At 73.2% G+C, this 50959-nt stretch carries 39 protein-coding genes and 9 tRNA genes; 23 read left to right on the plus strand and 25 right to left on the minus strand.

Features of this window, described 5'->3' with window-relative positions; genetic code table 11:
* Window positions 1-353: 353 nt before the first annotated feature.
* Window positions 354-890: a MarR family winged helix-turn-helix transcriptional regulator gene (locus ACFWU6_RS24225; protein ID WP_008738578.1), complete on the minus strand. Its 537-nt coding sequence runs from the start codon at window positions 888-890 to the stop codon at window positions 354-356.
* 125 nt (window positions 891-1015) lie between these two features.
* Here ACFWU6_RS24225 and ACFWU6_RS24230 point away from each other — a divergent pair, with 125 nt between their 5' ends.
* Window positions 1016-2305 carry an MFS transporter gene (locus ACFWU6_RS24230; protein WP_383983040.1) on the plus strand — a complete coding sequence of 430 codons (1290 nt, stop codon included), beginning with the start codon at window positions 1016-1018 and terminating at the stop codon, window positions 2303-2305.
* Between the two features lie 194 nt (window positions 2306-2499).
* Here the strand turns inward: ACFWU6_RS24230 and ACFWU6_RS24235 are convergent, their stop codons facing one another.
* Window positions 2500-4329 (minus strand): SpoIIE family protein phosphatase, encoded by a 1830-nt coding sequence (locus ACFWU6_RS24235; RefSeq protein ID WP_383983042.1) that lies wholly within the window; start codon window positions 4327-4329, stop codon window positions 2500-2502.
* A gap of 135 nt (window positions 4330-4464) precedes the next feature.
* The gene (locus ACFWU6_RS24240; protein ID WP_383983014.1) at window positions 4465-5880 is read right to left on the minus strand and encodes an NAD(P)/FAD-dependent oxidoreductase; all 1416 of its coding nucleotides are present in this window, start codon (window positions 5878-5880) and stop codon (window positions 4465-4467) included.
* Between the two features lie 343 nt (window positions 5881-6223).
* Between ACFWU6_RS24240 and ACFWU6_RS24245 the strand changes: the two genes are divergently transcribed.
* Both ACFWU6_RS24245 and ACFWU6_RS24250 read left to right on the plus strand, forming a co-directional pair.
* Window positions 6224-7000, plus strand: a complete 777-nt coding sequence (locus ACFWU6_RS24245) for a TetR/AcrR family transcriptional regulator (protein ID WP_383805490.1) — start codon at window positions 6224-6226, stop codon at window positions 6998-7000.
* A gap of 276 nt (window positions 7001-7276) precedes the next feature.
* Complete coding sequence (locus ACFWU6_RS24250) at window positions 7277-9343, plus strand: sigma-70 family RNA polymerase sigma factor (protein WP_383983016.1); 2067 nt, start codon at window positions 7277-7279, stop codon at window positions 9341-9343.
* A 381-nt stretch (window positions 9344-9724) separates the two neighbouring features.
* Here ACFWU6_RS24250 and ACFWU6_RS24255 read toward each other — a convergent pair whose 3' ends face one another.
* Window positions 9725-11968, minus strand: coding sequence for an asparagine synthase-related protein (locus tag ACFWU6_RS24255; RefSeq protein ID WP_383983018.1), 2244 nt, complete (start codon window positions 11966-11968; stop codon window positions 9725-9727).
* 629 nt (window positions 11969-12597) lie between these two features.
* On the opposite strand from ACFWU6_RS24255, the gene ACFWU6_RS24260 reads away from it, so the two are divergent.
* The 4 genes from ACFWU6_RS24260 (at window position 12598) to ACFWU6_RS24275 (ending at window position 17783) form a co-directional block, all read left to right on the plus strand.
* Entirely contained in the window at window positions 12598-14241 is a 1644-nt protein-coding gene (locus tag ACFWU6_RS24260; RefSeq protein ID WP_383983020.1) for a sporulation protein, read from the plus strand.
* A 19-nt stretch (window positions 14242-14260) separates the two neighbouring features.
* On the plus strand, window positions 14261-15496 hold the full coding sequence (gene lhgO / locus ACFWU6_RS24265) for an L-2-hydroxyglutarate oxidase (RefSeq protein WP_383805484.1): 1236 nt from the start codon (window positions 14261-14263) through the stop codon (window positions 15494-15496).
* Between the two features lie 90 nt (window positions 15497-15586).
* Entirely contained in the window at window positions 15587-16399 is an 813-nt protein-coding gene (gene trmB, locus ACFWU6_RS24270; protein ID WP_383983022.1) for a tRNA (guanosine(46)-N7)-methyltransferase TrmB, read from the plus strand.
* 43 nt (window positions 16400-16442) lie between these two features.
* Entirely contained in the window at window positions 16443-17783 is a 1341-nt protein-coding gene (locus ACFWU6_RS24275; RefSeq protein ID WP_383805480.1) for a PrsW family intramembrane metalloprotease, read from the plus strand.
* Here ACFWU6_RS24275 and ACFWU6_RS24280 read toward each other — a convergent pair.
* From ACFWU6_RS24280 to ACFWU6_RS24320, 9 genes are all read right to left on the minus strand, one after another.
* Complete coding sequence (locus ACFWU6_RS24280; protein WP_383983024.1) at window positions 17780-18850, minus strand: M23 family metallopeptidase; 1071 nt, start codon at window positions 18848-18850, stop codon at window positions 17780-17782. The genes ACFWU6_RS24275 and ACFWU6_RS24280 overlap by 4 nt on opposite strands.
* 288 nt (window positions 18851-19138) lie before the next feature.
* Window positions 19139-20314 (minus strand): PP2C family protein-serine/threonine phosphatase, encoded by a 1176-nt coding sequence (locus ACFWU6_RS24285; RefSeq protein ID WP_383983026.1) that lies wholly within the window; start codon window positions 20312-20314, stop codon window positions 19139-19141.
* 179 nt (window positions 20315-20493) lie between these two features.
* Window positions 20494-20567 (minus strand) — tRNA-Met (locus ACFWU6_RS24290).
* A 379-nt stretch (window positions 20568-20946) separates the two neighbouring features.
* Window positions 20947-21019, minus strand: a tRNA-Lys gene (locus ACFWU6_RS24295).
* Between the two features lie 160 nt (window positions 21020-21179).
* Window positions 21180-23447 (minus strand): DEAD/DEAH box helicase, encoded by a 2268-nt coding sequence (locus ACFWU6_RS24300; RefSeq protein ID WP_383983028.1) that lies wholly within the window; start codon window positions 23445-23447, stop codon window positions 21180-21182.
* 258 nt (window positions 23448-23705) lie between these two features.
* Window positions 23706-24230 carry a hypothetical protein gene (locus tag ACFWU6_RS24305; RefSeq protein ID WP_383983030.1) on the minus strand — a complete coding sequence of 175 codons (525 nt, stop codon included), beginning with the start codon at window positions 24228-24230 and terminating at the stop codon, window positions 23706-23708.
* Between the two features lie 156 nt (window positions 24231-24386).
* The gene (crcB, locus tag ACFWU6_RS24310) at window positions 24387-24761 is read right to left on the minus strand and encodes a fluoride efflux transporter CrcB (protein ID WP_383805470.1); all 375 of its coding nucleotides are present in this window, start codon (window positions 24759-24761) and stop codon (window positions 24387-24389) included.
* Window positions 24758-25174 (minus strand): CrcB family protein, encoded by a 417-nt coding sequence (locus ACFWU6_RS24315; RefSeq protein WP_383805468.1) that lies wholly within the window; start codon window positions 25172-25174, stop codon window positions 24758-24760. Before ACFWU6_RS24315 ends, crcB begins: the two co-directional genes overlap by 4 nt.
* Window positions 25175-25221: 47 nt before the next feature.
* The gene (locus tag ACFWU6_RS24320; protein ID WP_030012899.1) at window positions 25222-25572 is read right to left on the minus strand and encodes a metallopeptidase family protein; all 351 of its coding nucleotides are present in this window, start codon (window positions 25570-25572) and stop codon (window positions 25222-25224) included.
* A 103-nt stretch (window positions 25573-25675) separates the two neighbouring features.
* Between ACFWU6_RS24320 and ACFWU6_RS24325 the strand changes: the two genes are divergently transcribed.
* The 5 genes from ACFWU6_RS24325 (at window position 25676) to ACFWU6_RS24345 (ending at window position 30243) form a co-directional block, all read left to right on the plus strand.
* Window positions 25676-25748, plus strand: a tRNA-Glu gene (locus tag ACFWU6_RS24325).
* A 39-nt stretch (window positions 25749-25787) separates the two neighbouring features.
* Window positions 25788-25861, plus strand: a tRNA-Asp gene (locus ACFWU6_RS24330).
* Window positions 25862-25883: 22 nt separating this feature from the next.
* Window positions 25884-25960, plus strand: a tRNA-Phe gene (locus ACFWU6_RS24335).
* A 206-nt stretch (window positions 25961-26166) separates the two neighbouring features.
* Entirely contained in the window at window positions 26167-30099 is a 3933-nt protein-coding gene (gene hrpA / locus ACFWU6_RS24340) for an ATP-dependent RNA helicase HrpA (RefSeq protein WP_383805466.1), read from the plus strand.
* Between the two features lie 70 nt (window positions 30100-30169).
* A tRNA-Asp gene (locus ACFWU6_RS24345) sits at window positions 30170-30243 on the plus strand.
* A gap of 629 nt (window positions 30244-30872) precedes the next feature.
* On the opposite strand, the gene bldC is transcribed toward ACFWU6_RS24345, so the two are convergent.
* Together bldC and ACFWU6_RS24355 are read right to left on the minus strand one after the other, a co-directional pair.
* Window positions 30873-31079: a developmental transcriptional regulator BldC gene (bldC, locus tag ACFWU6_RS24350; RefSeq protein ID WP_003949541.1), complete on the minus strand. Its 207-nt coding sequence runs from the start codon at window positions 31077-31079 to the stop codon at window positions 30873-30875.
* Between the two features lie 577 nt (window positions 31080-31656).
* Window positions 31657-32511 carry a hypothetical protein gene (locus tag ACFWU6_RS24355; protein ID WP_383805464.1) on the minus strand — a complete coding sequence of 285 codons (855 nt, stop codon included), beginning with the start codon at window positions 32509-32511 and terminating at the stop codon, window positions 31657-31659.
* A 218-nt stretch (window positions 32512-32729) separates the two neighbouring features.
* Between ACFWU6_RS24355 and ACFWU6_RS24360 the strand changes: the two genes are divergently transcribed.
* Window positions 32730-33824 (plus strand): Leu/Phe/Val dehydrogenase, encoded by a 1095-nt coding sequence (locus ACFWU6_RS24360; RefSeq protein WP_383805462.1) that lies wholly within the window; start codon window positions 32730-32732, stop codon window positions 33822-33824.
* A 289-nt stretch (window positions 33825-34113) separates the two neighbouring features.
* Entirely contained in the window at window positions 34114-34377 is a 264-nt protein-coding gene (locus tag ACFWU6_RS24365) for a DUF3073 domain-containing protein (RefSeq protein WP_383805460.1), read from the plus strand.
* A gap of 80 nt (window positions 34378-34457) precedes the next feature.
* On the opposite strand, the gene purM is transcribed toward ACFWU6_RS24365, so the two are convergent.
* Together purM and purF are read right to left on the minus strand one after the other, a co-directional pair.
* The gene (gene purM, locus ACFWU6_RS24370) at window positions 34458-35528 is read right to left on the minus strand and encodes a phosphoribosylformylglycinamidine cyclo-ligase (RefSeq protein ID WP_383805458.1); all 1071 of its coding nucleotides are present in this window, start codon (window positions 35526-35528) and stop codon (window positions 34458-34460) included.
* 107 nt (window positions 35529-35635) lie between these two features.
* Window positions 35636-37153 carry an amidophosphoribosyltransferase gene (gene purF, locus ACFWU6_RS24375; protein WP_383805456.1) on the minus strand — a complete coding sequence of 506 codons (1518 nt, stop codon included), beginning with the start codon at window positions 37151-37153 and terminating at the stop codon, window positions 35636-35638.
* 148 nt (window positions 37154-37301) lie between these two features.
* Between purF and ACFWU6_RS24380 the strand changes: the two genes are divergently transcribed.
* Window positions 37302-37397 carry a putative leader peptide gene (locus tag ACFWU6_RS24380; RefSeq protein ID WP_361590194.1) on the plus strand — a complete coding sequence of 32 codons (96 nt, stop codon included), beginning with the start codon at window positions 37302-37304 and terminating at the stop codon, window positions 37395-37397.
* A 116-nt stretch (window positions 37398-37513) separates the two neighbouring features.
* Complete coding sequence (locus tag ACFWU6_RS24385; protein WP_383983032.1) at window positions 37514-38947, plus strand: sulfatase-like hydrolase/transferase; 1434 nt, start codon at window positions 37514-37516, stop codon at window positions 38945-38947.
* A gap of 31 nt (window positions 38948-38978) precedes the next feature.
* Here the strand turns inward: ACFWU6_RS24385 and ACFWU6_RS24390 are convergent, their stop codons facing one another.
* The 5 genes from ACFWU6_RS24390 to purS form a co-directional block, all read right to left on the minus strand.
* Window positions 38979-39773 (minus strand): META domain-containing protein, encoded by a 795-nt coding sequence (locus ACFWU6_RS24390; RefSeq protein ID WP_383805451.1) that lies wholly within the window; start codon window positions 39771-39773, stop codon window positions 38979-38981.
* A 172-nt stretch (window positions 39774-39945) separates the two neighbouring features.
* Window positions 39946-40737, minus strand: a complete 792-nt coding sequence (locus ACFWU6_RS24395) for a sterol carrier family protein (RefSeq protein ID WP_383805449.1) — start codon at window positions 40735-40737, stop codon at window positions 39946-39948.
* A 168-nt stretch (window positions 40738-40905) separates the two neighbouring features.
* Window positions 40906-43155, minus strand: a complete 2250-nt coding sequence (gene purL / locus ACFWU6_RS24400; RefSeq protein WP_383983034.1) for a phosphoribosylformylglycinamidine synthase subunit PurL — start codon at window positions 43153-43155, stop codon at window positions 40906-40908.
* On the minus strand, window positions 43152-43832 hold the full coding sequence (gene purQ / locus ACFWU6_RS24405) for a phosphoribosylformylglycinamidine synthase subunit PurQ (RefSeq protein ID WP_383805445.1): 681 nt from the start codon (window positions 43830-43832) through the stop codon (window positions 43152-43154). The genes purL and purQ overlap by 4 nt, the downstream gene beginning before the upstream one ends.
* A gap of 2 nt (window positions 43833-43834) precedes the next feature.
* Entirely contained in the window at window positions 43835-44080 is a 246-nt protein-coding gene (gene purS, locus ACFWU6_RS24410) for a phosphoribosylformylglycinamidine synthase subunit PurS (protein WP_030009438.1), read from the minus strand.
* 350 nt (window positions 44081-44430) lie between these two features.
* Between purS and ACFWU6_RS24415 the strand changes: the two genes are divergently transcribed.
* The 6 genes from ACFWU6_RS24415 to ACFWU6_RS24440 all read left to right on the plus strand — a co-directional run bounded on the left by ACFWU6_RS24415 (window position 44431) and on the right by ACFWU6_RS24440 (window position 47305).
* Window positions 44431-44748 carry an Lsr2 family protein gene (locus tag ACFWU6_RS24415; RefSeq protein WP_383805443.1) on the plus strand — a complete coding sequence of 106 codons (318 nt, stop codon included), beginning with the start codon at window positions 44431-44433 and terminating at the stop codon, window positions 44746-44748.
* 88 nt (window positions 44749-44836) lie between these two features.
* Window positions 44837-44908, plus strand: a tRNA-Gly gene (locus ACFWU6_RS24420).
* Window positions 44909-44990: 82 nt separating this feature from the next.
* A tRNA-Gly gene (locus ACFWU6_RS24425) sits at window positions 44991-45063 on the plus strand.
* Between the two features lie 252 nt (window positions 45064-45315).
* Window positions 45316-46602, plus strand: coding sequence for a sensor histidine kinase (locus ACFWU6_RS24430; protein WP_383805441.1), 1287 nt, complete (start codon window positions 45316-45318; stop codon window positions 46600-46602).
* Window positions 46599-47210 carry a response regulator gene (locus ACFWU6_RS24435; protein WP_383805439.1) on the plus strand — a complete coding sequence of 204 codons (612 nt, stop codon included), beginning with the start codon at window positions 46599-46601 and terminating at the stop codon, window positions 47208-47210. The genes ACFWU6_RS24430 and ACFWU6_RS24435 overlap by 4 nt, the downstream gene beginning before the upstream one ends.
* A gap of 22 nt (window positions 47211-47232) precedes the next feature.
* A tRNA-Gly gene (locus ACFWU6_RS24440) sits at window positions 47233-47305 on the plus strand.
* A 45-nt stretch (window positions 47306-47350) separates the two neighbouring features.
* Here the strand turns inward: ACFWU6_RS24440 and ACFWU6_RS24445 are convergent.
* The 3 genes from ACFWU6_RS24445 to ACFWU6_RS24455 all read right to left on the minus strand — a co-directional run bounded on the left by ACFWU6_RS24445 (window position 47351) and on the right by ACFWU6_RS24455 (window position 50735).
* Window positions 47351-48268: a phosphoribosylaminoimidazolesuccinocarboxamide synthase gene (locus ACFWU6_RS24445; RefSeq protein ID WP_383805437.1), complete on the minus strand. Its 918-nt coding sequence runs from the start codon at window positions 48266-48268 to the stop codon at window positions 47351-47353.
* Window positions 48269-48371: 103 nt separating this feature from the next.
* Window positions 48372-49859: a N,N-dimethylformamidase beta subunit family domain-containing protein gene (locus tag ACFWU6_RS24450; RefSeq protein ID WP_383805435.1), complete on the minus strand. Its 1488-nt coding sequence runs from the start codon at window positions 49857-49859 to the stop codon at window positions 48372-48374.
* Between the two features lie 222 nt (window positions 49860-50081).
* Window positions 50082-50735, minus strand: coding sequence for a hypothetical protein (locus tag ACFWU6_RS24455; RefSeq protein WP_383983036.1), 654 nt, complete (start codon window positions 50733-50735; stop codon window positions 50082-50084).
* 22 nt (window positions 50736-50757) lie between these two features.
* Here ACFWU6_RS24455 and ACFWU6_RS24460 point away from each other — a divergent pair.
* Window positions 50758-50959, plus strand: a 202-nt coding sequence (locus ACFWU6_RS24460) for a hypothetical protein (RefSeq protein ID WP_383983038.1), incomplete at its 3' end; no start/stop codon positions are given.

The following is a 50959-nucleotide window of genomic DNA, read 5'->3' on the forward strand; positions in this document are numbered from 1 at the left end:
TCAAGGAACGGACGCTTCCTTCGTACTCACCCTCTCGGGCTTTCCTCCGGGCTTTCGTTCTGTTCTTGCGTTTCCGACTCTATCAGACTCTTTCGGGCCTGACTCCCAGTCAGCGGGTTTTGCCTTCCGGGCTGTTGGGCCCTTCCGACTCCCGAACTCTAGTGGATTTCCCCGGCGATTCATAATCGGCCTTCGGAATTTAATCCGGACATGCCGAATTGGTTCCCGGTGGGAGATCGTGCTGAGTTGGGTGCCGCAACGAGGCGGCGGGATTCGTTGACCTCGGAACCGTTCGGCTCTGGGACAACTCGAAGAACCTTACGGATGCGTGTCGGGAGTGTCAACCCCGCAGGTCAGCTCGGGGACTGGAGGTCTTCCACGCGGTCCAGGAGGCGGGTGAGCATGTCGCCCAGCACTCCGCGCTCCGCCGTCGAGAGGTCCTGGAGGAGGTCCTCCTCGAAGACCGTCGCCGCGCGCATCGCGTCCAGCCACTTGCTGCGGCCCTCGTCCGTCAGCTCCACGATCACCCGGACCCGGTTGGACTCGTCCCGCTCGCGGGTGACCAGTCCTTCCGCCGTCATGCGGTCGATCCGGTGCGTCATCGCCGCCGGCGTCAGGCCCAGCTGCTTCGCGAGCTCGCTCGGTCCCATCCGGTAGGGGGCGCCCGAGATGACCAGGGCCTTGAGTACCTCCCACTCCGCGTTGCTGATGCCCAGCGCCGCGGTCTGGCGCCCGTACGCGACGTTCATCCGGCGGTTCAGACGGCTCAGTGCCGATACGACCTTCTCGACCTGGGGGTCGAGGTCCTGGAACTCGCGCTGGTAGACGGCGATCTGCTCATCGAGGGTCGGCTCGTGGACGGGCGTGGTGCCGTCGGGGGTGTCACCCATGGGTCGAAGTATCGCACGAGCTCGTTGGCATCTAACTCCTTCGATGTGTAGAGTTAAGGGTCGAAGTTTAGGTATGAAGTCTTCAGTCTTCAGTTTTCAAAGGCAGGTGAGAAGTGACCAAGGTGATGGGCGCTGCGATGCGGCGGATCCAGGCCGGGAACGCGCTGACCGCGTTCGGCATCGGTTTCACGGTTCCGTTCCTCTACATCTACGTGGCGCAGGTACGAGGTCTGGGCTCCATGGCGGCCACGAGCGCGTTCGTGGCGTTCGCCCTGGGGGCTCTCGTCGCGCTGCCGCTCACCGGCCGGGTCATCGACCGCCGCGGGCCGGTGCCCGTGGTCGTCGGGGCGGCCGTGGTCGCCTCGGTGGGCGCGCTGTCCCTCGGACTCTCCACCGGGGTCGTTCCCATCCTGCTGTCCGCTCTGGCGCTCGGCGCCGGGCAGGCCGTGATGCAGCCGGCGCTCGCCACGATGATCGTGTGGTGCTCGACGCCGTCGACGCGTACGCGCGCCTTCGCCCTGCAGTTCTTCATGCAGAACCTGGGCCTGGGCATCGGCGGACTCATCGGCGGTCAGATCGTCGACGAGAACCGGCCCGCCAGCTTCACCCTGCTGTTCGGCATCGAGGCCGTGATGTTCCTCGTGCTGGCCGGGGTCGTCCTCACCGTACGGATGCCGCACGCTCCGGTCATCAAGGACTCCGTGCCCAAGGGCACCGCCCCGGCGGGCAGTGGCTGGAAGCGGCTGATGCAGCACCAGGCCATGGTCAAGCTGCTGGTGCTCGGCTTCGTGATCTTCTTCGCCTGCTACGGGCAGTTCGAGTCGGGCTTGGCCGCCTTCGGTACCGAGGCCGCCGGGATCTCCCCCTCCACGCTCGGCTTCGCGCTCGCCGCCAACACCGGGGCGATCGTCGTCGCGCAGTTCGTCGTGCTTCGGCTGGTGGAGAAGCGGCGCCGGTCCCGGGTGATCGCGCTGGTCGGGCTCATCTGGACCGCGGCGTGGGTCATCGCCGGGTTCTCGGGTCTCGGGCACGGGAGCGCCGTGATGGCCGCCGCCGCGTTCGTCACCACGTACGCCCTCTTCGGGATCGGCGAGGCGATGCTGTCGCCGACCCTGGCCCCGCTGGTGGCCGACCTGGCTCCGGAGGGGTCCGTCGGCCAGTACAACTCCGCCTTCGCGCTGGTCAAGCAGATGGCGCTGGCGCTCGGGCCGCTGGGTGTGCCGCTGGGCGCCGGGATGCCGGTGCTCTACATCGGCTTCTTCGTGGCCGTCTCGCTCGGGATCGCCTGGCTGGCGCTGCGGCTCGGGAAGCAGCTGAGCCCGGTGCAGGACAACCCGTCGCTGGCGAGCCGGATCGTGGCGCAGGGGCATCCTGCGACCGCGGTGAAGGCGGCCGGGGAGCCGGTGCACGCGTAGCGCGGCGGGAAGACAGAAGGCGCAAGGCCCCGGTCCGGTGGACCGGGGCCTTGCGCGTGCCCGGGTGCGGGTGCCCTGGTGTCCGCGCACCCGAGTGCCCGGCGTCCGAGTGCCCGGCGTCCGAGTGCCCGGCGTCCGAGTGCCCCGCGTCCGCGTGCCCGGCGTCCGCGTGCCCGGGTGCGGGGGCCGGGTGACTAGGGCTGCTTGTCGGGGAGGGCGAACTCGCACCAGACGGCCTTGCCCCCGTCCGGGGTTCGGCGGGAGCCCCAGGAGGAGGCGATCGTGGCGACGATGGAGATGCCCCGGCCGGTCTCGTCGGCCGGCTCGGCGCGGCGGCGGCGCGGAAGGTGGTCGTCCCCGTCGGTGACCTCGATGATCAGGCGGCGATCGGTGCGCCGCAGCCGCAGCCGCATGGGCGGGGTGCCGTGCTGGAGGGAGTTGGCGACGAGCTCGCTCGCGGCGAGGACCCCGAGGTCGCACAGTTCGACCGGGAAGCGCCAGGAGGCGAGGACTCCCTGGGCGAAGGCACGGGCGCGCGGGGCCGCCTCGATGCCGCCGTGGAGTTCCAGGGCGGCGTTGTGGAAGAGCTCGGCGTCGGCTCCGGTGCGGGCGGGCTGCTGGAGGACCATCACGGCGACGTCGTCGTCGTGGTCGGCGTCGACACCGAGGGCGCGCATCAGGCGGTCGCAGATGACGGCCGGGGTGCCCTGGGCGCCGGAGAGGGCGCGTTCCAAGGCGGCGACGCCCTCGTCGATGTCCTCGCCGCGGCGCTCCACCAGGCCGTCGGTGTAGAGGACGGCGGTGGAGCCGGGGCCGAGCGCGATGGTGCCCGAGGTGTGGAGCCAGCCGCCGGTGCCGAGCGGGGGGCCGGTGGGGTCGGCGGCGCGGCGTACGGTGCCGTCCTCGTCCCGGACCAGGATCGGGAGGTGGCCGGCGGAGGCGTACGCGAGCAGGCCCTCGTTGGGGTCGTGGACGGCGTACACGCAGGTGGCGATCTGGCTGGCGTCGATCTCGGCGGCGAGGCCGTCGAGGAGCTGGAGCACCTCGTGCGGCGGGAGGTCGAGGCGGGCGTACGCGCGGACGGCGGTGCGCAGCTGGCCCATGACGGCGGCGGCGCGGACCCCGCGGCCCATGACGTCGCCGATCACGAGGGCGGTGCGGCCGGCGCCGAGGGTGATGACGTCGTACCAGTCGCCGCCGACGGCCGCCTCGGTGCCGCCGGGCTGGTAGGTGGCGGCGACGCGGAGGTCGTCGGGCTGTTCGAGCTCCTGGGGGAGCAGGGAGCGCTGGAGGGTGACGGCGGCTTCGCGCTGGCGGCGCTCGCTGGCGCGGAGCCGCTCGGCGGCTTCGGCGTGGTCGGTGACGTCGGCGAGGTGGACCAGGACGCCGCTGTGGTGGGCGTCGGGGTCGCCGTCGGGGCCGGCCTTGGGGAACTCGACGGGGGTGCAGGTGACGGTGTACGAGCTGGTGCCGCCGGGGGCGGTGCGGTTCTTGGCGGTACGGGGCCTGCCGCTGCGCTGGACCTGGTCGAGGAGCGGGAGGAGGCCGAGCTCGCCCAGCTCGGGGAGGCTGTCGTGGGCGGGGTCGCCGGGGGTGCGGGAGCCGAAGCCCGCGGTGTAGGCCTCGTTGACGTAGGCGACGCGGTGCTCGGGACCGTGGACGAGGGCGACCAGGGCCGGCAGGCGGTCGAGGACCTCCCGGGCGGAGAGCTCGTCGAGGGAGGGGGCCGCGGCGCGGGCGCCCGGGCAGGGGGCGGGCGGGCCGGCGGCGGCGGACGGGCCGGCGGCGCCGAGGGCTCGGGGGTCGGCGGGGCAGCCGTCCGCGGCGGGGGCGGGCCGCTCGGTCGCGGGGCCGGGCCGCCTGGCTCCGGGGTCGGACCGCTCGGTTGCGGGGTCGGCGCGGCCGCCGCGGGCTGCCGGGACGGAGCCTTCACCCCGCTTGGCCTGGGCGGCGGCGTGGTCGGTCCGGGCGGCGGCGCGGCGCTGCGTTCCGGGAAACCGGGCGCTCCAGCGCGTGAAGTTCACTGCGTTCAAGCCTCGTGGTGTCGCAAGTGGTCGCTGTGTCGCTCGTGGTCGGTCGCTGACTGGACGATGTCACTCTGTGCAGGTGTGAGCGCACCTATGGTCACACGTCCAGTGTGGCCGACCGCACTGACAACGTCAGCCCTGGCTGTCCTGCGGGGGTTGGGGGGCGGTGGCGGGCGGAGGGGGCTTGGGGCCGCCTCCTGCGGCGAGTTCGAATTCTGCCCTGGGGTGTTCGAGGGAGCCGAGGGAGACGATCTCACGCTTGAAGAGCCCGGAGAGGGTCCATTCGGCGAGAACGCGCATCTTGCGGTTGAAGGTCGGGACGCGGCTGAGGTGGTAGGTGCGGTGCATGAACCAGGCGGGGTAGCCCTTGATCTTGCGGCCGTAGATGTGGGCGACGCCCTTGTGGAGGCCCAGGGAGGCGACGGAGCCGGCGTACTTGTGGGCGTACTCGGTGAGGACCTCGCCGCGCAGGGCGGCGAGGAGGTTGTCCGCGAGGACTTTGGCCTGGCGCACGGCGTGCTGGGCGTTGGGGGCGCATTCGCGGCCCGGTTCGGGGGCGGTGATGTCGGGGACGGCGGCGGCGTCGCCCGCGGCCCAGGCGTGCTCGACTCCCTTGACGGTGAGGAAGGAGGTGCAGTCGAGGCGGCCGCGTTCGTTGCGGGGGAGGTCGGAGGCGGCGAGGACCGGGTGCGGTTTGACGCCGGCGGTCCACACGACGGTGCGGGTGGGGAAGCGGGCGCCGTCGCTGAGGACGGCGACGCGGTCCTCGCAGGATTCGAGCCGGGTCTCCAGGCGCAGGTCGATGTTGCGGCGGCGCAGTTCGCGGATGGTGTAGACGCCCATCTCGGGGCCGACCTCGGGGAGGATGCGGTCGCTGGCCTCGACCAGGACCCACTTCATGTCCCCGGCCTTGAGGTTGTGGTAGTACCGCGCGGCGTAGCGGGCCATGTCCTCCAGTTCGCCCAGGGCTTCGACGCCGGCGTAGCCGCCGCCGACGAAGACGAAGGTGAGGGCGGCGTCGCGGAGGGCGGGGTCGCGCGTCGAGGAGGCGATGTCCATCTGCTCGATGACGTGGTTGCGCAGGCCGATGGCCTCTTCCACGGTCTTGAACCCGATGCCGTACTCGGCGAGTCCCGGGACGGGGAGGGTGCGGGAGATGGATCCGGGGGCGAGGACGATCTCGTCGTACTCGATCTCGAGGGCGCCGGTCCCCTCCTCCTCGGTCGCCAGGGTGGTGACGGTGGCGGTCCGCTTGGCGTGGTCGATGCGCTCGGCCTCGCCGATGACGATGCGGCACTTGTCGAGGACGCGGCGCAGGGGGACGACGACGTGGCGGGGCGAGATGGAGCCCGCGGCCGCTTCGGGGAGGAAGGGCTGGTACGTCATGTACGGCTCCGGAGTGACCACGGTGACCTCGGCCTCGCCGGATCTCAGCTTTCGCTGGAGCCGGAGGGCCGTGTACATGCCGACGTAGCCGCCGCCGACGACGAGGATGCGCGTACGGGGCGGGGTACCGGGGGTCGTGCCCCGGGAGTTAGCAGCCTTCACCGTCCCATGACGCAACGTGGCCGGGAGTTTGTCCACAGGCCTGACACATTGTGTGACCGGAGGGAGTGCCGGGACAGGGGTGCCCCGGGCCTCGGGTGGAGGGGGAAATACGCAGGTCAGAAGGTACGGAATGGCTAATTCCGGAGGGGCCGGGCGGAAAAATCGGGGTGGATGCTCCGATCGGGCGGCGGTCCGTCCGGGGCTGCCTCTTCTGAATTGACTCTGGCTCAACTATGTTCGTATCTCGTCGAGGAGTAGGACCGGGCCCCACTGACCGTGGCCCCCTCGGCGCGAAGGCGGGGAGTGTCTCCGGGGGGAGACAAATGATTACCGGGGGAAACATATGAACATTTCCGATTTCCATGGCTCTGCGACAGCGCTGTCGGTGGAGAGCAGCGGTCGCGGCATCGCGAATGGAGCCACCACGCACGGCGTGGGCAGGTCCACGCCGCTGCGCGTCGACGCCCAGCGCAATCTGGAGCACGTCCTGCGCGCGGCCCGCGAGGTCTTCGGCGAGCTCGGCTACGGGGCTCCGATGGAGGACGTGGCGCGGCGCGCGCGGGTCGGTGTCGGCACGGTGTACCGGCGGTTCCCGAGCAAGGACGTCCTGGTCCGGCGCATAGCCGAGGAGGAGACCGCCCGGCTGACCGACCAGGCCAAGACCGCACTCGGCCAGGAGGAGGAGCCGTGGCAGGCGCTGTCGCGCTTCCTGCGCACCTCCGTCGCCTCGGGCGCCGGGCGGCTGCTGCCGCCGCAGGTGCTGCGGGTCGACTCGGCGGGCGAGGACGGCGTCGCGGACGCCGAGGCGCGGGTCCCGCACCAGCGCCAGGCGGGTACGGCCGGTGGCTCCGCCCCCGACCTGCGGGTCGTGGGGGCGCGTACGGCGCCCGAGGACGAGCCTTCGGAGGACTCGGGCGCCGGCGCGCTGCTGGAGGTCGTCGGCCGGCTCGTGGACCGTGCCAGGGAGGCCGGCGAGCTGCGCGGTGACGTCACGGTGGCCGATGTGCTGCTGGTGATAGCGACGGCGGCGCCCGCGCTGCCCGATCCGGCGCAGCAGGCGGCGGCTTCGACGCGGCTGCTCGACATCCTGCTGGAGGGGCTGCGCTCACGGACCGCGTGAGTTCACGGACCACGGAGCTCCTGAGCTCCTGACCGCGAGGGCTCACCGAGCGCCTGAGCTGACAGACCTCGTGAGCTGACGACGCACCGTGTCAGCTCGGCTCCTCGGACGGCGCCTTTTCGACCGGGCGCCGTCCGGACGGGCCACCGGAGGCACGGCGTTGCGGCGAAGTGTGCCCGGACGAGTGGATGCTGCGCGCGGGGCCTCGGCGTGCGTCCCCCGTGTGCCACGCTTCATCGGTGTACCGGTCGAGTGTGTGGTGCGGGGGCTTCCTCGATGAGCGTTGACGGGCGGGAAGAGCCGGTCGGTGGCGTCGGCGGCGGGGCCGGGGCGGGCGGCCTGTCCGCCCGGCAGGTGCCGGCCCAGCGCGAGCCGGGCGGACGGCACGCCGTCCCTCCCGGCTCCGGAACCGCCCCGGGTCCCGTGGGGCTCGGCGGGCTCCACGCGCTCGCGGGCTTCGGGGCCGAGCCGCCTCCGTCCGACGCCGACCTGATCCTGCGGATGCGGGGCGGTGACGACGGTGCGTACGAGGAGCTGTTCCGTCGCCACGCCGACTCGGTACGGCGCTACGCGCGGACCTGCTGCCGGGACGGGCACACCGCCGACGACCTGACCGCCGAGGTGTTCGCGCGGACGCTCGAGGCGGTGCGGGGCGGGGCGGGGCCGGACCAGTCGGTGCGGGCCTATCTGCTGACCACCGTGCGCAGGGTCGCGGCGACCTGGACGAAGACCGCGCGGCGGGAGCAGCTCGTCGAGGACTTCGCCGTCTTCGCGGAGCAGGCCTGTGCGGGTGCGGAGGGCAGCGGCATCGCCGGGCTGTCCGGCGACGTCACGCTCGAACGGGGCGCCGACGTACGGGCGATGCACGAAGCCGAGCAGTCGATGGCCATGCAGGCCTTCCGGAGCCTGCCCGAGCGGTGGCAGGCCGTGCTGTGGCACACCACCGTGGAGGAGGCTTCGCCCAGTGCGGTCGCGCCGCTCTTCGGGCTGAGCGCCAACGCCACCGCGGTGCTGGCCGGTCGGGCTCGGGAGGGCCTCAAGCAGGCGTACCTGCAGGCCCATGTGAGTGCGGCACTGGGCGAGGGCGGCGACTGCGCACGGTACGCGGACCGGCTGGGCGCCTACGCGCGCGGCGGGCTGCGCACGCGGGCGGAGCGGGGGCTGCGCAAGCACCTGGAGGAGTGCGCGAAGTGCCGGCTGGCCGCCGGGGAGCTCAAGGACGTCAACGCGGGCATTCCGGCGCTGCTCCCGGTGGCGGTCATCGGGTGGTTCGCGGCGGGGTACGCGGCCAAGACCGCGGGAGTGGTGGCCGGCGGAGCCGTCGCCGCGGGCGGGGCCGGGGCAGCGGCGGCCGCCGTCGGCGGGTCGGCCGCGGGGGCGGGAGCGGGGGCGGGGGCCGGAGCTGCGGGTGGTGGTGCCGGGTCGGGGGCTGCCGGGGGTGCGGCGGGCGGTGCCGGAGCGGGGGCCGGGGCCGGGGGTGCCGCGGTGTCCGAGGGGCTCGGGCTGCCGGCCAAGGCCGCCATCGCCGCCGGGATCGCGGTCGCCGCGGCCGCGGGGGTGGTGTTCGCGCTGGCCGGGGACGACACCGAGCCGCAGGCCCGGGCGAAGCCCGCGCCGAGTGCGGCAGCGCCGGTGGTGCCCGCGGCCCCCGTACCGCCGCCGGAGCCGGAACCGGAACCGGAACCGGAGCCGGAAACGCCCGTGGTGCCGCCGCCGGCCGCGCGGAGCTCCGTACCGCCGCCGCGGAAGACGGCGCCGGGGCCGTCGAGGCCGGTGCCGGCCGCTCCCCCGGCGCCCGCGTCGGCGCCCGCACCCTCCCGGCCGGCGGCCCCCTCGCCGACGCCCGTGCCCGCGCCGTCGCGGGTGCGGCCCTCGCCGTCCACGGCGAGGCCGGCGCCGCAGCAGCCGCGGGGGTTCCAGCTGGCCTCGCTCGGCCACTCCGCCTACGGGGACCACACCGGCCCGGAGCTCCGGACCTGGCGCAGCAGCTGGGTGTGGCAGCGCCGGGGGCTGGAGGTGGGCGACCGGCGGTTCGGACACGGGATCACCGTGGACTCCCGCTCCTCGGTGGAGATCGAGCTGAACCGGCAGTGCGCCTCCTTCTCGGCGCGGGCCGGGGTGGACGGCCTGTCGATGTTCACCGACGGCACGGCACGGTTCTCCGTGTACGGGGACGGGCAACGGCTGTGGCGCTCCGCGGCCCTCGGGTACGGGGACCCGGCCGTGGCCGTGGAGGTCCCGCTGACCGGCCGTACGACGCTGCGGCTGGTGGTGGAGCGGGCCGGGCAGGGCGCGCTGCCGACGCTGGCGAGCTGGGCCGAGGCCGTCATCCGCTGCCGTTGACGCGGCGGCGTCGAGAGCGGCCGGGCCGACGGCGGCCCCGACCGCCTCCCCGTGCGCGGCGGTCGTGCCGGACCCGGGGCGGCCCGGCCGGCGAGGCCGTGCTCGAAGGCCCGACGGGGAGTCCCGCGCGCGGGGCGGCGGCCGCGGCGAAGGCCCGTACGGCCTCGGCGGGTCGGCCGTCGTCGGCCGGCGGCGGGGCGTCGGTTCGGCCGGGCCCGACAGGCGCGTTCCGCGCACGGGCGGGAGCAGCGGGCGGCGTGCGGCGTGCGGCGTGCGGCAGATACTTCGCCGGGTCCCGGGCCGGAGCGGCGGGCGGATCACCGGGCCCCCGGGCAGCGCGCGGATTGCCGGGGGCGGGCGGGCGCTTCGCGGGCGGCGGGTTCAGGACAGGGCTGGGCGGTGGACCGGGACGCCCTCCGGGACCGCGCGGCGGCGGGCCGCCGTGGTGCCCGTCCAGCAGGTGCCGCGGCGGGCCAGGAGGCGGCCGAGCCACAGCTCCATGGACACGAGCTCCGCCAGCCCGTCCAGCGGGACCGGGCGCCCGTCCGCGGCGTCGATCAGGGCCTGTTGGACCACCCGGGCGTCGATCAGGCCGGCGTCCGCGAGCAGCGGCGAGGTGAAGAGGGCCAGCAGTTCGGTCAGGGCGGCCCGCAGCCCCAGCCGGGTCGCCGTCTCGTTCGCGGTGTGGGCGGTGACGCCCCAGCCGGGCGGCAGGTCGCGTACCCCGGCGGAGGACAGCACGGTGCGCAGGATCGCGGCGCGGGCCCCGGGCTGGACCCGCAGGGACTCGGGGAGTGCGCGGGCGGCCCGGACGACCTGGTTGTCGAGGAAGGGGGCGTGCAGGCGCTGGCTGCGGACCTCCACGGCCTGCTCGAAGACCCGGTGGTCGGCGGCGTGCCGGGACAGGACCGCGCGGGCGCGGGCCTCTCCGGGGCGCAGGGACAGCGGCGGTCGGCCGGCCGCGGCCGCCAGCCGGATCGATACTTCCGCCAGTGCCTCGCCCGTCAGCCAGCCCGCCGCGGGACCGGGCCGGGACCAGGCCAGTGCGGCCAGTGAGGCATCCACCGGGCCGCTGGGGCGGACGGCGACCCCGCCCTCGCGGAGCCGGGCCGCGGCGGCCTCCATGCCCGCGCGGTACGTCGTACGGGCGAGGCGGCGGGCGGCGGAGTACACGGTGAGCGGGACCAGCAGGGACTCGCCCGAGGCCGAGGCGGACCGGGCGAGGGCGGCGACCGGGCGCAGCAGGTGCCGGCGGCGGCGGTCCATCAGGAGGTCGGCCATGCGGGCCGGGTGCGCGTCGAGGACCTGGCGGGCTCCGTGGCCGGTGAAGTGGTCGGCGGACCCGGCGGCCAGCCGGCGGCGTTCGCGGGCGGCGAAGACCAGCGAGGGGCCGGGTTCGTCGGTCAGCGGCCCGTCGAGCTCGGCGTACGGGAGGGCTTCCTCGGCGGCGGCCACCACGACGTGGTGCAGGCGCGGATCGGCCGCGATGGCGTGGGCCCGCTCCAGCTCGGCCTCGCGGCCCTGCGGGGTGGCGAGGTCGTTGAAGGTGACGGCCAGCAGACGGGCCCCGGCCGGGCTCAGCAGGGTGCCCGGGGCGCCGGGCAGCCCGGCCGCGAGCAGGGCGAGCGTGGCGGAGGCGCTGCCGCCGGAGAGGTCGGCGCCGACGCCGGGGGCCGGGGCGCCGCGGGCGGCGCGCCGGTCGGCGGGGCCCATTCCGGGCACGGGGCCGGGATCGTACGGCGGCATCGCGTCGGGAGCATGCCGGGGCGCCGTGAGCCGGGCGCGCACGGCGTCCACCAGTGCTTCCCGTACGCCCTCCACCGCGCGCTCGGGGTCGGCCTCGGGCGCGGCCACCGCGAGGGAGGCCGCCTGCTCGTAGCCGGTGATCTCGCGGGAGCCCTCGCGCAGGATGAGGGCGTGGCCGGGCGGGATGCGCCGGACCCCGGCGTACGGTGTGCCGTCGCCCAGCGCCTCGGGGCTGTCGGGGCAGGCCAGCAGCGCGGCGAGGTGGCCGATGTCGAGCTGGGCCTCGATGAGGTCGGCGAGGGGGAGCGCGGCGGTGGCGTACGCGGTGCCGCTCGCCCAGGGCGTGTAGAAGACGGGCCGCGCGCCCGCCAGGTCGCCGAGGACGGTGATGCGGCGGCCGGCCTGGACGACGGCGGTGTAGCTGCCGGACCACTGGGTGAGGTGGCGCAGCGCACCGCCGCGGGCGGCGTAGAGGGCGCGGCGCAGTTCGGCGTCGGTGGCACCGCAGCAGCCGAGGACGGCGAGCCGGGTGAAGGGGTCGGCGGGGTCGGCGGTGAGGGTGCGGATCTCGTCGGGGCGCCAGTCGCCGACGGCCCACAGGGGGTCGGGGTCGCCCCACAGGAGTTGGGCGCCGACGGGGTGGACCGTGCGCTCGGCGTCCGCGCCGGGGTCGCCGGGATGGGCGGCGTCGGCGATGCCGCCGCGGAGCGGGGCGCCGCCCTCGGCGTGGTCGCCGGAGCCGTACCCGCCGGAGCCGTATCCGCCCTGCCCGTACGGGTCCTGGCCGTGGCCGGCGCCGCGGCCGGACCCGTGGCCGACGACGCGGCCGGCCGTGCCGAAGCTCGCGGCGATACTGCTCCAACCCACCAACCAGCGCACCGCCGCCTCCCCAGCCCGTGGGCACATGACCGGGGCACAGGCAGCACGGACGGCGCTGAGGGCGCGGCCGACGGGACCCCGGGTGGCTCGGGTCCATGCTGCCACGGGACAGGCGTACGAGAGGGGTTAAGGGGGGCGCACATGCAAACGAACACGCCTCAGCCATGCGGTATTTGGCGTTCCGTTCCCACCGCCCCATAGGTCGCTTTCGGCCATTCTTCGGCCGCCCCGGGAGCCGACGGGTACGCGGGGCACCCGGCGCGCGGGCGCGGTCCGGGAGGCGGAAACCGCCCCCCGGCCCGTTCCGCCACCCGCGGGGATTGAGGCAGCGGCATCCCCCGGCCCGCTCGATCAGCGCAGTGGGCCGACCCACGCACCGCACATCGAATCGCCGGGCTCCCGGACCGGCCAGAGCGCACGGGCGGGCGCACGGCCACACGGACGGAGCACGACGGGAGACGCACGCCCCGGGTGCGGTCCGGGTCCGACTGTGCGAACGGACAACAATCCCGCCATAGGGAAGGAGGGGCCTTAACGCTTGGGAGGCGGGGAACTACGCTGGGTTTACGAAATGCCGGGCGCCTATGCCCCGGCGGCGTCTGCGTTCCGCGTGTGACGAGGGGTGGCGCATGTCCAGGGAGCTCCGCGAGCCCAATGAGAAACTCGGCGCCGTCCTCGCCCTTGCGGGCATCAGCAACGCCGGGCTGGCCCGGCGGGTCAACGACCTCGGCGCGCAGCGCGGCCTGACGCTTCGGTACGACAAGACGTCGGTGGCCCGGTGGGTGTCGAAGGGGATGGTCCCGCAGGGGGCGGCCCCGCATCTGATCGCGGCCGCGATCGGCTCGAAGCTGGGGCGACCGGTCCCGCTGCACGAGATCGGGCTGGCGGACGCCGACCCCGCGCCCGAGGTGGGCCTGGCCTTCCCGCGCGACGTGGGCGCGGCGGTGCGCTCGGCCACCGACCTTTACCGGCTGGACCTCGCCGGTCGGCGCGGCGGTGGCGGGATCTGGCAGTCGCTCGCGGGCTCCTTCTCCGTCTCGGCGTACGCGACGCCCGCCTCGCGGTGGCTGATATCCCCCGCCGACGGCTCGGTGGCACGGGAGCCGGCGGCGCGGGTCACCGGACCTCCGGCCGCCAAGGCCCCCGGCACATCCGGCGCACCCGCAGCGTCCGCGGCACCGGGTGCGCCCACCACGCCCACCGCGCCCGGCGCACCCCCGGCGCCCCCGGGACCGGCGACACCGGCACCGGGACCGGCCGCAGGCCGACAGGGCCCCGCGGCACAGGCCCCCGTACCGCAGCAGCCCGTACCGCAGCAGCCCTCCCCGCAGCAGCCGGCCGCGGACCCCGCGCCGCAGCGCGTGGGCCACAGCGACGTGGCGAAGCTGCGCGAGGCCGCCGACGACGCGCGCCGCTGGGACTCCAAGTACGGCGGCGGCGACTGGCGTTCGTCGATGGTCCCCGAGTGCCTGCGGGTGGACGCGGCGCCGCTGCTGCTGGGCTCGTACACCGACGAGGTGGGCCGTGCGCTGTTCGGGGCGACCGCCGAACTGACCCGGCTGGCCGGGTGGATGGCCTTCGACACCGGCCAGCAGGAGGCGGCCCAGCGCTACTACATCCAGGCGCTGCGGCTGGCCCGCGCGGCCGGGGACGTCCCGCTCGGCGGATACGTCCTGGCCTCCATGTCCCTCCAGGCGACCTACCGGGACTTCCCGGACGAGGGCGTGGACCTCGCGCAGGCCGCGGTCGAGCGCAACCGGGGCCTGGCCACCGCCCGCACCATGAGCTTCTTCCGGCTCGTCGAGGCCCGCGCCCACGCGAAGGCGGGCGATCCGGCCGCCGCCGGGGCGGCGCTGCGGGCGGCGGAGGGCTGGCTGGAGCGCTCCCGGGAGGGGGACCCCGATCCGGTCTGGCTCGGTTTCTATTCGTACGACCGGTTCGCGGCGGATGCGGCGGAATGCTACCGGGACCTCAGACTCCCCCGGCAGGTGCGGCGCTTCACCGAGCAGGCCCTCTCCCGGCCGACCGAGGAGTACGTGCGCTCGCACGGGCTGCGGCTGGTCGTGAGTGCGGTTGCCGAGCTGGAATCGGGGAATCTGGACGCGGCGTGCGCGGCGGGGACCCGCGCGGTGGAGGTGGCGGGCCGGATCTCCTCCGCGCGCACGACCGAGTACGTACGGGACCTGCTGCACCGCCTCGAGCCGTACGGGGACGAGCCGCGGGTCGCGGAGCTGCGCGAGCGGGCCCGCCCGCTGCTGGTGGCCCCCGCGTAGTCGTGTTGTCGGTGCCGGGGTGCAGTATGCAGGGGTGGGAGGTGTCAGCGTGGTGGGCGGCGGCGTGGACTGCGATGTGCTGGTGATCGGCGGCGGGATCGTCGGCCTGGCGACGGCGCACGCCCTGTCGCGCCTGGCTCCGGGGACCCGCGTGGTCGTCCTGGAGAAGGAGGCCGGGCCCGCCCGGCACCAGACGGGGCGCAACAGCGGGGTGATCCACAGCGGCATCTACTACCGCCCCGGGTCGCTGAAGGCGCGCTTCGCGGTGCGCGGCGCCGCCGAGATGGTCAAGTTCTGCGCGGAGCACGGCATCCCGCACGAGGTGACCGGCAAGCTGATCGTCGCCACCGAGCGCGAGGAGCTGCCGCGGCTGCACGCCCTGGTCCAGCGCGGCCGGAAGAACGGCATCCCGGTGCGCGAGCTGGGCCCGGCCCAGATCACGGAGTACGAGCCGGAGGTCCGCGGGCTGGCCGCGATCCACGTCGGCAGCACCGGGATCGTGGACTACGGCCGGGTCGCGGCCCAGCTGGCGGAGTCCTCGGGCGCGGAGATCGTCTACGGCGGCGCGGTCGACCTGATCTCCCGGCGCCCGTCCGCCGTCGCGGTCCGCACCACCGCGGGCCTGGTGGTCCGGGCCCGCGTCCTGGTGAACTGCGCGGGCCTGCAGTGCGACCGGATCGCCCGGCTGGCCGGGGACGACCCGGGCATGCGGATCATCCCCTTCCGCGGCGAGTACTACGACCTCACCCGACCGGACCTGGTCCGCGGCCTGGTCTACCCGGTGCCGGACCCGGCCTTCCCCTTCCTCGGGGTGCACCTGACCCGGGGCATCGGCGGCGGCGTCCACGTCGGCCCGAACGCCGTGCCGGCGCTGGCCCGCGAGGGCTACGACTGGGGCACCGTCCGGCCCGCGGACCTGGCCGGGGAGCTGGCCTGGCCGGGCTCCTGGCGGATGGCCGCCCGGCACTGGCGGTACGGGGCGGGCGAGATCCGCCGCTCGCTGTCGAAGCAGGCCTTCACCCGGGCGGTACGCCGCCTGCTGCCGGCCGTCACCCCGGCGGACCTCCGGCCCTCGGGGGCCGGGGTCCGTGCGCAGGCGGTCCTGCGGGACGGCACGCTGGTGGACGACTTCCTGATCCGGGACGCCCCGCGCACGGTGCACGTCCTGAACGCCCCGTCGCCCGCGGCGACCGCGTCGCTCCCGATCGGCCGCGAGATCGCCACCCGCACCCTTCGCACCCTCGGCTCGGCCTGACCCGCCCGTCCCCGGGCGAAGACGGCGGGGCCGACCGCCCCGCATCGTCGCGGCGGTCCGTTCCGGCCCCCGTCGTAGAATCAGCGCATTGTGCCTGAGTCCCTGAATTCCCAGCCGTCCCACCGTCCGGACCCCGCGCCGGAGGCGGACGCGTACGTGCCGCCCAAGTGGCGGACCGAGCCCCGCTTCCCCGACGGCCCCTCGCCGGACCCGGCCGGCTCGCACCACGAGCGGCGGATCCGCAGCTTCCAGCCCCGCCGCAGCCGGGTCACCACCGGCCAGGGCGAAGCCCTCAAGCGCCTGTGGGGCACCTGGGGCCTGGACATCGACGGCCACGAGGTCCTCGACCTCAAGGCCCTCTTCGGCGGCCTCCCCGTCGTCCTGGAGATCGGCTTCGGCATGGGCGAGGCCACCGCGCAGATGGCCGCCGCCGACCCCGGCACCGGAATCCTCGCCGCCGACGTCCACACCCCCGGCCAGGGCAACCTCCTGGCCCTGGCCGAGCGGGGCGGCATGACCAACGTCCGTGTGGCCAACGGCGACGCCATCATCCTGCTCCGCGAGATGCTGCCGCCCGAGTCCCTGGCCGGCATCCGCGTGTACTTCCCCGACCCCTGGCCCAAGGCCCGCCACCACAAGCGCCGGCTGATCCAGCCGGAGTTCCTCACCCTGGCCGCCTCCCGGCTCGCCCCCGGAGCCGTACTGCACTGCGCGACCGACTGGGAGCCGTACGCCGAGCAGATGCTCGAAGTCCTCACCGCGCACCCGGACTTCGAGAACACCCGGGCGGACGGCGGGTACGCGCCCCGCCCCGACTTCCGCCCGCTCACCCGCTTCGAGGGCCAGGGCCTCGACAAGGGCCACCTGGTACACGACTTGCTCTTCCGTCGCACGGAGAACTGACAACGTCACCGCCCGTGTCCGAGCGACTCGGTAGGGTCATGGTGTGTTCCGAGCGCTCCCCCGTGTGCTCGCACGTCCGTCGGGCGCGGTCCGCACGTGCGTGGTCGTCGTCCTGCTCGGCGCCACGGGCATCGCGATCCTCGAACTCGTGCGGGAGCAGACCGGCACCCCCGGTTTCCTCGTGGGCCTCGGCCTGGCCCTGGTCCCCGTACCGCCGCTCGTGGCGGCCTTCCGGTGGCTGGGCCGGGCCGCGCCCGCCCCCCGGCACCAACTGCTGTTCTGCTTCGGCTGGGGCGCCTGCACGGCGGCGCTGATCGCCATACTGGCCAACAGCTTCGCCACCCGGTGGGTCGCCGCGGCCACCGCCGACCCCGGCGACGCCGACCAGCTCGGCTCGGTCGCGATCGCCCCGGTGGTCGAGGAGAGCGCCAAGGCGGCCGCCCTGCTGCTGGTGTTCGTGTTCCGCAGACGCCATTTCACCGGGCCCGCCGACGGTTTCGTGGCGGCCGGCTTCACCGCCACCGGGTTCGCCTTCACCGAGAACATCCTCTACCTCGGCAACGCCTTCGACGAGGACCTCCTCCAAGGCGCCCCGGTGCTGGACTCGGTCACCGCGGCGACGTTCTTCGTCCGCATGGTGATGTCGCCGTTCGCGCACCCGCTGTTCACCGTCCTCACCGGGCTCGGCTTCGGCGCGGCCGCCCGCGCCTCCCGCCGCGCGCCCCGGATCGGCCTGCCCCTGCTCGGCCTGGCGGCGGCCATGGGCCTGCACGCGCTGTGGAACGGCTCCTCGCAATTCGGGGAGTACGGCTTCTACGTGGTCTACGGGTGCGTGATGGTCCCGGCGTTCGGACTGCTGGTGTGGCTGGCCGTGCGGATACGGCGGCGGCGCCTGCGGGCCGTCGCGGGCGAACTCGCCGTGTACGCGGCCGCGGGCTGGCTCGGTCCGGCCGAGGTGCCGGCGCTGGCCTCGATGCCCGCCCGGTCGCTGGCCCGCGCCCTGGCGCGGCGCAGCGGGGGCCGGCCCGCCGCCCGGACGGTCGCGCGGTACGAGGCGGACGCGGCCGCCCTGGCGCTGCTGCGGAACGGGGCACGCCGCGGCGGGCCGCCGGGAGAGCCGGACTTCGCCCGCCGGGAGAGGGAGCTGCTGCAGCGGCTGTGGCTGCGGCGGGCGACGGCGGGGCCCGCGCTGGCCCGGGCGGCGGTCATGGAGGATCTGCTGCCGCCGTGGTTCGACCCCTTCGCCGGGCCCGGCCCGGCGGCGGCGTCCGGCGGGGCGGCGCCGGCCGGCGTGCCCGCCCCCAGGGGACCCCGGGGCACCCGGGGCTCCGGGGGCTCTCGGGCCGAGGGGCTCCCGGGTGGACCCGTCCGGTCACAGCACTAGACGCTCAGGCCCTTGGAGTTCAGCCAGGCCATCGGGTCCACCGTCGAGCCGCCCTTGCGTACCTCCAGGTGGAGATGGGGGCCGGTGACGTTGCCGGTGGCGCCGACGCGGCCGATCGTCTCGCCCGCTCCCACCGGCCCCGAGGTGATCGACATCGAGGACAGGTGGCAGTACCAGACCTCCGTGCCGTCCTCCAGCTCCAGCACGATCCGGTAGCCGTACGCCCCGGACCAGCCCGCCGAGACGATCTTCCCGGCGGCGACGGCCTTCGCCGGGGTGCCGGTCGGGGCGGCGAAGTCGAGGCCGGTGTGGTGTCCGGAGGACCACATGGAACCGGCGGCGCCGTAGCGCGAGGTGAGGGTGTAGGCCGAGGTGGGCAGGGAGTAGCCGCCGGCCGTTTTGGCGGCGCGCTCCTGTTCGGCCTTCGCCTCGGCGGCCCTGCGGGCCTCCTCCGCCTCCCGGGCGGTCTTCGCCTCGGCTTCCGCGGCCGCCTCCTCGGCGACCTTGCGGGCCTCCTCCCTGCTGCCCCTGGCCTCCTGGGCGGCGGCCTCCCGCGCGATCCGCTCGGCCTCGGCCTGGACCCGGGCCCGGGCGGCGTCCTGCTGGGACTCCGCCTGCTGGAGGATGCGGCTGCGCAGCACCTCGCCGGCGTCCGCCTGGCGATCGGCCTGGCGCGGGATGATCCCGCCCCCGGCGACCGCGCCGGCCGCCTGCCCCGAACCGCCGTCCGCGTTCCGCACGGCGTCGCCTGCGCCCGCGTCCCCGGAGCCGGCCGGGCCGTCGCCCCCGGAGGGGCTCCCGCCCATCAGGTCGGGCAGGGAGGGCAGGGATATCGCGACCTGCGGGCGGTCCTGCGCGGTGGCGATGCCGCCCGCGCCGACCGCCGCGATGACGCCGACACCGAGCACGGTGGAGCTGCGGGCGAGTCCTCCGCGCTGCCTGGCCACCCGGTGCTTGCCGCGGACCGGGCGGACCGAGTCCTCGGTGGGGTTCCACTCGCCCCAGGCGCCGGCCGTGGGCGGCTCCTGGATCTCGATGCCTTCAGGGGCAGGCACGTTGGAGGCCACCGGGGCACACTCCTCAGGGGCGCACGCACGGCGCCGTCTCTTGCGACGGCTGGGACGACCGCACTGCGTTATCGAACGGTAATAGACACAGGGGAGTGATTCCAAGCTGTTGCGATTGACCGTTCGCACCAATCGGCCACTCATCGAACAGCTTTGGCCAGCACTTGTCCCGCCAGACGCGGATCAACAGGGGCAAAAATCGACCGGCGCCCCCTCCTCTTCGGCCACAGGCGCGCCATGACGGGGCGTCATATGCATTGCGGAGTGCGTCCTTTCGGACACGTGCCGTCACGCGGCGCCGTCGCGGGGGACCACCGGCACGGTCCGCCGCCGCTCCGGCTGCCCCGTCCCCGGCCGGCCCACCGCCAGCAGCGCCATGTCGTCCGTCGCCCCGCCGCCCGTATGTCGTCGCACATCGCTGCTGAGCGCGCTCAGCAGCGCGTCCGGCCCCGGGAAGACCCGCCCGCGCAGCCGGTCCGCCGGATCGTAGAAGGCCCCCGACCGGTCCCGGGCCTCGGTCAGCCCGTCCGTGTACAGCAGCAGCGTGGCCCCCGCCGGGAAGGCCCACTCCTCGGCCCGGTCCGGCCAGGCCCCCAGCGCCCCCATGCCGAGCGGCAACGCCGTCTCCAGCGGGGCGAGGACGGCCAGCGCGCCGTCCCCGTGCAGCAGCAGCGGCTCGGGATGCCCCCGGTTGACCAGCCGCAGCACCCCCGCCCCGGGCGGGACCTCGCCGAGCACGCACGTGGTGAAGCCCTCCACCGCGTCCAGGCTGTCGCGCCGGGTGCCCTCCCGGGCCAGCGCCCGCTCCAGCCGCTGCGCGACGCCCTCCAGCGTCGGTTCGGTCTCCGCGGCCTCCCGGAAGGCCCCGAGCATCACGGCCACCGTCTCCACCGCGCCCAGCCCCTTGCCCCGTACGTCCCCCACCGCCAGCCGCACGCCGTACGGGGTGTCCTGGACGGCGTACAGGTCCCCGCCGATGAACGCGTCGGCCTGCGCGGCCTCGTACCAGGCGGCGACGTCCAGACCGCCGATCCGATCCGCCGGCGTCGGCAGCACGGCGCGCTGGGCGGCCTCGGCGATCCCGCGCGCCGAGGCGAGCTGCTCGCCACTGCGCCGCACCACGCCGTTGGTCAGGAGCGCCAGCCCGGACACGGTCACGACGGTCGCCAGCTCGGTCAGCGCCTCGACCTTCCAGGTGGTGCCGTTGTAGAGGTGCAGCAGGACCACCGCGAGCGAGGCCAGCGCCCCGGTCAGGGCCGTGGCCCGGAAGCTGAACAGCGGGGCGGCGATCAGCGGGGCCGCGGAGAAGAAGGGCGATCCGGTGAAGCTGGGCGGGGTCAGTACGTCGAAGCACAGCCCGACGGCGATCAGCGCGCCCGGCAGGACCCGGACCACCCGGCGGGCCGCACGGGTCCCAGCGCCGCCCGTGCGCTCGTCCCTGTCCCGCTGCCCCAGCCCCGCCACGCTGCTCTCCTGCCGCCCGGTCGCTCGCACGGGTGCGGGCCTGCTGCGGCTCCGCCCCCCAAGGCTGTCGCCCCGGGCGGGCACCGGGCGACCCGGCGGTGGCCGAACGGGTGAGGGCAGGACCGGGGGCGGACACGACGAAGGCCCGGTTCCCAAGGGAACCGGGCCTTCGTACTGAGTAGCGGGGGCAGGATTTGAACCTACGACCTCTGGGTTATGAGCCCAGCGAGCTACCGAGCTGCTCCACCCCGCGTCGGTAGACACAACTCTACGCCATCCGGGGGGAGGCCTCCGCCAATTAACCTCCCGGCCACCTCCACGAGAGGTATCACCGCAGGTCAGAGCCCTGTAACTGACCTCGGGAGCGGAAGTGCGGGACACCTCCCCGGGGCCCCGGGCCGGCGCGGAACCCCGTTCCACGGCAGCCGAGTTGGGCCGCGCGCCGGGCAACGGACTCCGAGGCCGCGGGAGGCGGGGGGCGGGGGCCGTGGCCGGGGCAGGGCCGGGGCTACGGGCGTGCGGGAGGCGGGGCAGCGGGCGTCCGGGAGGGCAGGGGCGCCGCGCCCATCGGCTGCCCGGAAACGACGGAGCGCCCCGCCCGGTCGGAACCGGGCGGGGCGCTCCTCAAGCCGTAGGCCATGTCGGACTCGAACCGACAACCAACGGATTAAAAGTCCGCTGCTCTGCCAATTGAGCTAATGGCCCTCCACGCGCTCACCCCAGAGCATAGCCGGAGACCGCCGGTCAGCCGATCGGGTATCGGGCGACCGGCCTGTCGTGGGTCCGGCCGGGCGCTGCGGGACGCGCAACAGGGCCCCCACGACGGTGTCGTGGGGGCCCTGTCAGGCAATCAGGTCAGCCGGTATCAGCCGTTGCGCTTCCAGCGCGGCTTGTCCTCGCGGCGGCCGCCGCCGAAGGAGCCGGTCGAACCGGAACCGGACGGGCGCTGGTCGTCGCGGCGGCCGTACGGGCGGTCGCCGGCGCCGCCGGCGCGGAAGCCACCGGACGGGCGGTCGTCGCGGCGGAAGCCGCCACCGGTGGGACGGTCGCCACCGGAGCGGAAACCGCCGGAGGACGGACGGTCGTCACGGTTGAAGCCACCACCGGAGGACGGGCGGTCGTCGCGGCGGAAGCCGCCACGGTCGCCACCGCGGTCGTCGCGGTTGAAGCCGCCCGAGGGACGGTCGTCGCGGCGGAAGCCGCCACCGGCGGGACGCTCGCCACCGGAGCGGAAGCCACCACCGGACGGACGGTCGCCGCCCGAGCGGAAGCCGCCACGGTCGCCACCGCGGTCATCGCGGTTGAAGCCGCCGGACGGACGGCCGCCACGGTCGTCGCGGCGGAAGCCGCCACGGTCACCGCCACGGTCGCCACCGCGGTTGTCGCGGTCGCCACCGGAGCGGAAGCCGCCACGGTCGCCACCGCGGTCGCCGCCGCGGTTGTCGCGACGCTCGAAGTTGCCGCGGTCGTCGCGCTGGGCGCGCTGCTCCTCGCGACGCTCCTGCGCGGCCAGTTCGGCGGCAGCGGCAGCGGCGGCAGCCGCGACCTCGGCCTCGGCGGCCTCGGCCACCTCGGCGACGGCAGCCTCCGGGTCCTCACCGCGCTCACGGGCGGAGCGGGCGACGAGGCGGTCGGCCTCCTCGCGCAGCTCGATGGCACGGCGCGACAGGCGCTCGAGCTGCTTGGTCAGCTCGGCGACCTCGCGCTCGGCCTGCTTGGCGGCGTTGTTCGCGGAGTCGGCCTGGACCTCGGTCAGCGAACGGGCACCGGTGATCTCGGCGACCTCCGGGTCGAAGGCGCCGACGCCCTGGACGATGTGACGCGTGGCGTCGACGCCCGCGTCCTCCATCAGGCGGAAGATCTGGCGGCGCTGGTGCGGAAGCGCCAGCGACACGACCACACCGGACTTGCCGGCGCGGGCGGTACGGCCCGAGCGGTGCAGGTAGTCCTTGTGGTCGCCGGCCGGGTCCACGTTCAGGACCAGGTCGATGCCGTCGACGTGGATGCCGCGGGCGGCGACGTCGGTGGCGACGAGCGCGTTGACGTAGCCGTCCTTGAAGTCGGCGAGGACGCGGGTACGGGCACCCTGCGTCATGCCGCCGTGCAGCGCGTCGGCCTTCACGCCGGACTCGACGAGCTGCTCGGCGATGCGGTCGGCGCCCAGCTGGGTGCGGACGAAGATGATCGTGCGGCCCTTGCGGGCGGCGATGGCGGAGGTGACCGGCGCCTTGTCCTTCGGCTTCACGACGAGGACGTGGTGCGTCATGGTCGTGACGTTGCCCTGGGCGCTGTCGACCTCGTGCGTCACCGGGTCGGTCAGGTAGCGCTTGACCAGGGTGCCGATCTCGTTCTCCATGGTGGCGGAGAAGAGCATGCGCTGGCCGCCGCCGGGGATCTGGTCGAGCAGCTCGGTGACCTCGGGCAGGAAGCCCAGGTCGGCCATCTGGTCGGCCTCGTCGAGAACCGCGACCTGGACGTTCGCCAGGGAGCAGGCACCGCGGTTGATGATGTCGCGCAGACGGCCCGGGGTGGCGACGAGGACGTCGACACCGCGCTCCAGAGCGAAGATCTGGTTGCTCATGGAGGTACCGCCGCAGACGACCTTCATCTTCAGGCCGAGGACGTCGCCGTAGGGCTGGAGGGCGTCCGCAACCTGCATCGCGAGCTCACGCGTCGGCGTGAGGATGATCGCGCGGGGCTTCTTCTTCTCGGTGTGGCCGCCGGCCAGCGAGGCCAGGGTCGGCAGACCGAAGGAGAGGGTCTTGCCGGAGCCGGTGCGGCCTCGGCCGAGGATGTCCTTGCCGGCCAGGGCGTCCGGGATGGTCGCGGCCTGGATCGGGAAGGGGGCGGTGACGCCGTTCTGGGCGAGCTTGCGCACGATGCCGTCCGGCAGACCGAGGTCGCTGAAGGTGATCGTGGGCTCGGCGTCGGCGTCGGCCTCCGCCTCGTCGTCGAAGCCGGCGGCGGAGTCCTCGAAGAACTCGTCGGTGTTCACGTCGGCCTCGAGGGCCTCGATGATCTCGTCCGCCTCGATGGCCTCAATGGCCTCGGTGACCACAAGGGCCTCGGCGTCGACGATCTCGTTGGAGTCGTTCTCGGGCATGACGGAACGGTCAGAACTGGAAATGGACATACGAAATGCGAAACCTTCCGGAGTCTCGGCACGCGCCCAAACTCCGTGAATCGCAAATCGACCGCCTCAATGCGGTCAGCCACGGCTTGGGAGAGTACGCGCCACACGGCGCTCTTCGGATTCGGCGCCGGGCAATGGGATCAAACGATCTATAACCATACGCACCCTCCCCCGGGTCTGGCAAGTTACCCCACCCGGACCCCCTCTGACCTGCGGCGATACCGGAGGCCGGACCGGTGTGCGCGGTCGCTGCCGAAGCTAGGGCTGCCCGGCGGGGGGCGTTTCGGCCGGCGGCTCCGGGGGCGAGGGGTCCGGCGGCTGCGGAGTGGGTTCCGTCACAGGAGGCGTCGGCGCCGGGGGCTCCGGGGTCGCGCTCGGCGGCGGGTGGTGGCCGCCGCCCGGCCCGCCGGCCCCCGCGGACCCGCCCGGCGGGGGCTGTTGGGCGCCCTGGCCGCCCGCGCCTCCGCCCGGGCCCGCCGACGGGGAGGGCGCACCCGGCGGGTTGCTCGGCCCGCCCGGACTGGGGGTGGCCCCGGTCGCGCCGGAGGCCTTGCCGTCCTCCTTGGGCTTGCCGCCCTGGTTCCCCGTACCGTCCTTGGCGCCGTGCCCGCCGCCGTGCGCCCCGGAGCCGCGGCCGGACCCGGCCGCGGCTCCGGCCGGCGCACCGCCGCGGTCGGCGGAGGAGGAGGGCCCGGGCTTGGCGGCGTCCTCACCGACACTCATGCAGCCCGCCGAGGCCGCGACCGCGAGCGCGGCGGCGGCCAGGCGGAGGGGAGCGGACAACTGGCGCACGGGGCACCTCCGGGGCACGGGGGACGGGGGACGAGCGGTCTGCATGAGCGGGTCAATGTGCCCAACTCCCTTCGACCCGCAAGGGACACGCCCCGGCGGACACCGGCTCCGCGCGCGCCCCCGCCGCCGCGCCCGCGCCGGGGCCCCTCAGGCGAGCAGCTGCCGCGCCGCCTGCGAGCCGAGGCGGACCGCGCCCAGCCCCACCAGGACCGAGGCCACCACGTTCACCGCGGCCAGCAGGACCCGGCCGCGCTCGGCCAGCCGCAGGGTCTCGTACGAGAAGGCCGAATACGTGCTCAGCGCGCCGCACAGCCCGGTCCCCAGCAGCAGCTCCAGCCGCGACGAGGAGGCACCCGCCGACGCGGCGCCCGCCAGCGCGCCCAGCGCGAGGCAGGCGGCCGCGTTCACCGTGAGCGTGCCCCAGGGGAAGGGCGAGTCGAGCCGCGCCTGCACCGCCCGGTCCGTCAGGTACCGCAGCGGCGCCCCGACGACCGCCCCCGCCACCACCAGCAGCCAGTTCACCCGCGCCCCCGCACCGCACGGCGGGTCGCCGAGGCCGCCGCCCACACCGCGCCCAGCGCGGCCGCGACCGTGAGCCCGCCGTAGGCCAGCGCGGCGGCGGCCTCCTCCTCGTCCAGCAGCCGAGAGAAGTCCAGCGCGTAGGCGGAGAAGGTGGTGAATCCGCCGAGGACCCCCACGCCCGCGAAGGGCCGCACCAGCGGGTGCGCCGTGCGGCCGCCCTCGGCGACCAGCACCATCAGCACGCCGATCAGGGCGCAGCCCGCCGTGTTGATCCAGAAAGTGGCCCACGGGAAGGCCCCGGGCCCGGCCGGCCACAGCAGGGCGACCGCGTACCGCGCCGAGGCCCCGACCGCGCCGCCGGCCGCCACCGCCGCGAGCACCCGGCCCTGCGGCTCGGCGGGCCGGGCGGGCACGCCCGGGCCGGCGTCCGGTCCGACCGGCCCTCCCGGGGCCCGCCCCGTCACCCGTAGCCCAGGGCGTGCAGCCGCTCGTCGTCGATCCCGAAGTGGTGGGCGATCTCGTGCACCACGGTGACCTCCGTCTCGGCGACCACGCTCTCCCGGTCCTCGCACATCCGCAACGTGGGATTGCGGTAGATGGTGATCCGGTCGGGCAGCACTCCGGCGTACCACTCGCCGCGGTCCGTCAGCGGGGTCCCCTCGTACAGGCCGAGCAGCTCGGGATCGTCCGCGGGAGGTTCGTCCTCGACGAACACCGCCACGTTGTCCATCAGCCGCGTCAGCTCGGGCGGGATGCGGTCCAGGGCCTCTGCGACGAGCTCTTCGAACTCCTCGCGCGTCATCTCCAGCACCGGGCCATTCTCCCTCCGGAGGAAACCGTTTTGGCGATAGCTCCCCGCATCCCATATGCTTCTCACGTCCCCGACGCGCTGAGAAGTGCCCGGCGGGCCTTTAGCCCTCATCGTCTAGTGGCCCAGGACGCCGCCCTTTCAAGGCGGTAGCACGGGTTCGAATCCCGTTGGGGGTACGCAACACCATGTGCGAGACTTGTTCTCGCACAATGCAAGGACCTGTGGAGCAGTTGGTTAGCTCGCCACCCTGTCAAGGTGGAGGTCGCGGGTTCAAGTCCCGTCAGGTTCGCTGAAGCCGGCAACGGCTTCGTGGCTGGGTAGCTCAGTTGGTACGAGCGATCGCCTGAAAAGCGATAGGTCGCCGGTTCGACCCCGGCCCCAGCCACCACAAGAAGGCCCCGTCCCCGGACGGGGCCTTCCGCGTTACCCCCCCCTCGGCGGCCGCCCGCGTCCGGCGGCGCCACTGCGCCGTCCCCCGACCGCAAGGTGGGCCGCCTCTCACGGCACAACCGGGGCAATCGTCCCGAAATGGTACGGGCAGGGGCACAAATGCGTTCGCCACCCGGCGCCCCCGGGTGAGATCCTCGACCAGGTATGTCTACTTCCTTCGCCGCCCTGCAGACGCTTCTCGGTGAGATCTCCCTCCGTGACGCGCACCGCCTCGGCCGCCGCCTCGAAGGCGCCCGCCGTATCCGCAAGCCCGAGGCCAAGCAGGCCGTGCTCGACGAGATCGCCGCGGAGGCCGCGAAGGCCGCCGAGCGACTGGCCGGGCGCGCCTCGCGGATGCCGGAGGTCACGTATCCCGAGAACCTGCCCGTCAGCCAGAAGAAGGACGAGATCGCCGAGGCGATACGCGACCACCAGGTCGTGATCGTCGCGGGCGAGACCGGCTCCGGCAAGACCACGCAGATCCCCAAGATCTGCATGGAGCTGGGCCGCGGCGTCCGGGGCATGATCGGGCACACCCAGCCCCGCCGGATCGCGGCCCGCACGGTCGCCGAGCGGATCGCCGAGGAGCTGAAGTCCGAGATCGGCCAGACGGTCGGCTGGAAGGTCCGGTTCACCGACCAGGTGAACCAGGACGCGACCTTCGTGAAGCTGATGACGGACGGCATCCTGCTCGCCGAGATCCAGACGGACCGCGAGCTGCGCGCGTACGACACGATCATCATCGACGAGGCCCACGAGCGGTCGCTGAACATCGACTTCCTGCTCGGCTACCTCGCCACGCTGCTGCCCAAGCGCCCCGACCTCAAGGTGATCATCACCTCGGCGACCATCGACCCGCAGCGGTTCTCCCGGCACTTCGGCGACGCGCCCGTCGTCGAGGTCAGCGGGCGGACGTACCCCGTCGAGGTCCGCTACCGGCCGCTGCTCGAAGAGGAGGCCGACGACGCCGCCGACAGCGACCGCGACCAGATCACCGCGATCTGCGAGGCCGTGGACGAACTCCAGTCCGAGGGGCCGGGCGACATCCTGGTCTTCCTGTCCGGCGAGCGGGAGATCCGCGACACCGCCGACGCCCTGAACAAGCGCAACCTCCGCTCCACCGAGGTCCTCCCCCTCTACGCGCGGCTCTCGCACGCGGAGCAGCACCGGGTGTTCCAGCAGCACACCGGCCGCCGGATCGTCCTCGCGACGAACGTCGCCGAGACCTCGCTGACCGTCCCCGGCATCAAGTACGTGATCGACCCGGGCAACGCCCGGATCTCCCGCTACAGCCACCGCACCAAGGTGCAGCGCCTGCCCATCGAGCGGATCTCGCAGGCCAGCGCCAACCAGCGCAAGGGCCGCTGCGGCCGCACCAGCGACGGCGTCTGCATCCGGCTCTACTCCGAGGACGACTTCCTCTCCCGTCCGGAGTTCACCGACGCCGAGATCCTGCGGACCAACCTGGCCTCCGTGATCCTCCAGATGACCGCGGCCGGCCTGGGCGAGATCGAGAAGTTCCCCTTCATCGACCCGCCGGACCACCGCAACATCCGGGACGGCGTCCAGCTCCTCCAGGAGCTCGGCGCGCTGGACCCGACCGAGAAGGACCACGCCAAGCGCCTCACGCCCATGGGCCGCCAGCTGTCCCAGCTGCCCGTGGACCCGCGCCTCGCCCGCATGGTCGTGGAGGCCGACAAGAACAACTGCGTGCGCGAGGTCATGGTCATCGCGGCCGCGCTGTCGATCCAGGACCCGCGCGAGCGCCCCTCGGACAAGCAGACCCAGGCCGACCAGAACCACGCCCGGTTCAAGGACGAGACCAGCGACTTCCTGGCCTTCCTGAACATGTGGCGCTACGTCCGGGAGCAGCAGAAGGAGCGCGGCTCCTCCTCCTTCCGCCGGATGTGCAAGCAGGAGTACCTGAACTTCCTGCGCATCCGGGAGTGGCAGGACATCTACTCGCAGCTGCGCACGGTCGCCAAGGGCATGGGGATCCACGTCAACGAGGCCGACGCCCCCGAGACGAGCATCCACGTCTCGCTGCTGGCCGGCCTGCTCTCGCACATCGGCCTGAAGGACACCGAGAAGAACGAGTACCTGGGGGCGCGGTCCGCCAAGTTCGCGGTCTTCCCGGGCTCCGCGCTGTTCAAGAAGCAGCCGAGGTTCCTGATGTCGGCGGAGCTCGTGGAGACCTCGCGGCTGTGGGCCCGGGTCAACGCCAAGGTGGAGCCGGAGTGGGTCGAGCCGCTCGCGCAGCACCTGGTCAAGCGCACGTACAGCGAGCCGCACTGGGAGAAGGACCAGGCGGCCGTCATGGCGTACGAGAAGGTCACGCTGTACGGCGTGCCGATCGTCGCGCAGCGGAAGATCAACTACGGCCGGATCGATCCCGAGGTCTCGCGCGAGCTGTTCATCCGCAACGCGCTGGTCGAGGGCGACTGGAAGACCCACCACAAGTTCTACGCCGACAACCGCAGGCTCCTCACCGAGGTGGAGGAGCTGGAGAACCGGGCGCGGCGCCGCGACATCGTGGTGGACGACGAGACGCTCTTCGACTTCTACGACCAGCGGATTCCCGAGCACGTGGTGTCGGGGGCGCACTTCGACTCCTGGTGGAAGCACAAGAAGCGCGAGGAGCCCGAACTCCTCGACTTCGAGCGCGAGATGCTGCTGACGGAGAAGGCGGCCGGGGTCACCAAGGCCGACTATCCGGACTCCTGGCACCAGGGGCCGCTGAAGTTCCGGGTGACCTACCAGTTCGAGCCGGGCGCGGACGCGGACGGCGTGACCGTGCACGTCCCGCTGCACGTGCTGAACCAGGTCACCGACGAGGGCTTCGACTGGCAGATCCCGGGCCTGCGGGAGGAGGTCGTCACCGAGCTGATCCGCTCGCTGCCGAAGCCGATCCGCCGCCACTACGTGCCCGCGCCGAACTTCGCGGGCCGCTTCCTGGCGACCGCCGTGCCGCTGCAGGAGCCGCTGCACGTGACCCTGGCGCGCGAGCTCCAGCGGATGGTGGGGGTCCCGGTCGCCCCCGAGGACTTCGACCTGAGCCGCATCCCGGACCACCTGAAGATCACGTTCCGTATCGTCGACGAGCGCCGCAGGAACCTCGCCGAGGACAAGGACCTGGAGGCGCTGCGGCTGCGGCTGCGGCCCAAGGCCCGCCAGGCGCTCTCCCAGGCCGCCGCGGCCACCGCGGAGCGGGCGGGCGGCGAGTCCGTGGAGCGCTCGGGGCTGACCGACTGGACCATCGGCACGCTGAGCAAGGTCTTCGAGACCCGGCGGGCGGGCCAGCCGGTGAAGGCGTACCCGGCGCTGGTGGACGAGGGGACGAGCGTCTGCGTACGCCTCTTCGACACCGAGGCCGAGCAGCAGCAGGCGATGTGGCTGGGGACCAGGCGGCTCATCCTGCTGAACATCCCGGTGAACCCGGCGAAGTTCGCCTCCGACCACCTGACCAACCAGCAGAAGCTGGCCCTGTCCCGGAACCCGCACGGCTCCATCCAGGCGCTGTTCGACGACTGCGCGACCGCGGCGGCGGACAGGCTGATCGCCGACCACGGCGGCCCGGCCTGGGACGAGGCGGCCTTCCGCAGGCTCTACGAGGCGGTCCGGGCAGACCTCGTGGACACGACCGTGCGCACGGTGCAGCAGGTCCAGCAGGTGCTGGCCGCCTGGCAGGCCTGCGAGCGCCGCCTGAAGGCCACGAGCAGCCCGGCCCTGGCCGCGAACCTCCAGGACGTGAGGACACAGCTGGCGGCCCTCGTGCCGGCCGGCTTCGTGACGCTCACCGGGTTGCGCCGCCTGGGCGACCTGATGCGCTACCTGGTGGCGGCGGACCGGCGGCTCCAGCAGATGCCGACGGGCGTCCAGCGCGACACCACGCGCATGCAGAAGGTCCACGAGATGCAGGACGAGTACGCCTGGCTGCTGGAGCAGCTGCCCAAGGGCCGGCCGGTCCCGGCCGCGGTCACGGACATCCGCTGGATGATCGAGGAGCTGCGGGTCAGCTACTTCGCCCACGCGCTCGGCACGGCGTATCCGGTCTCCGACAAGCGGATCGTGAAGGCGGTGGACGCCGCGGCCCCGTGAGCGGGTTCGACTGCACCCCCTGAGCTGTTGTACAGTCTGATTCGCAGCCGGTTGAACGGCAGCAAATCAAGGACCTGTGGAGCAGTTGGTTAGCTCGCCACCCTGTCAAGGTGGAGGTCGCGGGTTCAAGTCCCGTCAGGTTCGCAGAAACGTCAGGGCCCGCATCCCCCAGGGGATGCGGGCCCTGACGCGTTGGCGGGCTCCACGCCCCGGGGGATGCGGGCTACGCGCCCTCCGCCCCTCGCCTTCCCTTGCCTCCCCCGCGCCCCTCCCGCCCGGCCCGGGCGGCCCACGGCCCCCTGGGGCGCCGCGGGAGCGCGCCCACCGGCAGGAACGCCCCGGGGTGCCCGCAGGGGCGTGGAGGGGCTGCTGGGCCTCCTGGGCGTGCGAGCGGGCCGCGCGGCGGCAGAATCGCCCGTTCGCATGAGTCGCTCCGCCGGGACCGTCCCCCTTACGGGGCGTGTTGCCGGATGTACAAGAGTGATCACCTGTGACGGGAGTCACCGTACGAGTTTCTGAGACGGGTACTTTTATCGCACCCCTACGCCGCCTCGATTTAATATGTGCAATGGCACCTCACGCCGCAAGCGCCACCGGCTCCGCCCGATCCGCCCTGACCTGGGCATAAAAAAGATCGCGCTGGACCCGGCGGAGTCCAGCGCGACCGACGACCGGTGAACCTGTTGGGGCAGGTTCGGCCGCATGAAGCAATGTGGGTTTCATCGGATTGGGGGACCCGAATTCGACCCGTTGAAACGGGGTGCTGCGGAACCTCAGGCCTCGCTGCGCTGCTGCGGAATTCCCGCAAGCAGTGCGCGGACCTCGGCCTCGCGGTAACGGCGGTGTCCACCCAGGGTGCGGATGGACGTGAGCTTGCCAGCCTTGGCCCAGCGGGTGACCGTCTTCGGGTCCACGCGGAACATCGTGGCGACCTCAGCCGGGGTCAGCAGCGGCTCGGCATCAGGGGTGCGAGCGGTCATGAGCGGCCTCCTCGGGAGAACCGAACCATCTCGGTTCTTTCCTCTAAATTCTGCACCTTGGCCCGCGTTGCCCGAAATGGACATACGCGGGCCGAGTCGGTTATAGGACGAACGGCTTGTCCTCGGCACTACAACTACACCATCCGTCCAGCCCCAAGGGCCAAACCGATGGAATTGCCCTCCGAGGTGTTCATCAGCGGCGGAAGCCGATGGACCGCCCCATAACGGACAGTCACCCCACTGTGACGATCAGTCACAGAGCGATCAGGAGTCGTCAGACCCCCCGTAGAGCGCAATGCCGAGCATTCCGCCCGTAGTTGGACGGAAGGAACCCTCCCCGGACTCCTTGTCCTATTTTGGCACGAGGGTAGGGGAAGGGCGCAAGGGTGTGGTTAGTGCGGTCCGTCACGCTTGGGCCAATGGCCCGTATCGGGACGAAGGTCCTGGCACTACGTCCTGAATTTCACCATACAGGCTCTGATCAGGTACTTATGACTGATCGACCGATACGCACAGGTACGTACCACCGCACCGGGACGGCGCCCGGGCCGTCCCTGTGACATCGGCCCCACGCCGTCTAATTCGCGAAGAGCCGCTCCCGCACCGCGCGCCAGCGCTCCGCCAGCTCGCCGTACGCCTCGCCCGCCCCCTCGGCGTCCCCCGCCCGCAGGGCGGCGATGCCCGCCGCCAGGTCCCGCGCCGAGCGGTCGGCCGCCAGCCGGTCCGCCGGCAGCGCGTGAAGCAGCCCGCCGTAGTCCAGCTCGACCATCGAGCGGGGGTGGAACTCCTCCAGCCAGCTCCCCACCTCCGCCAGGCCGTCGGCGAGCATGCCGTACCCCTCGGCCTCGCGCAGGACCCGCAGGCCCCGCGCGAGCCGGCGCCGGGCCTGCACCATCGGCGTCCGGTAGCGCAGCCGCTCCCCCGGGACGTACTCCCGCTCCTCGTCCGCCACCAGCACGAACCAGCGCAGCGGGACCTGCCAGACGCCGGTGCGGATCCACGGGCGCGCGTCGGGGTTCCGCTCGCGCCAGCGCTCGTAGGCCTCGGCCGCCTGCCGGCGCACCGCCGGGGGCAGCGCCGCGTCCAGCACCGGGAGCGGGAACCACTCGACCAGTTCCTGCAGCGCCATCCAGCCCCGGAGCCTGGTGCGCCAGGGGCAGACCAGGAGCTCCCCGGCGACCTCCGCCGTGAAGGCGTCCGCGCTCTCGTGCGCCGGGACGCCCACCACCGGCACCCGTACGAGGTCGGCGAGCGACCGGCGCAGCTCGTCCTGGGCGGTCGGGGCCACCCCGCGCCGGGCGTAGTCCGCCCAGTGCGCGCGCTCGGACTCCGCAAAGGCCGACAGCGGCTCGTAGACCCGCAGGTAGGAGGCGTAGGGAACGGTCGGCGCCGAGCGCGCGGAGGGCAGCAGTGGATCGGGGGATTCGCTCACGCCTCCCTACCTCCCCCTTTCGGGCACCCGGTTCACCTCCAGGGCTCCGGAAGACCGCCGGAGGGGGACCGTACGGGGGTCCGTGTCCCGGGAGGGTTCCGATCCCCGGACAGGTCGACTGCGCGGGCCCCGCAGGTCTTACGCTGCTCCCAGCACGCCCTCCCCCACCCGCAGGGCGGGCGTATTCCCGCCGCATCTCTTCCATGGGAGTCACCACCGTGACCGAAATGACCGACGGCGTCCTGCACACCCTGTTCCGCACGGAACAGGGCGGCCACGAGCAAGTCGTGCTGTGCCAGGACCGAGCCACCGGCCTGAAGGCCGTCATCGCGATCCACTCCACCGCCCTGGGCCCCGCCCTCGGCGGTACGCGCTTCCACGCGTACGCCTCGGACGAGGAAGCCGTCCAAGACGCGCTGAACCTCTCGCGCGGCATGTCGTACAAGAACGCCCTCGCCGGCCTCGACCTCGGCGGCGGCAAGGCCGTCATCATCGGTGACCCGGACGTCGTCAAGAGCGAGGAACTGCTGCTGGCCTACGGCCGGTTCGTGGAGTCCCTCGGCGGCCGGTACGTGACCGCCTGCGACGTCGGCACCTACGTCGCCGACATGGACGTCGTGGCCCGCGAGACCCGCTGGGCCACCGGCCGCTCCCCCGAGAACGGCGGCGCGGGCGACTCCTCCGTGCTCACCGCCTTCGGCGTCTTCCAGGGCATGCGCGCCAGCGCCCAGCACCTGTGGGGCGACCCGACCCTGCGCGGCCGCAAGGTCGCCGTGGCCGGCGTCGGCAAGGTCGGCCACTACCTGGTCGAGCACCTCCTGGAGGACGGCGCCGAGGTCGTCATCACGGACGTGCGCGAGGAATCGGTACGCCGGGTCCTCGACAAGCACCCGGGCAAGGTCACGGCGGCCCCCGACACGGACGCGCTGATCCGCGTGCCGGACCTGGACATCTACGCCCCCTGCGCGCTCGGCGGCGCCCTGGACGACCACACGGTGCCCGCGCTGACCGCCAAGATCGTCTGCGGTGCGGCCAACAACCAGCTGGCCCACTCCGGCATCGAGAAGGACCTGTCGGACCGCGGCATCCTCTACGCCCCGGACTACGTGGTCAACGCGGGCGGTGTGATCCAGGTCGCCGACGAGCTGCGCGGCTTCGACTTCGACCGCTGCAAGGCCCAGGCGACGAAGATCTTCGACACCACCCTGGCCATATTCGCACGTGCGAAGACGGATGGCATTCCGCCGGCCGCGGCGGCCGACCGGATCGCCGAGCAGCGGATGGCGGACGCCCGCGCCGCCCGTACCGCCTGACCCCTTCGGGGGCCCTGCGTGCGCCCGCCGGGGTTGCGGCGAGACGGAACTCACTGCGCTTCGGCGGGTCGCCCGCCGGGAACGGGTTAAAATCGCAGCTGACCAGCGAGGACGGGGCGCCTTGCTGGTTCTGCACCGGGGCGCGTCATGCGGGCGGCGTACCGTATGGCCGCGGAAGCAGGTACCGTTAAACCCCTACGGACGGTCTCTCCACGGAGAGCCCGCTCCGAACCATGAACGCGTGTCAGACTCTGGGGCCGTCGAGCCCCGTCACCGAGGGGGTCGAGCCATGGGGCGCGGCCGGGCCAAGGCCAAGCAGACAAAGGTCGCCCGCCAGCTGAAGTACAACAGCGGCGGGACTGATCTCTCGCGTCTGGCCAACGAGCTGGGCGCATCGCCGACGGAGCCGCTGCCTATCAGCGAGCCGGTCGAGGTCGATGACGATCAGGATGACGAAGACGACCCGTACGCCAAGTACGCGGCTCGTTACAACGGCGATGACGACGACGAGGACGACGAGTCCGGTCCGTCGGCCCACCGCCGCGGCGCTTGACGCCCTTCGGCGTCTGCACACCAGGTCAGAAAACCGAAACCCGGTCCAGGGCATAGCCCCGGGCCGGGTTTCGGTGCTGATCAGCTCGCGTAGGAACCGGTGAGGGCCGCGCCCTCGGTGCGGTCGCCGCGGTCCAGGATCTCGCCCGCGACCCAGGCGTCGACGCCCCGGTCGGACAGCGCGGTCAGTGCCACGTCCACCGACTCGGCGGGGACGACGGCCATCATGCCGACGCCCATGTTGAGCGTCTTCTCCAGCTCCAGCTGCTCCACCTGCCCGGCCTTGCCGACCAGGTCGAAGATGGCGCCGGGGGCCCAGGTCGCGCGGTCGACCGCGGCGTGCAGGTGGTCCGGGACGACCCGGGCCAGGTTCGCCGCGAGTCCGCCGCCCGTGATGTGCGAGTACGCGTGCACCTCGGCCGTACGGGTGAGCGCCAGGCAGTCCAGCGAGTAGATCTTCGTGGGCTCCAGCAGCTCCTCGCCCAGGGTGCGCCCGAGCTCCGCGACCTCCTGCTCCAGGGACATTCCGGCCCGGTCGAAGAGCACGTGCCGCACCAGCGAGTACCCGTTCGAGTGAAGGCCGGACGACGCCATCGCGATGACGGCGTCCCCCGTACGGATGCGGTCCGCGCCCAGCAGGCGGTCGTACTCCACGACGCCGGTGCCGGCGCCCGCCACGTCGAAGTCGTCCGGGCCCAGCAGGCCCGGGTGCTCGGCGGTCTCGCCGCCGACCAGGGCGCAGCCGGCCAGGACGCAGCCCTCGGCGATGCCCTTGACGATGGCCGCGACACGCTCGGGATGGACCTTGCCGACGCAGATGTAGTCGGTCATGAAGAGGGGCTCGGCGCCGCAGACGACGATGTCGTCCATGACCATCGCGACCAGGTCGTGGCCGATGGTGTCGTACACGCCGAGCTGGCGGGCGATGTCGACCTTCGTGCCGACGCCGTCGGTGGCCGAGGCCAGCAGGGGGCGCTCGTAGCGCTTGAGGGCGGAGGCGTCGAAGAGGCCGGCGAAGCCGCCGAGGCCGCCGAGGACCTCGGGGCGCTGCGTCTTCTTCACCCACTCCTTCATCAGCTCGACGGCGCGGTCTCCCGCTTCGATGTCCACGCCTGCGGCTGCGTAGCTGGCACCGGTGGTCTTCTCTGTCATGACAGGAGAGAGCTTTCGTGTCGTTACTGCGGGTGGTGCCGGGCCCTGGGAGAAGCCTCGAAGACAGGGCCCGGCGCAGGTGGAGCCGGCCGGAGGGGGAGTCCGGACTACGGGCGACGGAGCGCGTCGGCAGCGTCCGTGCCGCCGGCCAGCTCGGTCTCCAGGAGCTGCTTGCCCAGGAGCTGCGGGTCGGGCAGCTCCATGGGGTACTCGCCGTCGAAGCAGGCCCGGCAGAGGTTGGGCTTCTGGATGGTGGTCGCCTCGATCATCGCGTCGAGCGAGATGTACGAGAGGGAGTCCGCGCCCATGGAGGTGGCGATCTCGTCGACCGTCATGCCGTTGGCGATCAGCTCGGCCCGGGTGGCGAAGTCGATGCCGAAGAAGCACGGCCACTTCACCGGCGGCGAGGAGATCCGGATGTGGACCTCCGCCGCGCCGGCCTCGCGGAGCATCTTGACCAGGGCGCGCTGGGTGTTGCCGCGGACGATCGAGTCGTCCACGACCACCAGGCGCTTGCCCCGGATGACTTCCTTGAGGGGGTTGAGCTTCAGCCGGATGCCGAGCTGGCGGATCGTCTGCGAGGGCTGGATGAAGGTCCGGCCCACGTAGGCGTTCTTGACCAGGCCGACTCCGAACGGAATCCCGCTGGCCTCGGCGTAGCCGACGGCGGCGGGCGTGCCGGACTCCGGCGTCGCTATCACCAGGTCGGCGTCGACCGGCGCCTCCTTCGCGAGGCGGCGGCCCATCTCGACACGCGAGAGGTAGACGTTCCGGCCGGCGATGTCGGTGTCCGGGCGCGCCAGGTAGACGTACTCGAAGACACAGCCCTTCGGCTTTGCTTCCGCGAAACGAGAGGTGCGGAGGCCGTTCTCGTCGATCGCGATGAGCTCGCCCGGCTCGACCTCGCGGACGAAGCTGGCGCCGCAGATGTCGAGGGCGGCGGTCTCACTGGCGACCACCCAGCCGCGCTCCAGGCGGCCCAGGACCAGCGGGCGGATGCCCTGCGGGTCACGGGCGGTGTAGAGGGTCCCCTCGTCCATGAAGACGAGCGAGAAGGCGCCCTTGACCTTCGGGAGGACCTTGGTGGCCGACTCCTCGATGGTGAGGGGCTTGCCGTCGTCGTCGGTCTGGCCGGCGAGGAGGGCGGTGACGAGGTCGGTGTCGTTCGTGGCCGCCACCTGGGTGGCACGGCCGTCCTGACGGGGGAGGTCGGCGACCATTTCGGCGAGCTCGGCGGTGTTCACCAGGTTGCCGTTGTGACCCAGGGCGATGGAGCCGTGGGCGGTCGCGCGGAAGGTCGGCTGGGCGTTCTCCCAGACGGAGGCCCCGGTGGTCGAGTAGCGGGCGTGACCGACCGCGATATGACCCTGGAGCGAGCCGAGAGAGGTTTCGTCGAAGACCTGGGAAACGAGACCCATGTCCTTGAAGACGAGGATCTGGGAACCGTTGCTCACAGCGATTCCCGCGGACTCTTGTCCGCGGTGCTGTAGTGCATACAGTCCGAAGTAGGTGAGCTTGGCGACCTCTTCACCCGGAGCCCAGACACCGAAGACGCCACAAGCGTCCTGGGGGCCTTTCTCTCCGGGGAGCAGGTCGTGGTTGAGTCGTCCATCACCACGAGGCACGGCTCCGAGTGTAGGCGAGATCGACCACTGGTCCGAATTGGGGACGGCCGGGAAATGTCACAGCACAGAGGGTGACGAAACCCCTCCGTCTCGCTATGCGGATCACCTTGTTGACATGTACGAACGCATTCGTACAGGCTCTCGGTCCATGCAGCCCCTCGGTGACCGCACCGTCACCCTCGTCGAGCGCCGCCACGTAGACCTGGTCCGTGTCGCGAGCGCCATCTGTCGCTGCTTCGCGTAGCCGCAACTCTCTCTCCCCCCTTCACTTTTCCGCTCCGCCCCGCCCTGCCCTGCCGCGCCGTGCGCCGTCCCGCGCCCGCCCCGGGGCCGGCGGCCGGACCGTGCCTTGGAGTACCCGTGTCTTCGTACGAGAACAAGCTGTCCCGGCGCGCCTTCGGCGGGGCCGTCGGCGTGACCGCGGCCGCCACCGCGGTGGGGCTGGGCGCCACCCCGGCCGCGGCCGCCGAACCCCCGGGGGCGGGCTCCGCGGCCCCCCTGGAGCGACCGTTCCAGGCCGCCCGCGGGCGCCGCTCCCGCCGTCCCAACATCCTGTTCATCCTCGGCGACGACCTGGGCTGGGCCGACCTGTCCTCCTACGCCTCCCCGCACATCAAGACCCCGAACCTGGACCGGCTCGCCCGCCGGGGCGTCCGCTTCACCGATGCCTACGCGGGCTCCGCGACCTGCTCCCCGACCCGCTTCAGCCTGTACACCGGGCGCTATCCGGGCCGTACGGCGGGCGGGCTCGCCGAGCCGATCGCCGACCGGTCGGCGGGCCTGGACCCCCGCCACCCCACGCTCGCCTCGCTGCTGAAGGAGGCCGGGTACGCGACGGCCCTGATCGGCAAGTGGCACGCGGGCCACCTGCCTCGCCACAGCCCGACGCGGTCCGGCTGGGACGAGTTCTTCGGCAACTTCGGCGGGGCCCTGGAGTACTACTCCAAGCTGGGGCCGGGCGGCGAGTACGACCTGTACGAGGGCGACGCCGAGCACAAGGACCTGCGCTACTACACCCGGATCCTCACGGAGCGGGCGAGCGAGTACGTCTCCCGCGACCACCGGGGCAGGCCGTGGCTGCTGAACCTGAACTTCACCACCCCGCACTGGCCGTGGATCGCCGAGGGGGACACCCGCGAGAGCGCCGAGATCGTCCGTCGGATCGAGGCGGGCGACGCGCGGGCGCTGTGGCACCAGGACGGCGGCTCGGTCGAGAAGTACAAGGAGATGGTCGAGGACCTGGACCGCTCGGTCGGGGAGGTGCTGAAGGCGCTCAGGCGCTCCGGCCAGGAGGAGGACACCCTGGTCGTCTTCTCCAGTGACAACGGCGGCGAGCGCTTCTCGTACAACTGGCCGCTGTCGGGCAGCAAGGCGTCCCTCCAGGAGGGCGGCATCCGGGTCCCGAACATCGCGTCCTGGCCCGCCCGCCTGGACGGCGGCCAGGTCAGCCACGTCCCCCTGTTCAGCCCCGACTGGACGGCGACGCTGCTGGAGCTGGCCGGTACGCGACCGCACCGCGCGTACCCGCTGGACGGCGTCAGCCTGGCCGGATACCTGCTGCGCGGCGAGGAGCCCGCCCGGCGGGACCTCTTCTGGCGGGTGCGCGGGGAGCGGGCGCTGCGGCGCGGGGACTGGAAGTACTACCGCGGCAGGGCGGGCCGCGACCAGCTGTTCAACCTGGCCGGGGACGTCCGCGAGCAGGCCGACCGGGCGGCCCTGGAGCCGGCGCGGCTGGCGGAGCTCCGGGCGGCCTGGGAGCGGACGGACGCGGGGCTGCTGCCCTACCCGGCCTGAGCCCTCTGAGCCCGCTGGGCCCGCTGAGCCCTCACTCGACGGCGGTGGTCGCCTTCGCGCCGAGACCCTTGCCGTCGGGGGCGGTGAGGACGAGGCTGCCGCCCTGGATCCGCGCGGTGAGCGGGCCGCTGCCGAACAGCTCGGTCAGCGCCCGCTCCACCTCGCCGGCGGGGCCCTCGCAGGCCAGCCTGGTCGTGGTGAGCGGGCCGAAGGAGACGGTGGAGCCGTCCACCGCGGCCGTGGCGCTGAACCGGTTGCAGCCGAGGCTGCCGCTCGCCGTGGCGTCGGGGGCGAGGGTGAACCGGGCCCGGCCCGCCGCTTCGGCGGGTACGGAGGACACGCTGTCTCCGCTGGTCAGGGAGTCGACGGTCCACTGCGTGGCGGTGAGCGGGGCGTCGGGGGTGCGGGGCTCGGAGGTCAGGGCGAGGGTGCTCCCGTCGGCGGCCTTCAGGGTGAGCCGGTCGGGGCCGCGGTCGAGGGTGAGCCGGCCGCGGAACAGTTTGGCGAACTCCACCTCGAACGCCTGGTCCGCGCAGGCCATGGTCGTCGAGGCGCCGGGGGTGACGGTCAGGGCGGTGCGGCCCTCGCGGACCACCTTCGCGGTGAAGCCGTTGCAGCCGTAGTTGCCCTTGGCCTCGTCCTCGGCGAGGTCGAGGCGGGCCTGGGCGGGCGCGTGCAGGGTCCGGCCGCCGGTGGTCAGGGACTCGACGCGCCAGGAGCCGGCGGCGCCGGGAGGCGGTTCGCTCCGGTCCTCGGCGGCCCCGCCGCAGGCGACGAGGGCGAGGGCGAGAGCCAGGCCGATGGGGACGTGCCGAAGGGTACGCATGCTCCTGTGACGGGCCGGCCGCCGAGGCGGTTCCGCCGGGACCGGGCTGCGCTGCCGTCGCGGGACCCGTCCGGGGCGGCGCCGCGCACGGTCCGGGCCCGTCGGGCGGCCCGGTCACCCGTCCTCGACGCCTCGACGCCTCACCGCCTCACCGCCTCAGCGCCTCAGCGCCTCAGCGCATCAGGGGGAGCAGGGCGGACAGGTCGGCGCGCTCGCCGCCGGCCCGTACCAGCGCCCCGTCGAGCGCCTCCGCCCATCCCGTACGGCCGGTCGCCAGCCGCATCCAGGTCAGCGGGTCGGTCTCCACCACGTTCGGCGGGGTGCCCCTCGTGTGGCGGGGGCCCTCGATGCACTGGACCACCGCGAAGGGCGGGATGCGCACCTCGACCGATCCGCCCGGCGCCCTGAGGGCGAGGGCGTCGGCGAGCAGCCGGGTGCAGGCCGCCAGGGCCTGGCGCTCGACGGGGACGTCGAGTCCCGCGGCCCGGTTGAGGTCGTCGGTGTGGACGACCAGCTCCACGGTCCGGGTGACCAGGAAGTCGGCCAGGGTCATGTCACCGATCCACAGGTCGAGCACGTGCCCGTCGGGGCGGGCGGCCAGGGCCTCGGCCATCCGGACGCCGGCCCGCTCGTACAGCTCGGGCAGCGGCGCGCCGCCGAGGGTCTCGCGGGCCGCCTCGGAGATCCTGCCGGCCAGGGACGCCGTGGCGAAGGGCCATTCGGCGGCGCGGAGCTCGGCGACGGCGGCCGACGGGCGGGCCAGGCCCGCCGCCAGCGAGTCCGCGATCCAGGCGACGTGCGCGGCCAGGTCGGCGACGGACCAGTCCCCGAGCCCGCTCGGCCGGGCCAGCTGCTCGGGCCCCAACTCCCCGACGGCACGGGCTACATGGCCGAACTGGGCGGTGACGGCGGCGCGGATCTTCGCCGAGTCGTAGGCGCGCGGCTTCTTCCTGGCGGGCGGCATCCCCCGACCCTACTAGGCCGTCTCTTTCGGATCGTGGCGCCCGGCACGGTCCGAAGGAGCCGGACCGTAGCCGCCTGCCGGGACCCGTACGACCCGTACGCCCCGCACGGCGCGGGCCCCCGCCCGGAGGTGATCCGGACGGGGGCCCGTGGCGAACCGGGGGCGGGGTCAGGCCAGCAGGGCCGGGATCGTCGCCTCGTGGGCCTCGCGGAGCTCGGCCAGCGGGAGCGTGAACTCGCCCTGGACCTCGATCGCGTCGCCGTCCACCACGCCGATGCGGGCGGCCGGCAGGCCCCGCGCACCGCACATGTCGGTGAAGCGGAGCTCCTCGCTGCGCGGGACGGACACGACGGCCCGGCCCGCGGACTCGGAGAACAGGAAGGTGAAGGCGTCCAGGCCCTCGGGCACCACGATCCGGGCGCCGTTGCCGCCGCGCAGGCAGGACTCGGTGAGCGCCTGGATCAGACCGCCGTCGGACAGGTCGTGCGCGGCGTCGACCATGCCGTCGCGCGAGGCGGAGATCAGGATCTCGCCGAGCAGCTTCTCGCGGCCCAGGTCCACCTTGGGCGGCAGGCCGCCGAGGTGGTCGTGGACGACCTGGGACCAGGCCGAGCCGCCGAACTCCTCGGTGGTGTCGCCCAGCAGGTACAGCAGCTGGCCGGTCTCCGAGAACGCCATCGGCGTACGCCGGTTGACGTCGTCGATCACACCGAGGACCGCGACGACCGGGGTCGGGTGGATCGCGGTGTCGCCCGTCTGGTTGTAGAGGGAGACGTTGCCGCCGGTGACCGGGGTGCCGAGCTCCAGGCAGCCGTCCGCGAGACCGCGGCAGGCCTCGGCGAACTGCCACATGACGCCCGGGTCCTCCGGCGAGCCGAAGTTCAGGCAGTCGGAGATGGCCAGGGGCTTGGCGCCGGTCGCGGCGACGTTGCGGTACGCCTCGGCCAGCGCCAGCTGCGCGCCCGTGTACGGGTCGAGCTTGGCGAAGCGGCCGTTGCCGTCGGTGGCCATGGCGACGCCGAGGTTGGTCTCCTCGTCGATGCGGACCATGCCCGCGTCCTCGGGCTGCGACAGCACGGTGTTGCCCTGCACGAAGCGGTCGTACTGGTCGGTGATCCAGGACTTCGAGGCCTGGTTCGGGGACGAGACCAGGGCCAGGACCTGCGCCCGCAGCTCCTCGGAGGTCTGCGGCCGCGGGAGCTTGTTCGCGTCGTCCGCCTGGAGCGCGTCCTGCCACTCGGGTCGGGCGTAGGGGCGGTTGTAGACCGGACCCTCGTGGGCGACGGTGCCCGGGGGCACGTCCACGATCTGCTCGCCGTGCCAGTAGATCTCCAGGCGCTCGCCCTCGGTCACCTCACCGATGACGGTGGCGATGACGTCCCACTTCTCGCAGATCTCCATGAACCGGTCGACGTACTGCGGCTCGACGATCGCGCACATGCGCTCCTGCGACTCGCTCATGAGGATCTCCTCGGGCGAGAGCGTCGCGTCGCGCAGCGGGACGGTGTCCAGCTCGACCCGCATGCCGCCGGAGCCGGCGGAGGCCAGCTCGCTCGTGGCGCAGGAGAGCCCGGCGCCGCCGAGGTCCTGGATGCCCGCGACCAGCTTCTCCTTGAAGATCTCCAGGGTGCACTCGATGAGGAGCTTCTCCTGGAAGGGGTCGCCGACCTGGACGGCGGGGCGCTTGGTGGGCTTCGAGTCGCCGAAGGTCTCCGAGGCCAGCACGGACACGCCGCCGATGCCGTCGCCGCCCGTGCGGGCGCCGTAGAGGATGACCTTGTTGCCGGGGCCGGAGGCCTTGGCGAGGTGGATGTCCTCGTGCTTCATCACGCCGATGCAGCCGGCGTTGACCAGCGGGTTGCCCTGGTAGCAGGCGTCGAAGACGACCTCGCCGCCGATGTTGGGCAGGCCCAGGCAGTTGCCGTAGCCGCCGATGCCCGCGACCACGCCGGGCAGGACGCGCCGGGTGTCGGGGTGGTCGGCGGCGCCGAAGCGCAGCGGGTCCACGACGGCGACCGGGCGGGCGCCCATGGCGAGGATGTCGCGGACGATGCCGCCGACGCCGGTGGCCGCGCCCTGGTAGGGCTCGATGTACGAGGGGTGGTTGTGCGACTCGACCTTGAAGGTGACCGCGTAGCCCTGGCCGACGTCGACGACGCCGGCGTTCTCGCCGATGCCGACGAGCATGGCGTCGTTCTCGGGGGCCTTCTCGCCGAACTGCTTCAGGTGGACCTTGCTGCTCTTGTACGAGCAGTGCTCGGACCACATGACGGAGTACATGGCGAGCTCGGCGCCCGTGGGGCGGCGGCCGAGGATCTCCCGGATGCGGGCGTACTCGTCCTCCTTGAGGCCGAGCTCCTTCCAGGGCTGCGCGGCGTCCGGGGTTCCGGAGGCGTTCTTTACGGTGTCGAGGCTCATGCGCTGACCAGCTTCTTCAGGACCGAGGTGAAGAACGGGAGGCCGTCGGTGCGGCCGGTCCCGATCAGCGGCTCGACCGCGTGCTCGGGGTGCGGCATGAGGCCGACGACGTTGCCCTCGGCGTTGGTGATGCCGGCGATGTCGCGGAGCGAGCCGTTCGGGTTGCCGTCGAGGTAGCGGAAGGCCACGCGGCCCTCGGCCTCCAGCTCGTCGAGCGTGCGCTCGTCGGCGGTGTAGCGGCCGTCCATGTTCTTGAGCGGGACGGAGATCTCCTGGCCGGCGGTGTAGTCGCCGGTCCAGGCCGTCTGCGCGTTCTCCACCCGCAGCTTCTGCTCGCGGCAGATGAAGTGCAGGTCGGTGTTGCGGAGCATCGCCCCCGGCAGCAGGTGGGCCTCGGTGAGGACCTGGAAGCCGTTGCAGATGCCGAGGACGGGCATGCCCGCCCTGGCCTGCTCGATGACGGTCTCCATCACCGGCGAGAAGCGGGAGATGGCTCCGGCGCGCAGGTAGTCCCCGTAGGAGAAGCCGCCCGCGAGGACGACCGCGTCGACCTGGTGCAGGTCCTTGTCGCGGTGCCAGAGGGGGACCGGCTCGGCGCCCGCGATGCGGACGGCGCGCAGTGAGTCACGGTCGTCGAGCGTTCCGGGGAACGTGACGACTCCGATGCGAGTGGTCACCGTCAGGCCTCGACCTTCACGGTGAAGTCCTCGATGACGGTGTTGGCGAGGAAGGTTTCGGCCATCTTGTGGATGCGGTCGAGGGCGGCCTGGTCGACCGGTCCCTCCACCTCCAGCTCGAAGCGCTTCCCCTGGCGGACGTCGGCGATCCCCTCGAAGCCCAGGCGCGGCAGTGCACGCTGCACCGCCTGGCCCTGGGGGTCGAGGATCTCCGGCTTGAGCATGACGTCGACTACGACGCGTGCCATCGGGCACTCCCGTGTGTGGTTGGTGCGAAGGCGGTTCCCTCAGCGTACCCGGCCAAAATTTCTACGCGGGTAGATATCCTTCGCCCGTGATCGCCCGGCGGATTGGGCTTCACCAACGCTTCGCAAAATCCGCCGGAAAATCTCGCGCTCGGCATTGCGGCGGGACACGCGGAGAGAATTAACTGGGCTTCGCAATGCAATGGGAATCGGGGTACAAAGGAATCACCCGCGGTGAGTGACATTTGTCGCCTCACGACGGGGACGGAATGATGCATTGCTCCGAAACATCCACACAGGCGACATCGCCGCACGTCACCAGGTGGCGGCGTCGCACGAAGGGACCGATATCCGTGGCGCAGCGCGTAGTAGTAACGCTCTCCGACGACATCGACGGCGGAGAAGCGGCGGAAACGGTCGCGTTCTCCCTGGACGGTAAGTCGTACGAGATCGACCTCAATGCGGCCAACGCAAAGAAACTGCGGAAGGGCCTGGCACCCTTCGTGGCCGCGGGGCGGCGCCAGTCCCGCTCCGGGAAGGCCTTCAAGCACACGTCCATCGCCCCCGACCCGGCGGTCGTCCGCGCCTGGGCGCGGGCCAACCAGCACGACGTGCCGCCGCGCGGCCGCATCCCCAAGAGGATCTACGAGGCCTACAACGCGGCCCACTGAGGGCCGATTTGCCATCCACCCCCCTCCGTCGGCTAGTGTGTGGATCACGCCGAGGGGCCAGACCGCAGGTCAGAGCCCCGAAGGTCGTGCGGGTGTAGTTCAGTAGTAGAACATCCCTCTTCCAGAGGGAAGGCGCAGTGTGCGATTCCTGTCACCCGCTCTGCACGCTTTACCGACCACCACGGTGGATCGGGTAGAGTGATGCACGCATCGCCGAGCGCGTTCCTACGCGCGGTGTGCATGCGGACGTAGCTCAGTTGGTAGAGCACCACCTTGCCAAGGTGGATGTCGCGCGTTCGAGTCGCGTCGTCCGCTCAGCGTGAGAAGCCCCCGGTCATCGACCGGGGGCTTCTTCGTGCTTTCCGGCTTACCGGCTTCTTCTTGCTTCCCGGCTTCCCGCCCCCCGGTCCTGCGGGTCCCCGTGCCCTGACAGATGTCATCACCCTCCATGACAGGGCGCACTGCCGTCGCCGCCCGGCCGCCGGGAGGCTTGGACCATGATGTCCAGCGGTGGTTCCGCCGGGAGCCGCGCCGCGGGGACGCGGGACGAGCCGGGGGACGGGAAGCGTGTCGAAACTGACCGGGTGGTGGAAGAACCGCAGCAGCGCGGGGAAGGTCGAGCTGTACACCCGCTGGTCCTTCCACTTCTTCGTGCTCATCGAGATCCTGACGATCGGGGTGGCCTCGCTGGGGTCCATGACGGGGAAGTCCTCGGCGGCGCTGACGCTCTCGCTCTTCCTGACGGTGTGCGTCCAGTCCGTCCTGTGCGGGGTGCTCTCCTCCCGCGCGCTGGACTGGATCGTGGAACGGCGCGAGCGGCCGGTGCGGCTCGCGGTCGCCACGGCCGCCGTGACCGTGGCGGCGGGGCTGGCCGTACTCCTGCTGCGCCGGGCCGGGCTGACCGGGCCCCCGGAGGTGGCGCCGACGCTGGTGCTGGGCATGGCCTGCTTCGCCTCCGGCTCGGTGGTCCTGTGCCTGCGCCGGGTCCGGCACATGCTGTACATCGCCCCGGGCACGGCGGCCGGCACCTCCCTGTCGATGCTCGGGCTGGGCCTGCCGGCCGCGGAGGCCGTCGGGTACGGGGTCGGCATGCTGCTGAGCGGGCTGTTCCTGGTCGTGGCCTGCGGGTTCTCGGCGTGGCTGGTGCGCACGGTCCGGGAGCTGGACCACTCGCGGGAGATCCAGGCCCGGCTGGCGGTCGCCGAGGAGCGGCTGCGCTTCGGCCGCGACCTGCACGACGTGATGGGCCGCAATCTGGCGGTGATCGCCCTCAAGAGCGAGCTGGCGGTCCAACTGGCGCGGCGCGAACGCCCCGAGGCGGTGGACCAGATGATCGAGGTGCAGCGGATCGCCCAGGAGTCCCAGCGGGAGGTGCGCGACGTCGTGCGCGGCTACCGCGAGGCCGATCTGGCCGTGGAGTTGGAGGGCGCACGGGGCGTGTTGAGCGCCGCCGGGATCAACTGCCGGGTGGAGCTGCGGGAGCGGCGCACCCTGCCCCCGGCGGTGCAGTCGGCGCTGGGCTGGGTGGTGCGCGAGGCCACCACCAACGTGCTCCGGCACGGGGAGCCCCGGCACTGCGTGATCCGGCTCGCGGCCGCGGACGGCGGGGAGGACCTGGTCCTGCTCGTGGAGAACGACGGGGTGCCCGCCGTGGTCCCGCCACGTGACGGGCGGCCCGGCTCCGGGCTGGCGGGGCTGCGGGAACGGCTGGCCGCGGTGGAGGGCTCCCTGGAGGCCGGGCCGGCTCCCGGGGGCCGCTTCCTGGTCCGGGCGGAGATCCCCGCGCGCCGGCTGCGCAGCGAGCCGAGAGAACGCAACGAACCGAGGGAAGAGGAAGAGGAGGTGCGGGCGTGAGTCCCGTACGCGTACTGCTCGCCGACGACGAGCACCTGATCCGCGGGGCGCTGGCCGCCCTGCTCGCGCTGGAGGACGACCTGCTGGTCGTCGCGGAGGCGGCTTCGGGACCCGAGGCGCTGGCGATGGCGCGGGCCCACCGGCCGGACGTGGCGGTGCTGGACCTCCAGATGCCGGGGGCGGACGGTGTGAGCGTGGCCACATCCCTGCGGACCGAACTCCCCGGCTGCAAGACCATGATCGTGACCAGTCACGGCCGTCCGGGGCACTTGAAGCGGGCCCTGGCCGCGGGGGTGCGGGCCTTCATCCCGAAGACGGTCTCGGCGCAGCGGCTGGCCGAGCTGATCCGGACCGTGCACGCCGGAGGCCGTTACGTGGACCCGGAGTTGGCGGCCGACGCGATCAGCGCGGGGGACTCGCCGCTGACCGCCCGGGAGGCGGAGGTGCTGGAACTCGCCGCGGACGGGGCGCCGGTCGCGGAGATCGCGGAGCGGGCCGCGCTGTCGCAGGGGACCGTACGGAACTACCTGTCCTCGGCGGCGACGAAGCTGGGAGCCGAGAACCGGCACACGGCAGTGCGTCTCGCACGGGAGCGGGGTTGGGTATAGTGGGTACCGCGCTACGGCGCATGCGGACATAGCTCAGTTGGTAGAGCACCACCTTGCCAAGGTGGATGTCGCGCGTTCGAGTCGCGTTGTCCGCTCAGCGTGGGAAGCCCCCGGCCTTCGGCCGGGGGCTTCTTCGTGTCTCAGGTCCCGGTGGTCGCGGTCCACGACAGGCCGGTGAGCCGCTCGTAGGCCTCGACGTACTTCGCCCGGGTCTGCTCGACGACCTCCTGCGGCAGCGCGGGCGGCGGGAGTTCGCCCTTCGGGTCCCAGCCGGAGGCCGGGGAGGCCAGCCAGTTGCGGACGAACTGCTTGTCGAAGGAGGGCTGGGTGCGGCCCGGCTCCCACTGGTCGGCCGGCCAGAAGCGGGAGGAGTCCGGGGTGAGGACCTCGTCGGCGGCGACCAGCGTGCCGTCCCCGTCGAAGCCGAACTCGAACTTGGTGTCCGCGAGGATGATGCCGCGCTTGCGGGCGATGTTCCGGGCGCGGGTGTACACGGCGAGGGTGGCCTGGCGCAGCAGGGCGGCCGTCTCGGGGCCGGCGGAGCGCGCGACCTCCTCGTAGGAGACGTTCTCGTCGTGTTCGCCGACCTCGGCCTTGGCGGCCGGGGTGAAGATCGGGCCGGGCAGTTCGGAGCCGTCCACCAGGCCCTCGGGCAGGCCGAGTCCGCAGACCGTCCGGGTCTTCTCGTACTCGGCGAGGCCGGAGCCGGTGAGGTAGCCGCGGGCCACGCACTCGACGGGGACCATGTCGAGGTTCCGGCAGACCAGCGTGCGGCCGGCCCAGTCCGCGGGGGCGCCGGCCGGCAGTTCGGTGCTGATCACGTGGTTCGGGACCAGGTCGGCGAGCTGGTCGAACCACCAGAGCGAGAGCTGCGTCAGGACGCGGCCCTTGTCCGGGATCTCGGTGGGCAGCACCCAGTCGAATGCGGAGATCCGGTCGCTGGCGACCATGACCAGCCGGCCGTCCCCGTCGCGGTAGAGGTCGCGGACCTTGCCGGTGTGGAGGTGGACGAGGCCGGGCACCTGGACCGGCTCGGGCTTTTCGACGAATCCGGACACGGGGTCTCCCTGTGGTTCTGTACGAGCGCGAACCCATTCTCCCGCACCGGGCCGCGTGCCCCGCTCAGGGGGGGGTGCCGACCCGCCGCCGCGCGCGCCGCGTTCAGTCGCGCTTGCAGATCCGGTCGAGGAGATTGGCCGTGGCGCGCTGGACGCGCTCGTCGACGTGGCCGGGCCGGTCGAGCGCCGGGGACCAGGCGAAGGTGCCGGAGGCGAAGACCAGCGCGCCGCTGGGGGCCCGGTAGAGCGAGGTCTCCTGGTGGCGGCGGTGGCCCTCGCCGTCGAGGTACGGGGAGTGCGCGAGCAGGATGCGGTCCGCGTGCTCGGGGAGCTGGGTGCGCGGGAAGTAGCGGTCCGCCTCGCCCGCGACGAGGCCGGGGAGTTCGTCGTTCTCGCCGGCGCCGGTGGAGTCCCAGAGCCAGTGCGTGGCGTTGCGCACGATCAGCGGCTCGGGCTCGGGGACGCGCCCCGCGTACTGGATGCCGAGCAGCTGCTGCTCGGGGCGGTCGACCTCGCGCCACAGGCTGGAGCGGCCGGGGCCGCGGCGTTTTCGGCAGGTGAGGAGCCGGTCGTCCACCCCGGAGGGGGAGGGGCCCAGCTCGACCTGCCAGTACATGGTGTTGGCGGAGAGGAAGACGAGCGAGGTGCCGTGGTCGCGGGCGCGCTCGGCGGTGCGGCGCATCGGGGCCGACCAGTACTCGTCGTGGCCGGGGAAGACCAGGCCGCGGTAGCGGGTGGGGTCGACGCGGCCGGCGTGCAGGTCGCGGGCGTCGGCGTAGGCGAGGTCGTAGCCGTAGCGCTCGGCCCAGCGGATGAAGTCGTAGGCGTGGCCGACGTGCAGGGGCAGGCCGGCGCCCGCGTAGGGGCGGTCGAAGGAGACGGTGGTGGCGGCGTCGCGCTCGCCGAGCAGCCGCCCCTGCTCGTCCCACGCGTGGTAGAGGCTGGCGCCGGTGCGGCCGTCCTCCGGGTAGAGGTTGTAGGCCTGCCAGGTGATGTCGGGGAGCAGCAGGAGGAGGTCGGCGGGATGGTCGTCGCGGACCGTGAAGGGGATGTGCGAGCGGTAGCCGTCGGCCGTGGTGAGGACGGCGACGTACGCGCCGACGCTCCAGTAGCTGGGCACCTGCAGCCGCCAGGACATCCACCAGTGGTGGCAGGAGACGGTGCGGTCCGCGGCCAGGGGGGCCGGTTGGACGATGCCGGAGAGGCGGGGGCTGGTGGTGATCTTCGAGGCCCCGTCGCCGCCGTAGTGGCCGATCCGGTACACGTCCACGGAGAACTGCTGGGGCGGGTCGACGGTGATGTGGAAGTCGATGGCCTCGCCGGGGGTGACGGCGCCGGAGGAGGTGAATCCCTTGATCTGGCGGCGCACGTCGTCGGCGGTGAGCGGGCCGCCGTTGCCGCGGGCGCGGGGGATCAGGCCGGCGCCGGCGCCCGCGGCGGCCGGGTCCACGTACCAGGGCACCACGTGTCCGGTGTCGTCGAAGTAGAGCTCGCTGCCCCGGAACCAGGGCAGGGGGCCCTGCCCGAAGGGGTCGTTCACCGCGTGCGCGAGCGCACCTGACTCCCAGCGCCGGATCTGGTCCGCACCCATGACCGCTCCCCTCCCTCGCTCCCCCGAACAGGCATCCGTCGAGTCGGTGCGCGGCACTCTTTCCGGTCACCGTTTCAGGTCACCGGGCCGCGACCGGTCCCAGCACATCACATAACGCACGCAGTCCGTCACCGTTCGTCGCGAATTGACGTGACCGGAACACTGCCGTCCGTTTGCCTGTACGAGCCGTCGCCCCGCGGGGGCTCGGGGTCGGCCGCGGCGTCAGACGAGCCGGACCGGCTTCTCCGGGCGGACGCCGAGGTCCGCGAGCCAGTCCCGCAGGGGCTCGGGGTCGCCGTCCTCGACCAGGGACAGCACGCGCGGCGCCAGGTCGGAGCGGCGGGCGCCGCCGACCAGCAGGACCGGCCCGTCGAGCCAGTCCATGCCCGGGGCGGCGCCGGCCGAGTCCACGGCCGCGCAGCACACCATCGCGGTCACGTGGTCGGCCAGCAGGTCCCGGCCGCTGCGGGGGGGCTGGAGCGGGAACAGCGGCACGGCGTCGGCGCCGTGCGCCTGCGCCTTCCCGGCTCCGGCGGCCGGGCCGGCGGCCTGCTCCTCGCGGGCCAGGTCGCCGCTGAGCCGGCCGGCCAGGGCCTCGCCGGCCGCGCAGTCGCCCGCGGGGTCCGTGAGGTAGCCCAGCACCCGCTCCAGGGTGGGCCCGGCGAAGGCGTCCGCGAGGGGAGCCGGGGCCGGGGAGCCCGGCGTAGGGGCGGGGGCGGGGGAGGCGCCGGCGGAGCCGGGGGCCTGAGCGGCGCCGGCCGGGCCGGGCGGGGCGGTGTCCGGTGAGGTCGTGTCGGGCCGGGTGGCGTCCGGGCTGGGGGTGACCGGCGCGGTCGTGGCCGGGGCGGTCTCGTCCGGCGCGGCGGTCGCTGCCACGGGAGTGCCTGGGCGGGCGGCGGTGGTCGGCGCGGCCGTGGCCGGCGCGGCGGTGGCCGGCCGGGCGGTGGCGGGCGCGGTGGTGGCCGACCCGGCAGCGCCCGGCCGGGCGGTGGCCGGCCCGGCGGTGGCCGGCGCCGCGGGGGCCCGCGCCGCAGCGCCCGGCCGGGCGGCGGCCGGCGCGGTGGGGGTCCGCGCGGGGGTGTTGCGCACCGAGGTGTTCC

The organism is Streptomyces sp. NPDC058674, assembly GCF_042716505.1.
GTDB lineage: Bacteria > Actinomycetota > Actinomycetes > Streptomycetales > Streptomycetaceae > Streptomyces.

Bases quoted from the DNA above. Each gene is read 5' to 3' on its own strand.
- ACFWU6_RS24300 (WP_383983028.1), bottom strand. From the start codon at position 23,447: ATGTCCATTTCCAGTTCTGACCGTTCCGTCATGCCCGAGAACGACTCC.
- bldC (WP_003949541.1), bottom strand. From the start codon at position 31,079: ATGACCGCTCGCACCCCTGATGCCGAGCCGCTGCTGACCCCGGCTGAG.
- ACFWU6_RS24365 (WP_383805460.1), top strand. From the start codon at position 34,114: ATGGGGCGCGGCCGGGCCAAGGCCAAGCAGACAAAGGTCGCCCGCCAG.
- ACFWU6_RS24225 (WP_008738578.1), bottom strand. From the start codon at position 890: ATGGGTGACACCCCCGACGGCACCACGCCCGTCCACGAGCCGACCCTC.
- ACFWU6_RS24390 (WP_383805451.1), bottom strand. From the start codon at position 39,773: ATGCGTACCCTTCGGCACGTCCCCATCGGCCTGGCTCTCGCCCTCGCC.
- ACFWU6_RS24230 (WP_383983040.1), top strand. From the start codon at position 1,016: ATGGGCGCTGCGATGCGGCGGATCCAGGCCGGGAACGCGCTGACCGCG.
- purS (WP_030009438.1), bottom strand. From the start codon at position 44,080: ATGGCACGCGTCGTAGTCGACGTCATGCTCAAGCCGGAGATCCTCGAC.
- purM (WP_383805458.1), bottom strand. From the start codon at position 35,528: ATGACAGAGAAGACCACCGGTGCCAGCTACGCAGCCGCAGGCGTGGAC.
- hrpA (WP_383805466.1), top strand. From the start codon at position 26,167: ATGTCTACTTCCTTCGCCGCCCTGCAGACGCTTCTCGGTGAGATCTCC.
- ACFWU6_RS24245 (WP_383805490.1), top strand. From the start codon at position 6,224: ATGAACATTTCCGATTTCCATGGCTCTGCGACAGCGCTGTCGGTGGAG.
- ACFWU6_RS24380 (WP_361590194.1), top strand. From the start codon at position 37,302: ATGCAGCCCCTCGGTGACCGCACCGTCACCCTCGTCGAGCGCCGCCAC.
- purL (WP_383983034.1), bottom strand. From the start codon at position 43,155: ATGAGCCTCGACACCGTAAAGAACGCCTCCGGAACCCCGGACGCCGCG.
- ACFWU6_RS24395 (WP_383805449.1), bottom strand. From the start codon at position 40,737: ATGCCGCCCGCCAGGAAGAAGCCGCGCGCCTACGACTCGGCGAAGATC.
- ACFWU6_RS24250 (WP_383983016.1), top strand. From the start codon at position 7,277: ATGAGCGTTGACGGGCGGGAAGAGCCGGTCGGTGGCGTCGGCGGCGGG.
- ACFWU6_RS24450 (WP_383805435.1), bottom strand. From the start codon at position 49,859: ATGGGTGCGGACCAGATCCGGCGCTGGGAGTCAGGTGCGCTCGCGCAC.
- ACFWU6_RS24260 (WP_383983020.1), top strand. From the start codon at position 12,598: ATGTCCAGGGAGCTCCGCGAGCCCAATGAGAAACTCGGCGCCGTCCTC.